This window comes from Arthrobacter mangrovi (genome assembly GCF_026011795.1).
GTDB lineage: Bacteria > Actinomycetota > Actinomycetes > Actinomycetales > Micrococcaceae > Crystallibacter > Crystallibacter mangrovi.
Genome location: NZ_BRVS01000004.1, coordinates 223565 through 279622, shown reverse-complemented (window position 1 = coordinate 279622; position 56058 = coordinate 223565). Strand labels below are relative to the sequence as shown.

Below are 56058 nucleotides of genomic sequence, written 5' to 3'. Positions count from 1 at the left end.
ACGGTGCCCGTGTCCTTGGCTCGACCGCGGACCTTCTGGATGTCAGCTTGGAGAAATTCGACGCCCTGGCATCGGCGGGCCCGGTCGATGCCGGCGGCCTGACGCTGGTGCCGTACCTGGACGGGGAACGGACGCCAAACCTGCCCCACGCAAGCGGCAGCCTCGTCGGCCTGACCCGTGCGGCGATGAAACCGGAAAACGTGGCCCGTGCCTCGGTGCTGGGCCTGCTATGCCTCTTGGCCGATGCGATGGACAAGCTGCGGGCCCGCAACATCGAAGCGCAACGGATTGTCCTGGTCGGTGGCGGATCGCGTTCGCGGTCCCTTCAGGCTGCGGCCGCGGACATATTCCAAGCCGAAGTTGTCATCCCCGAGCCCGGGGAATACGTCGCCCTCGGCGCGGCGCGCCAGGCCGCCTGGGCGCTGTCAAAAGCCGACGAGCCGCCGGCTTGGGAGCGCCGGACCGAACGCACCATCAGCCCGTCCAGCTCCTCTGTCGACTGGTCGGCCGCCGTACGCGGCCGATTCGGCGAGGCACGCGAGCGGCTGTACGGGATCTAGACGCAAATGAGCGCCCGGGGCCCGCAAGCTGCCAGCTGGACGGCGGCGTCATGCAACGGCAATACCTCAAGGAGAAAAGTGAATCGCTCTAATTCCGGTACGGAACGTCCGGTGTTGGCCGGCCTCGGCCAACACGTCTTCGAGGCCGTGCTATTCGACATGGACGGCACCCTCATCGACTCCACTGGCGCCGTCGAACGCGGCTGGGCCCGGTGGGCGAACGAACTGGGATTCGGCGACACCTACCGGCATACAGATCACGGCAAGCCGGCCAGGGATATTGTGTCGGCCATGGTCGCGCCCGATCAGGTCGAAGAATGCCTGGCTCGGGTGATCGAAATCGAGACCCAGGAAACGGACGGCATTCACGCCCTTGAGGGTGCGGCCGCCCTACTCGGTTCGATTCCGCCGCACCAGTGCGCCATTGTCACCTCGTGCACGCGCGGGCTGGCCGAGGTCCGCCTGCGGGCGGCCGGGCTCAATGCTCCGCCCGTCCTGATCAGTTTCGACGATATCGAGAACGGCAAGCCGCACCCGGAGGGGTACCTGCTGGCCGCACGCCGGCTCGGGGTTGCGCCCGACCGCTGTCTGGTTATCGAGGACACCCCGGCCGGGCTGGCCGCGGGCAGGGCCGCTGGCTGTGTGACCCTGGCTGTGGCCGGCACGTTTTCTTCGGCCGAACTCGTGGCCGATGCGGTGCTCCTCGGCTTGGGCGGCATCCGGGCCGTGAACGCTGCGGGCGGGCTGCGCCTGGAGACCGTGTCGTGACTCTTGTTGGTGACTGTGGCAACCCGGCCGATGGCAGAGAGCCACTAACAGCAAGCACCGTCCCACCGAAACTTGCGCCAGCCCGGACACAAGTGTCGGCGTGTCGAAGCCGACACGCCGCCGGAGACACAAATCCCAAAGAATTACCGATCTCTTGCTGGCCAAGAGCCTTGCGGGTGGAGTAGCCTCTCTCTTGTCCGATTGAGCTTTCTCAATCAAGAGATGGCCGGGACGTTTTCATGATCGACGCCGTGAGGGAAAGAGAGGTGGGCCCCGTGAAGATTATCGCCACGCCAGCCGGATTCCATGCCGTTGCTGCCCGACTCCGGGCTGCCTCCGTCCTCGCTGCGCACTAGCTTTTCCATCGCCGCCCCGGCTGCCCGCCGGGCCCGCCCAGCTGAAAAGCCAGCCTCCTTCGGCTCCCGCTCGTAGCCCCTCAGGGGCCTGCGTTTGCCGGCGCCTTCTGTGCAAGTCCGTGGCCACGTTTGGGCTTGCCGTATTCGCATCAATCCGTCGGCCGGCCGGTCCTAAACCGGGGTCTGCCTTCGGAGTCCTGCCCGAAAGAGGAACCACTCATGAAACCGTTGGACAGCGCTGTCCGTCCGGCCCCCGAACAATCCATCCGCCCCGACATCCAACCGATGATAGCGGCGCAGTCCGCCCAGCAAGCCAGCCATGAATCCCGTGGCAGCGGCCAGGAACCCCACGGAGAACTGATTATCGCCGGCTCCCTGGAGGGGCTGGATGGCTCCACGAGCCCCGGCCCCGCCATGCCGAACTACCTGGAACGGGAGGAGGTGAACATCGTGATCCGCAAACTCAGCCAGAGCTACTCCTACTGGAAGCGAATACAGGGCACAAGCATCGACGAGCAGAAACTGGACGAGGCCCGCGACGAACTGCTGGCGTACCGGCAGCTCATCCGCTGAATCTCCCGGTTCCCCCGCCCGTGACGACGTCTGGATCGGCTGGTACGTTGGCTGTGACGGCCCCGGCCGCCACTCGCTGACGCACCAGTTTGGAGGACAATGATGTCTGACCCGGCTCCGCTTTCCGATCTTGAAATTGCCCGTCGCGCCACGCTGAAGCCGATCGCCGAGGTGGCCTTGGCCGCCGGAATCCCGGGCGACGCCGTCGAACTCTACGGGAACTACAAGGCGAAGATCGACCCGGCCAGGCTCGGCCCGGACCAAGCCCAGCCCCGCGGGAAGGTGGTGCTGGTCAGCGCCATGTCTCCAACACCGGCCGGAGAGGGCAAGTCCACCGTGACCGTGGGTCTGGGGGACGCCCTGGCCAAGGCCGGCCACCGCACCATGATCGCGCTGCGCGAGCCCTCGCTCGGGCCGATCCTTGGCATGAAGGGCGGGGCCACCGGCGGCGGCTATTCCCAGGTGCTGCCGATGGACCAGATCAACCTGCACTTCACCGGAGACTTCCACGCCATCACCAGCGCCAACAACGCGTTGATGGCGCTGGTGGACAATCACATCTACCAGGGCAACGAGCTCAACATCGATCCGCGGCGGCTGACCTTCCGCCGCGTGCTGGACATGAACGACCGGGCGCTGCGGCAGATAGTGATCGGTCTTGGCGGGCCGGGGCAGGGCATCCCGCGCGAGGCAGGCTTCGACATCACCGTCGCTTCCGAGGTGATGGCCGTCTTCTGCCTCGCCACGGACCTGAAGGACCTCAAGCGGCGGCTGTCGCGGATCACCTTCGGCTACACCTATGACAAGAAGCCCGTGACCGCCGCCCAGCTCGGGGCCGAGGGCGCCATGACCATGATGCTCAAGGACGCCATTAAACCCAACCTCGTCCAGACCATCGCGGGAACGCCGGCACTTGTCCACGGCGGCCCGTTCGCCAACATCGCACACGGCTGCAACTCCGTCATCGCCACCCAGACCGCCCGCAGGCTGGCCGACGTCGTCGTCACCGAGGCCGGATTCGGCTCGGACCTTGGCGCCGAGAAGTTCATGGACATCAAGGCGCGCTCCGCCGGGTTCGCCCCGTCGGCGATCGTCATCGTCGCCACCATCCGCGCGCTGAAGATGCACGGCGGCGTCGCCAAGGAGGACTTGTCTGTCCCCAACCTTGCCGCGCTGCAGGAGGGCGCCGCAAACCTCGAGCGGCACCTCGACAACGCCGCGAAGTTCGGTATCACACCCGTCGTCGCCCTCAACCGCTTCACATCGGATACGGACGAGGAAGTCGACTGGGTGCTTGAGTGGTGCCGGCAGAAGGGCGTCGAGGCCGCGGCGGCGGACGTCTGGGGGCATGGCGGCGGCGGCGACGGCGGCGACGAGCTGGCCGCCAAGGTCGCGCAGGCGCTCGACGCGGTGCAGCACTTTGCGCCGCTGTACGACCTGGACCTGTCGGTGGACAAGAAGATCGAGACTGTCGCCCAGCAGATCTACGGCGCCGACCATGTCGAGTTCTCGACCCTCGCAAAGAACCGGCTGGCCGAGATCGACGCCAACGGGTGGGGCAAGCTGCCGGTCTGCATGGCCAAAACCCAGTACTCCTTCACCGATGACGCCACCCGCTTCGGTGCGCCGTCCGGTTTCACCATTACCGTGCGCGAACTGATCCCCCGGACCGGCGCCGGCTTCATCGTCGCGCTCACCGGCGCCGTGATGACCATGCCGGGCCTGCCCAAAGAACCTGCCGCCATGCGCATGGACGTGAACGACGACGGCGAGATCACCGGCCTCTTCTAGCGCACCTCGGGGAAGGGGACCGGTTACCGGCAGTCCAAGCTGCAGCTCGAACAGGAAAGGGCGGGACCGTTCCCTCTATGGAGCGCGGTCCCGTCCCGCTTTACCTGGAACGCAGCTTGGCCGGCCCGGGTTCCGTCGACAGGCTCGCGGCGAGGGCTGCACAGGCGACGAGTTGCACAGCCCCAAGTGCCCGCGTTAGTCCAGGGTGCAGGCGGCACCACTCCATGATTGGCCGGAACGGGCCGGCCGCCCAGCGGGAACAGTGTTCGTCAGGCAGGAGCACGGTGAGCAACCCGTCGCCGATGCCGAACATTGCTACGCTCTCGACGATTCGCACGTCCATCTGACTTCCTCTCGATTGATGCGGAGGAGATGAGCAGGCCGAATAGGCCGCAGTGGCCCTCCTGCATCCAGCGTCCGCGTCCGTACCCAATGCCGATAGGGCATTCCGACTCTGCCTCGTGCCAGCCGGCCTAGAGCAGCGTTGTTAAGGGCTTGGCTTGGGTGCTGGACTCAGCCGTACCCCGCGCGAAGTCCAGCCCCTCATCGGTACGCTGGCTTCGGGCAGGCTCTTTCAGTGTCCGGCAAGATTTGAACGCGTGCACGCGTTCCTCGACAGGAAGAAGAAGCAAAAATGGGCAACTTCGAACATCCTGCGGGGCTTCCCGCCAAAGTCGGCGTTCTGGGCGGAGGCCGCATGGGGGCGGGAATCGCCCACGCATTCCTGCTCAAAGGCGCGAATGTCGTGGTGGTCGAGCGCGACGAAGCCTCTGCGGAGGCGGCCCGGGAACGGATCGAATCGTCGGCTGCGAAATCGATCGAGCGCGGCGTGGAGGATGCCAACCTCGACGAGATGGCCTCCCGGTTGGCCGTGTCGGTGGATTATGCTGATTTCGCGGACCGGGAACTGGTCGTCGAGGCCGTGCCCGAAGACCGGGACCTCAAAGTGGCCTCGCTGCGCGCCGTCGAGGAACGCCTGGCCGCCGGCGCCGTACTGGCGTCCAACACGTCCTCGCTGTCCGTGAGCGATCTGGCGCGGGAACTGTCCCGGCCGCAGGACTTCCTCGGTCTGCACTTCTTCAATCCGGTCCCCGCCTCCACGCTGATCGAAGTCGTTATTGGAGAACAGACCCGGCCGGAGCTGGTAGAGGCGGCGCGAGGCTGGGTGCAGGCGCTGGGCAAGACGGCCGTGGTCGTCAATGATGCACCGGGATTCGCCAGCTCAAGGCTGGGCGTCGCGATCGCGCTCGAGGCTATGCGCATGGTCGAGGAGGGCGTGGCCTCCGCCGAGGATATCGACAACGCTATGGTGCTGGGGTACAAACACCCCACCGGACCGCTGCGGACCACCGACATCGTGGGCCTAGACGTCCGCCTAGGGATCGCCGAGTACCTGCACAAGACACTCGGCGACAGGTTTGCGCCGCCGCAGATCCTCCGGGACAAGGTGGCCCGTGGCGAACTGGGCCGCAAGACCGGTAAGGGTTTTTTCGACTGGAGTTGAGCTGCAGGCACCCGAGTCCCTGTTGGCCGGCACTGGCAGCGCTGCCAGGGGTTGTGCGGGCGCATCTCAGTTGTAGCGTGGGCGCATGGACTTCAGAGAACTGATCGAGACAGCCGGCCGCGTTATTGATGCTGCCGGTGTCGCTGCCATGGTGATCGGTGCCGTCCTGGCTGCAGCATTCGCTGTGCCAAAGCTCCTCGGCAGGCAGGCCGGGGTATACGAGGGGTTCCGCCGGTTCCTTGGACGTTCGATCCTCTTGGGGCTCGAACTGCTCGTGGCGGCGGATATCATCCGCACCGTGGCCGTCAGTCCGACGCTGGAAAGCGTAGCTGCGCTGGCCGTGATCGTGCTGATCCGTACATTCCTGAGCTGGTCGCTGGAGCTCGAAATCACCGGCAGGTGGCCGTGGCAGGGGAAGGAAGAGCAGCTGCCTGCGAATTCGGGTGGACGGGCGGCTGAGTAGTTGAATCGAACGCCGTGCGTTTTTAGCCTTCGCAGTCGGTGCAGTAGGCGTGGGAGCCTTGTTGCCGGGCGATCTGGGAGCGGTGCCGGACAAGGAAGCATGAGTAGCAGGTGAATTCGTCGTCGGCCTGCGGGATGACCTGGACGTTGAGTTCCTCTGCGATGAACTCGCCGCCGGGTACGCCGGCTCCGTCAAGGCCGTCGGCCTCGTCCAGCTCCATGACGACACTGCGCGCGCCCGGCGGGCGCATTTACGGACCGTACTGCCTGCAGGGACTTGTCCTGGGACTCCTTGACGTCGGCCCGGACCTCATCATAATCGGTTGCCACTTGGTGTGATCTCTTTTCTCAAGGTGGATGAATGGTGTACAGCGTCCTCGACCCCGAGGCTATTCCCGGCCTCCAGTGTGACAATCCGCATAGGCTTGCCGCGGTGTCCGTGTTCGGACCTTAACGCCATCCGCCGGCGGATCTCCCTGGGAACGGAGAGTTGCCGCCGGCGGATGGAGCCGTGCCGGTCCTGTCAGTCCTTGCGGACCGTACGCGGGTCGACGTTCCGGGCGGCGAAGATCAGCAGGCCGGAGCCCAGGATGGGCAGCACGCCCCACCAGAGGCCGGCGTTGATCCAGCCGCCACCGGCAGCGAGAGTGGCGGTGATCAGCAGGCCGCCGAGGATCGCCCCGATCTGGCCCGAGGCGTTGATGATGGAACTTCCCGTTGCCCGGGTGTGGACGGGGAAGCTTTCGCCGGTGAAGAACAGCAGGGCGGAGAAGGGCCCGATGAGGAAGAACAGCCCGGCGCTGTACAGGGCAACGATAAGCGGGAAGTTCCCGTTGGGGGCCTGGAGCATGGTGAAGAACGAGACGGCACACAGTATCCAGCCGATGCCGATCGCGTTGCGGCGTCCGATCCGGTCACCGAGCCAGCCGTGGAACAGGTATCCGGCGAAGGCCGTCGCATTGGAGATGATGAGGATCAGCAGCGCGTTGTCGAACTCGATGTTCTTGCCGTCCGGGGCCGAAAGCAGCGACGTGCCGAGGATTGCGAAGGCGAGGACGCCCAGCCAGTTCAGCAGGAAGGCGCCGCCGATCGTCAGGGCGGACCTCCGCGACTCCCCGCGGAAGACGGAGACGAGCGGACTGGCCTTCTCCGAGACGTCGATGCCGTATTTGTCCCCAAGTTGCTGCGCCTCTTCCCGCCGGCCCTCCTTCATCATCTTGTCGATCTGGTGACGGTGGGCGAATTGGGGGCTTTCCTTGAGCCAGCGCCCGGCGATCATGATGAAGACGGCTGGAATGGCGGCGACGATGAAGCAGAGCACCCATCCGCCAATGGGGAAAAGCAGGTAGACGGAGCCGGCAGCGAGTACGGAGCCGACGGGCCAGCCGGACTGGACGAGCGAGTAGATGAGCCCGCGCCGGCGGGCCTTGGCCGGGTCGCTATGGCTGTGGGCGAACATCTCATTGAGGTAGGCGGCGTTGATGGCCTGCTCGGCGTAGCCGAGGCCGGCGAGCGAACGCACCAGGACGAGGAAGACGAGTCCGAGGCCGGCAGCGATGCCGGCGACCCAGCCGACCATGGCGGTCAGCAGCGAGGCGACAGCGGCACCGGCGACGGCGATCAGGATGCCCTTGCGGCGGCCGATCCGGTCGACGACCGGTCCGATGGCGAAGGCGACGATCGCGGTGCCGGCCGTCACCCAGGTGTTGACCTCCGTAGACTGAGCCGCACTCCAGCCGAGGTCTGCCGCCAGTTGCGGCAGGAGATTGCCGAACAGGACGAAGTCGTAGACGGCGAAGGTCCAGGCGAAAAAGCAGATCCAGGTGGCCAGCCGGACGTCCTTGGGCCTGATATCGGATTCGACGAATTGGGACGTTTGAACAGTGGACATGACGGTTCCTATTCACGGTGATAGGGGTAGCGATGTGGTGATTCCGGAACGAAGAGGGGGCGGCCCGGGGCCAGCGTTGCTAGCTGGCCTCCAGGCCGCCCCCTTATTGCCGCAGCTCCTTGATCAGCGGGTTGGAGCCAGCTCGGACGTTGCGTTTTCCCGACGCTCGGCTGTGGCCTTCAGGTCAACGGTGAGCTGACCGTCGATCTCCCTGAGGACCACGCCGTAGTCCCGGGCGGCCGCCTCGGCCGTCGTGAAGCCGTCGAGGACGTCCTCGAGGACCTTCAGCGGGTCCCGCCGGAGCGGGTCGCCGAAGCCGCCGCCGCTGGGCACGGTGATCTGGAGCGAGTCTCCGGCCAGCAACTGACGGCCGGTGACCTTGGACGGCCAGGACTCCTCCCCGGTGCGGCCGGGGTTCTTCACGAGTGAGCCGTTGAGGCCGTCGTGGCCGCCGTAGGCGCCCCACGGTGCGTCCGACTCATGGCGTTCGCCTTCGCAGGTGATCACGGTGTCGGTCAGGAAGGTGTTCTCCCGGACGATGCCGATTCCGCCGCGGAATTCGCCTGCCGCCGCCGGATCCGAGCGCAGTTCATAGCGGTCGGTGCGCATCGGGAACCGCCATTCGAGCTCCTCGATCGGATTGTTTCGGGTGTTGGCGATGAGGTTGTCCACGGAGTCTGGGCCGTCGCTGGTGGCACGGGCGCCATAGGAGCCCTCGTTGACCTCTAGGTAGACCCAGTACTCGCCCTGCTTCTCGTCCCATCCCGAGTACGAGATGAAGTGGATGTGGGCGGAGTTGCCGGCCGTGACACGGTCGGGGATGACCGGCGCGAGGGCCCGCAAGGCCAGGTCGACGGCGCGCTGCACCTGGGAGAACCGTGAGAAGGTTGCGGCCGGGTACTTGGGATTGAAGATGGTGCCCTCCGGAGCGATCACCTTCAGCGGCTTGAGCATGCCCTCGTTCTGCGGCACGAACACCGGGAAGGCAACCTCGTCCAGGAACATCATGCGGGTAATGAATGTGAACGCCGAGACCGTCGTTCCCTCGAAGGCGCAGTTGTAAGCGGTCGGCACCTGCTCGGAGGACCCCGTGAGGTCATAGGTGATCTCGTCACCCTCGACGATCACCTTCACGACGATCGGCAGCTTCTTGCCGTAGTTCCGGCCGTCGTCATCGAGGTAGCCGACCTCCGTCTCGTAGACGCCGTCCGGGATCTTGGCGATCTCCTGGCGTAGCATCCGCTCCGAGTAATCGATCCAGCTCTGGCCTGCCTCGCGCACCGACCCGAAGCCGTAGCGCTCGATAAGGGCGAGGTAGCGGGACTTGGCCAGTTCGCAGGCGGCGATCATCGCCTGGAAGTCGCCTTCGTTCGAGGTTGGCGTCCGGGTGTTGTTGAGGATGTGCCGGATCAAGGATTCCTGCCGGACCCCCTTCTCATAGATCTTCACGGCCCGGAAGATCGTGCCCTCGGACTGGACGTCCTGGATATCCACCATCAGGCCGGAGAACGCACCGCCGTTGTCAATCAGCTGGCCCGAGGCGCCGGCGAAGCCGACGAGTTCTCCGGCGTGGAAGATCGGCTCGATGATGGCCACGTCCGGGGAGTGGGTTGCCCCCAGATACGGGTCGTTGTGCAGGATGACGTCGCCCTCGTGAATGTCGTCGCCGAGGACCGAGATCACGCCCTTGACAATTTTGGGCATGGAACCCATGAACATCGGCGTGGAGTCCGACTCGGCCAGCACGTTGCCGTCCCTGTCGAACAGGCCCGCGCCGAGGTCCTCCGACTCGCGGATGATCGAGGAGTAGGCCATACGGAACAGCACCGAGGCCATCTCCTTGGCGGCGGAGTTCAGGGCGCCGCCAATCACGCGCATCAGGATCGGCGTGGCCAGCTTCTCAGCGGTTTCGGCGGCTGCGGGGCAGGCGATGACGAGGTTGCCGGCAGCGTCCACGGTTCCGGAGAAGCCCGGGGGAATAACAACCGTGGAGTCGTATTGCTCGATGATCGCCGGGCCTTCGAAAGAGGTGCCAACGCCCATCTTTTCGCGGTCATAGAAGCCGGTGTCCACGGTGACGGGCTTGCCGTCCTGGTCGAAGGTCACCGGGCGGGTCTCCACGAGTGCATCCTCGAGGGATCCGGATTGCGTCGGCTCCGGCGTGGGCAGCTCGTCCATCACCGCGCGGGCCTCGACCCGGATGTTGATGACCTCGACGGTTCCGTTCTTGAAACGGTGGCCGTATTCCTCGAAGTGGGCATCGTGGAAGGCGGCCTCGGCCTGGTCCAGCCAGGCCGAGGTAACGGGGCCCTCCGGGACGTCGAAGCGGATCTCGTAGCCCTGGCCCTCGTAACGGGCGTCGGCCAGCCAGTCCAGCCGGCGTCGGCCGGCGGGGACGTCCTCGGCGTCCAACTGGGCATTAGCTTCGCGCTCCAGTTGCTCGAAAGAGGCTTGGATGGCAGCAGGATCGGCGTCGCGGAAGGTGAACCGGTTGGTGGCGACGAACTCGTACTGCTCGTCCGTGGCCAGTAGGCCGGTCGCAGCGATGATGCCGGGGTGGGCTGGGATCAGCACGTTTGGTACCTCGAGCTCTGCGGCGATTTCACAGGCGAACAGGGCGCCCGCGCCGCCGGCTGCCACGAGGGTGAAGTCGCGCGGATCGTAGCCGCGGCGGACGGAGTTCTGCTCGATGGCCTGCGTCATGCCGAACTTCTGGATCTGGAGGGCGCCGAGAGCGGCCTCCTCGACGGACATGCCCAGCTTTCCGGCCAGTCCTTCCATGGCGTGGCGGGCGCCGTCGAGGTCCATGTCCAGGCCCGAACCGGCGAGGACACGGTCCGGGCGCATGCGGCCCAGCAGCACTTGGGCGTCGGTCGACGTCGGCTCGGTGCCGCCCCGGCCGTAGCAAACCGGGCCCGGGTCGGCGCCGGCCGACTGGGGCCCGACGCGGAAGACCCCGCCGGCGTCGACGTAGGCGATGGAGCCGCCGCCGGCACCGATGGTGTCGATATCCACCATGGGGACCATGGCCTGGTGGTCGCCGATCTTGGTGTCCAGCAGGTGGCGCATGCGCAATTCACCCTGGTAGGCCACACCGATGTCCGCCGACGTGCCGCCGATGTCCAAGGTGACGACATTCTCGAAGCCGGACTGCCGGCCTGCCCACATGCCGCCGATCAGGCCGCCGACCGGTCCGGACATCATCAGCGTCACGGGCCGCTTGGCAGCCTCCTTGATCGGAACCATCCCGCCGGAGGACTGCATCAGAAGGATCTCGCGCTGGTAGCCCAGGCTTTCGGCCTGCTCCTGCAGACGGTAGAGGTAGCGCGAAACCCTAGGTCCCACATAGGCGTTCAAAGCGGTGGTGGAAAAGCGCTCATACTCCCGGTACAGGGGCACGATGTCGCTGGATAGGGAGAGGTAAGCCTCGGGGAATTCCTCCGCGACGATCTCTCCGATCCGCTGCTCATGGGCGGAGTTCAGGTAGGAGTGCAGCAGGCAGACGGCGATGGCCTCTACACCGGCAGCCTTGAGCTCGCGCACCCGCTCCCGGACCTCGTCCTCGTCCAGGGGGACCAGGACGTCGCCGTTCGGGGCCGTGATGCGTTCCTTGACGGTAAGACGATGACGGCGCTTGATCAGGGGCTTGGTCTGCCACGGCATGTCCTGCTGCAGCGAGAAGTTGTGCGGCTTTTTGTGGCGGGCGATGTGCAGGATGTCCCGGAAACCGTCGGTAGTGATCATCCCGACCTCCGCCCCGGTGTGCGTCAGCGCGGTATTCGTTGCCACCGTGGTCCCGTGCACCAGTTGGTCGATCTCCGACAGTGCCACCCCGGCCTTTGCACAGAGCTTCTTGATGCCGTTGACCACCGCCTCGGACGGGTCGTGTGGAGTGGACGGAACTTTCTCCACAACGGCTATGCGCTGGTCGTCGTCCGAGAAATACAAGTCGGTGAAGGTGCCGCCGACGTCTACTCCGATGCGCTTCATGATGATCCTTTCGGAAGTTGGGCTCAGGACTGGGTTGGACGGAAGTTGTGGTTGAAGGGAAGACCTGGGGTCGAGGAAAAGGCTTGGGGGCCGGTCCGCTCTGCCCCGGATTGGAGCCCGAATCCCCCGGGCCGGAATACATTCCCGCAACTTGATGTGCTCTAGCTCACTTATAGTTGCTTGCTAAGCAATTTAGTTCCCCTGCCAACAACACGCAATGGTTATGACGCCTCTTTTTTGGGGCCCGCTTCTTCTGATCCCAAGAACCTGCGCCCCAAGGGCTGGGATCAGCCCGGTCCGGCCGCTCCGTGACGCACTCGCCGCTGCTCGTCCCGATCCGAGCCGTTGGTCCGAAGGAAAACAGATTTGGCGAACCTCTGGTGTTCCGCCGATCCTTGCGCTAGCGTAGTCCCCACAGCAACCCAGTTGCTCGGTTAGCAACAAGGAATATCCAGAATGGAGAGAGCCATGACAGTCACGACCAACGACATCGAAGCCCGTCTTGCAGCAGTGCTGGAGGAGGCGTTCGAAGCCGGCACGAGCATCTACAACGACCGCGGCTTCAAGCGCCGGATCGGCTACGGCAACCGTCCCGCCGTCATCCACATCGACCTGGCGAACGCCTGGACCCGCCCGGGTCATCCGTTCAGCTGCCCGGGCATGGAGGAAATCATCCCCAACGTCCAGCGGATCAACGAAGCCGCGCGCGCCAAAGGGGTCCCGGTCTTCTACACCACAAACGTGTACCGGAACCGCGATGCGACCTCCGGGACGAACGACATGGGCCTGTGGTACTCGAAGATCCCCGTGGAAACCCTGCCGGCGGATTCCTACTGGGCGCAGATCGACGACCGCATCGCCCCCGCGGAGGGCGAGGTCGTGATCGAGAAGAACCGCGCCTCGGCGTTCCCGGGGACGAACCTCGAGCTCTTCCTGACTTCCAACCGCATCGACACTCTGATCGTGACCGGTGCGACCGCGGCCGGGTGCGTGCGCCACACCGTCGAGGACGCTATCGCGAAGGGCTTCCGCCCGATCATCGCCAGGGAGACCATCGGCGACCGTGTCCCGGGGGTCGTGCAGTGGAACCTCTACGACATCGATAACAAGTTCGGCGATGTGGAGTCCACGGACTCGGTGGTGGAGTACCTGAACGCCCTCCCGCAGTTCGAGGACACTGTCCCGAAGACGCTCTCGGATCCCCAGCCTGAGGTCGAGGCCCCCGCGGATCCGGCCTGATCCACTGCACTGTCGGGGTTCCTCGGGCTGGCATCCTCAGGCCGACCCGGCGGCAGCCCGGCACCCCTCGATGGGTGCCGGGCTGCCGCACAACTGCGAGGACCAGGGGGCGCCAGGCATCCGTGCAGGGGGCCGGCACGCGCGTTCAGCAGAAGAGGACCGACGATGGCAGGCGAATCGCGACGAGCCTCGGAGCCGGGGACGGTGCGGCTGCAGCCGGCGGCCCACGTCCCTGGGCAACGGGGAGGGAGAACTTATGCTGGACCCACACATTACCGCTGAGAAACCGCAGGGGGCGGCGGCATCGCTGCTCAACGGTCTAGCGGTCCTCGAGGCGTTCTCCGTCGCCAAGCGCTCGCTCCTGGGCGTTACGGAGATTTCCGAGCTGGTCGGGCTGCACAAAAGCACCGTCTCCCGGATGCTCACCGGCCTGACCGAAGCCGGCTACGTCCAGCGCGACGACGACACAGGCCGGTACCGGCTCGGCCTAGGGATGATCGGCCTGGCCGGCCCGTTGCTTGCCGAGCTCGACGTCCGCCGGGCCGCGCTGCCGCATCTGGAAGAACTGACACAGACCACGGGGGAAACGGCAGCGATCGCCGTCTGGAATGGCACCAATGCGATCGTCGTGGAACAGACGGCCAGCCTGCACCAGGTCAAGCACAGCGCGGCGATCGGCACGCGCTACAACAAATTCGCCAGCTCCTCGGTCAAGGTCTTCCTCGCCGAGCTGCCGCCAGAGGAGGCCGGCCGCCTGCTTGCCGCGCGGATAGTGGTGCGGGACGGCTATCGGGGGTTCGAGGACCCGGTCCACGAACAGCTTGCAGCGGTGCGGGACCAGGGGTCCGCCGTCAACGACGGCGAGACCACCTTCGAGGAGTATGGCGTCTCGGCGCCCGTCCGGGACTACCGGGGCGCGGCCGTAGGCTGCGTCACGGTAAGCGCGCCCCGATCCCGGGTGCAATACCAGCAGAGCCAGTTGATCCTGCGCGATGCGGTGCTCCGGGCCGCCGACCGAATGTCCGCCCGGCTAGGCAACTGGCCGGCGGAAAAAGCACCCGGTACGGCGACCGCCGTCACGGACCCTGGGGGGAAGTGCCCCGCGCCTTTGCTTCCCGCAGCCGGTGTACGGTGATCAGCTAGCGGCCGACCAGCCCAGCCGGACGGATACTTCCGAGGCGGCGTGTTGCACGGCCCGAACCAGGGCCTCCCCGGTGGCGTGCTTGTGCACGCGGGACCGGGGAGCTGATGCGGTAATGCAGCCGACCACCTTGCCCCGGTAATCGCGAACCGGGGCGGAGACTCCGAACTCCTCATCCGTAGTCGCGCCGTCGTTGACGGCGTATGCCTGGCGGGCGACTTCCTGCAGGTGGGAGGTGTGATCCAACGGCAGGCTGTCTCCTGCCGCGCGATGTATCCGGCCGGATTCGATCAGTTCGGTTGCCAGGCCCGGGGCCAGCTCCGCCAGGAACACCCGCACCGAGGAGCTCGCGAATTTGTTGTACCGGGTGCCGATGCTGGCAGTGTGCTTGACCTGGTGCGGACTGGCGACCTGCTCCACGACGATCGCCTCATGGCCATTCCAGACCGAGATCGCGCTGGTCTCCTGGGTGCTTTCGGTCAACTGCTCCAGATAGGGAAGGGCGGCACGGCGAACATCCAGATCCGCCAGCAAAGGGCCGGACAGCGCAATCAGGCCCAGCCCGAGCCGGTACCGGCCCGTCTCCTCGTCCCGCTGGACATATCCGGCGTCTGTCAGCCCGCCGAGAATGCGGGACACCGTGCTCTTGTGGAGTCCCACGCGCTGAGCGACCTCGGTGACGCCTAGCACCGGTTTTTGAACGGAAAAGGCTTCCAGCACGGCGAGACCGTTCAGCAGCGAAGCCGCAGCTCCCTGGACCTGCCCGTTCTCCTGCCTCGGCCTGCCTGCCATCTGCATCCTTTCGCGTGGCGTGACCTCCCGCCACTCTTTTGGCCATCATATGCTCCAGCCGGGGCGGTGATGGGGAAGATCCCGCAGGGCAGGTGCCGAGAAGATGTGTCATCCCCGTGGCACCCGAGCTGCGGCACCCCTGCAAATGCCGGCAGACGAGCCAAAAAACGTAGGAAAACTCTTACCTGTTGCTGGTGAGGCAACTATATTGATCAGAACGCAACTGAAGAGTGGGTTGGATCACACAGGCAAGATTCCACTCCATAACAAGGCACAGCGAGGGACACGGCGCGTGGCCAATGTCCTCAAATTCGTCCTCTCCACAAAGCCGGGTGCCGGCAAGGCACCTCCTATCGGGAGCAGCTATGCAACTGGACCACAACAAATCAACTTCCACTTCGGCCTCCTCGGCAGCAGCGGCCAACGTCTCTCCTGCCACGCTGCGGAAAGTGACCTTCGCGGCCTCTGCCGGCACTGTCGTCGAATGGTTCGACTTCGCCGTCTACGGGTTCCTGGCCCCCATCATTGCCAGAACTTTCTTCCCGGAGGGCGACACCGTGGTCGCACTCCTACAGACATTCGCGGTGTTCGCAGTCGCCTTCGCCCTGCGGCCCATCGGCGGCGCATTCTTCGGCATGCTCGGTGACCGGATAGGCCGCAAACGGGTCCTGGCCCTGACCGTCCTGCTCATGTCCGGAGCTACAATGAGCATCGGCCTGCTCCCCTCGTACGAAACAATCGGGATCTGGGCCGCGATCCTGCTGACGCTGGCACGCAGCATGCAGGGCCTCTCGGCCGGCGGCGAATACGCGGGTGCCGTGACATACGTCATCGAACACTCACCGCAAAACGAGCGTTCACGACACAGCAGTTGGATGCCTGCCTCAACCTTTGCGTCATTCGCAGGCGCGGCGCTGCTCTGCTACCTGCTCACGGCCAACCTTCCCGCAGAGGCGATGGACAGCTGGGGATGGCGCATTCCGTTCCTCGTCGCGGCTCCGATGGGGCTCATCGCCTTCTATATCCGGCGCAAACTCGACGAAAGTCCGCTGTTCAAGGAGGTATCCGAAAGCTCCGAAGCCACGCACACGCCGTTGAGCTCCACGCTGAAGAAGCAGTGGAAGCCGATCGCCATCCTCACCGGCTACATCAGCCTCACCGCATTGTCCTTCTACACGTTCTCCACCTACATGACCACTTTCCTCAGCGAAGTCGTTGGACTTCCCTCGGAACTGGTGCTGATGAGCAACGTGCTGGCACTGACGTTCGCGGCCCTCATCGCCCCGGTCATCGGCCGCATCTGCGACAAGGTAGGACGCCGCCGGACCATGTTCGCCTCCTCCGTGCTGCTCGGCGGGCTGGCCATTCCCGCCTACCTGCTGGCCGGCGGCGGCAGCTTCGCCAACGCTTTGGGCGGCCAGTTGCTGCTCGCCGTCGGAGCCGTCACCGCCAACGTCGTCACGGCCGTGCTGCTCAGCGAGGCCTTCCCGACCGCTGTGCGCTACACCGCATCCGCGGTCACCTACAACGTCAGCTACGCGATCTTCGGCGGTACGGCACCGTTCGTGGCGACCTTCCTGATCTCCCTCACGGACAACAAGCTGGCGCCAGCCATCTACCTGACCGTCATCGCGGCCGGCGCCCTCATCGCAACCTTCTTCATGCCGGAAACCTCCAGGAAGTCCTTCGAGGAAGAAGACAAGGCTGTACGCGACGCCGCGACATAGCACGATAGCCGGCAGCCCTCCCGGCAGGGAGCAGGCCCGACCATCCGCCGGGAGGGCTGCCGGCCCCGGCGATGGCTTTGGCGGCGGCGAGGATATCGGCCTCGGTGGTCCACCGCCCTTGGGTCAGCCACTCTATATGAGGGTGCGGGCCAGGGGGATGCGGAGGGCGGCGAGGGAGAGGGCGAAGGAGCCGAGGGCGGCGATCGCGAACTTGAGGGTGACGAGGGCGAGAGTGGGTTCGGCGCCGTCGAAGACGGCGAAGGTGAGCCAGAGCAGGATGAGGTAGTGGGCCAGATAGACGCCGAAGGAGGCGTTGGAGAGCGCGACGATGGCTTTCCCCGCGGCGGGCCGGGGCTGCCAGCCGCGGAGCAGGTGGTAGGCCGACGTGAAGATGGCGAGGGAGGCGGCCATGACTCCGAGGCCGAGGTAGCTGGACGGCGTGAGGATATTCAGCAGCGGCGTGCTGTCGCGGTGGATCCAGTGCCAGATGTTGAAGGCGGAAAGTACGACGGCGGCGCCTCCGAGGAGGGCGGCATACCTTTTGCGCAGGTTGATTTGGGCGAGGACCCAGCCTGCCATGAAGTAGCCGACGTACGGGAACCACTGCGTCAGCACGTTCCACGGGTAGCGCCAGTCCAAACCGTACTGGATGCTGACTGCCTGCGCGCTGAAGATGGCCAGGCACAGAAGCAGCATTGCCGCCGTCGTCAGTCCCGCCGTCCGCGGGCTCACGCAACGCAGGAAGCGGGCGAGCAGCGGGGCCACGAGGTAGAGGCCGAGGATCAGCCAGAGGAAGTACAGGTGCGGGGCCAGCTTGGTGTTGAATACGGCGTCGGCAATGGCGCCGGGCTCGAGCTCCTGGCCCACGAGCAGGCCGCGGCCGACGAAGATGTAGACGAGATGCCAGAAGACCAGGGCGGGCAGCAGCCGCAGCGCCCGCTTCCGGTAGAACGCGAGGGCGCCATCGCGGTGCGCGCGGGGGGCCAGCGTCAGCGTGCCGGAGATGATGACGAAGACCGGGACCACCCAGATGAACGCGATGTCGATGATGGCGGCGGCCAGCCAGCTTGGCTGCCCGCGGAGGTCCGGATCCCCGGCAATTTCCCCGTAGGCGTGGATGGCGACGACGCCGACGATGCTGACGATCCGCAGGATGTCCAGCGCGTAATTCCGCTGGACCTTGGTGGCGGGGACGGCTTCCGTGCTGCGGGTCATGGCGCGAAAAAGCCCCCGCGCCGGCCGAGGCAGGCGCGGGGGCTGGAGTCGCGGGCGGCCGTGGGCCCCGCTGCAGGTGTCAGTGCAGGGGAAGGCCGCAAAGCGCTAGCGCTCCACGTCACCGCGGATGAAGGCCTCGACCTTCTCGCGGGCGACGTCGTCGTTGTACTGTTCCGGCGGCGACTTCATGAAGTAGCTCGAAGCAGAGAGGATCGGGCCCCCGACGCCGCGGTCCAGAGCGATCTTGGCGGCGCGCACGGCGTCGATGATCACGCCGGCGGAGTTGGGGGAATCCCAGACCTCCAGCTTGTACTCCAGCGAGACCGGGGCGTCGCCGAAGTTGCGGCCCTCGAGGCGGACGAACGCCCACTTGCGGTCATCCAGCCAGGCGACGTAGTCGGACGGGCCGATGTGCACGTCGTCGGCGCCCAGTTCTGCCGAGGTGTTGGAGGTGACGGCCTGGGTCTTGGAGATCTTCTTGGACTCGAGGCGGTCCCGCTCGAGCATGTTCTTGAAGTCCATGTTGCCGCCGACGTTGAGCTGGTACGTGCGGTCCAGCGTGACGCCGCGGTCTTCGAACAGCTTGGCCATCACGCGGTGGGTGATGGTGGCGCCGATCTGGCTCTTGATGTCGTCGCCGACGATCGGCACGCCCGCGGCGGTGAACTTGTCCGCCCACTCCTTGGTTCCGGCGATGAAGACCGGCAGCGCATTCACGAAGGCCACGCCGGCGTCGATCGCGCACTGGGCGTAGAACTTGGCGGCCTGCTCTGAGCCGACCGGCAGGTAGCAGACCATGACATCGGCCTTGGCCTCGCGCAGGGCGGCGACGATGTCCACCGGATCCTCGTCCGCCTCGACGATGGTTTCGCGGTAGTACTTGCCCAGGCCGTCCAGGGTGTGGCCGCGCTGGACCTTCACGCCGGTTTCCGGCACGTCGGCGATCTTGATGGTGTTGTTCTCGCTGGCGCCGATCGCGTCCGCGAGGTCAAGCCCCACCTTCTTGCTGTCCACGTCGAACGCGGCAACGAACTGCACATCGTTGACGTGGTACTTGCCGAACTGCACATGCATCAGCCCGGGAATGGTCGACTCCGGATCGGCGTCCCGGTAATAGTGGACGCCCTGCACCAGCGAAGCCGCACAGTTGCCAACGCCGACGATCGCGACCCGGATGGGGTTCTCTGCCACGGTTCTCCTTCAACAACAATCCTGGAATGCCGCCCGGCGGAGGGCAGGCAACCTCTCTAGCTTACTTTGTTGCGCAACGTTCACCTTACTGCTGCGATTCCCGGCGGGAATTGTTGCACGGACGACGGCGGCATGCAGCCTCCGTGCGGACCCTCCCCCGGGTGACGGGCCGGGGTGCGTCCGGGCAGGGCTAGTTGCTCGCGCCGGTGGAGTCGTGCGGCTCGCCCACGGGCTTGGACTCGGGGGAGCCCCGCTGGCGCAGGTAGACCGAGAGGATCACCATGGCCCAGACGGCGAGGAACTCGGACTGCCAGTTCTGCAGGGTCCGGTTCCAGAACTCCGGAGAGAGCACGTACTCGCCCCAGGTCCCCGGGTCCTGGAGGTTCGCCAACTGCTCCTCGGCGAACGCGCTGAAGCCCGCGACGGACTGCACGAACCAGGAGCCCAGGAAGATGCCGCCCATGACCAGGATCAGCGAGTTCGAGTAGATGTGGGTCTTCAGCCCGCCGGCCTTGGCCCACTTCGGAGAGTCCGGCCTGGCGAACCGGCCGATCAGCTCCTCCTTGTCCGACTCCGTGCCGCGCTTGTCGATCTCCTTGGACTCCGGGGATCCCTTCTGGACCAGCCAGACGGTGAGCCAGATGTAGAGCAGGAACTGCAGGAACTCGGACTGCCAGTTCTCGGCGACGTCCACCGCGAAGCTCGAAGACGTCACGTACTGCCAGAAGCCCACCGGCTCCAGCTGCGAGGCCTGCTGCTGGTCGTTGAAGTAGGCCAGCCCGGAAAAGGCCTGACCGAGCAGCGAGAACGCGAACAGGAGGCTGAAAGCAATGCTCAGCCCGTTGGTCAGCAGGGGATTGTGCTTCATCGGGCCAGCACCCCGATGGTCAGCATGTAGGCCAGGCCGAGGGCGATGACGCCCAGGCAGATCCAGAATGCCCACCGCATATCAGTTTCCCTCCACTTCGCAGTCGTAGGGTTTTTCGCCGCGCGGCGTGCAGCCGATCGCGGTGATCTTCCAGTGCCGGCCCGAGAGCGTGAGGAACACCGTGTCCGCTTCGAGCTGCACCTGCGCGTTGCTGCCGTAGGCCTGGCTGCTGCGCACCCCGCCGGCGCCGGGCAGGCCCAGGTCCGCGAGCTTCCGGGCGCAGCTTCCGGCGGCGCCGTCTTCGAGTTTCTCGACCGTGCCCGGGGCCAGCAGCGTGCAGGCGGCCTGGAAATCGCCGGAGGCCAGGTCCGCGTGGAACCGCGAGGCGACGTCCGCGGCTTCGGCCGTGCCCGGATTCAGGCTGCTGCAGCCGGCCAGGGACAGGGCCAGTGCGACGCCGGCAAGCACCCGCGGTCCGCTCCTGCGGTGCGGCTTGTGGTCCATAAGCTAAGCCTCCTTACGTTCTGTCCCTACCGTACTGCTCCGTGCCGGACGCGGCAGGACTTGCCGGGGAACCTGCCGGTCCAACGGGAAGGAACAGGTCGGGGCGGGCAGGCCTAGGTGACCAGGTCGCGGAGGGAACGCTCGGCCGCCCGGTAGGAGCCGGCGTCGAGCACGTCCCCGTTCATGAACCGGTCCACCACCCGCGGATCCACGTAGGACTTGCGGGCGATGGCCGGGGTGTTGCCGAGCCGCTCCGAGACATCCCGCATGGCGGCGGCGACGGCCTTCTTGCGCGCGGTCTCGCTTGTGCGCGCCGGAGCGTGCCGGGCCAGCGCCAGCGCGGCTTCCACTGTGCCCTGCCAGGTCCGGAAATCCTTGGCCGTGAAGTCCCCGCCGCACTGCTCGCGGATGAAGTCGTTGAGGCCGGCCGAACTGATCGGCGACCACTCGCCGTCGTCCGTGCGGTAGGCAAGCGCCGGCTCCTCGGGGCCTCGCTCGAGCAGCGGTTCGAGGGCGTGGGCGAGGTCCGCGTCCTTGAGCTGCCCGCTCCATTGCTGGCCGCTCTTGGCGGGGAAATCGAGTTCCACAATCTCCCCGCGCAGCCGGATGTGGCGGATCCGGATGGTGGTGACCCCGAAGGAGCCGTTGGTCTGCGCGTACTCTTCGTTGCCGATTCGCAGCGAGCCCTCGTCGATCAGCCGGAAGGCCGCGGCGTAGGCCCGCTCCTCGGTCGGCTCGCTCCCGCGCAGCAGCCGGGTCACCGCCGGGCGGGCCCGGGGCAGGGTATCGGCGAAGTCCAGGGCGCGGTCGAACTTCTCGCGGTCCTTCAGCTCCCGCCAGCGCGGGTGGTAGATGTACTGGCGCCGGCCGGCATCGTCGACGCCGGTGGCCTGGATGTGGCCGTTGTGAACCGGGCTGATCCAGACGTCGCGCCAGGCCGGCGGGATGGCGAGCTGGTTGATGCGCTCCAGCGTCTCCCGGTCATCGATCCGGCTGCCGTCCGCCGCGGCGTAGCTGAAACCCTTGCCGCGACGGCGCCGGCTGAAGCCGGGCATGTTGCAGTTGCTGCGGCGCAGGCGCGGCTTCCTTGCTTTCGGTGCCGGCCGCTCCTGTTGTGTCGCCATGGTTCTCCTCACCGCCAGCGCATCCCGTCCAAGTTGTTCAGCTTGCTTACTAACTCTAGTAGGGTGCTGAGCAGGGCGCGATGGCGCCGGCCAAACCAAGTCCTGCGAAAGGGAGACAGCTATGGCAACGAACAGCACGCCGGCCAACGAGATTCCGATTCCGGGAGTGCCGGGCGTGGAACCGCCCGCGCTCGCCGAGCCTACCGAGCCTCACGAGCCGCTGCCGCCCAAGCCGGACCAGGACGCGCCGGAGACGGTTACGCCAACCGGTGTTCCGACGGGCGCGCAGAAATCGCTGCACAGCCAGAGCGGTGCCTGGCTGACGACGGCACAGGGTGCCCGGCTGTACGATACGGATCATTCGCTGAAGGCGGGGGCCCGCGGGCCCAGCCTTCTGCAGGACCACCATTTGCGCGAGAAGATCATGCACTTCGACCATGAGCGCATCCCGGAGCGCGTGGTCCACGCCCGCGGCGCCGGCGCGCACGGCACGTTCGTGGCCAACGGCGCCGCCGCCGGCGTGACGAAGGCAGGCTTCCTGGCGTCCGGCGTCGAAACCCCCGTCTTCGTCCGCTTCTCCACGGTGGTCGGTTCCCGCGGTTCCGCCGATACGGTCCGCGACACCCGCGGCTTCGCCACCAAGTTCTACACGGACGAGGGCACCTTCGACCTGGTCGGCAACAACATCCCGGTGTTCTTCATCCAGGACGGCATCAAGTTCCCGGACGTGGTGCATGCGGCCAAGCCGCACCCGGACCGGGAGATTCCGCAGGCGCAGAGCGCGCACGACACGTTCTGGGATTTCGTCTCGCTGCATACCGAGGCGCAGGCGCACACCATGTGGTTCATGGCTGACCGAGGCATCCCGCGCTCCTACCGGACCATGGAGGGCTTCGGCGTGCATACCTTCCGGCTGCAGAATGCCGCCGGCGAGACCACGCTGGTGAAGTTCCACTGGAAGCCGAAGCAGGGCGTGCACTCGCTGGTTTGGGAGGAGGCGCTGATGATCAACGGCACCGACCCGGACTTCCACCGCCGGGACCTGGCGGATGCGATCGAGGCCGGCGCCTTCCCCGAGTGGGAGCTGGGCATCCAGACGTTCCCGGATACCCCGGACGAGACGTTCGAGGGGATCGACCTGCTGGATCCCACCAAGATCGTGCCGGAGGAGCTGGCGCCGGTGCAGGTGATCGGCACCATGACCCTCAACGCGAACCCCACGAACTACTTCGCGGAGACCGAGCAGGTGGCGTTCCACCCCGGCCACCTGGTGCCCGGCATCGACGTGACCAACGATGCGCTGCTGCAGGCCCGGCTGTTCTCCTACCTGGACACCCAGCTCACGCGCCTGGGCGGGCCGAACTTTTCGCAGATCCCGATCAACCGGCCTCAGGCTCCGGTCAACGACATGTTCCGCGACGGTTTCCACCAGACGGCGGTGCATGCGGGGGCGGCACCGTACCGGCCCAACTCGATCGACGGCGGCTGTCCCTTCCTGGCGGGCGAGGACATGAGCGCCTACATCGAGGTCCCGCAGGAACTGCCGGCCTCGGCCAAGAAGCGGGAGAAGCCGGCGAGCTTCGACGACCACTTCAGCCAGGCACGGCTCTTCTACCTCTCGCTGGCACCGGTGGAGCAGGAACACGTGGCGCAGGCGTACACGTTCGAACTGGGCAAGTGCTACGAGGAGAACATCCGCAAGCGGCAGCTGCAGGCCCTGGCGAACATCGACGCCGACCTCTGCGCCAAGGTCGCCGCGGGACTGGGACTGGAGGCGCCCGCGCCAACCGTGGAGCTTGGCGATCCGGAGCCCAGCGCGGCGCTATCGCAGCTGCGCGGAAGCTGGCCGCTGGCCGGCCGGACCGTGGGCATCATCGCTGACGAAAACAGCGACCAGGAGGCGCTGGCGACGGCGCGCGAGGCCATCCACGCCGGCGGCATGGTCCCGCTGATCATCGCACCGCACGGCGGCAAGCTCCCCGGCGGCCTGCCGGTCCAGCGGACCTACCTGACGGCGCGGTCCGTGGAGTTCGACGCCGTCGTGGTCGCCGGATCCGCCAAGCCGGCGCCGGACGCGGCCCCGGGGCTGGATGCCAAGGCCGGCGATCCCTCCGGCTACCCGGGGGTGGACCCGCGGGTCACCCTGCTGCTGGCCGAGGCGTACCGGCACTGCAAAGCCATCGGCGGCTGGGACAGCGCCGGCCAGGCACTGGCCGCAGCCTCCGTGCCCGAGGATGCCGCCGGCGTCGTACTGGGCAGCGGCCCGCAGGTGCTGGAGAAGGTGGCGGAACTGCTGTCGAAGCACCGGGTCTGGGAGCGGTTCCCGGCCGGCGCCGAGCAAGGAACGCTCCGCTAGGGTCCATCCGCCGGGGGCCGGCCGCCAAGGCCGGCCCCCGGCTCGGTCCGGTAAAACCCGGCCGCTACACCCGGCCGCTAAGGTTCGGACGGGCTGCGGGATGGTCAGGCGGGCAGGCCCTGGGCGGCCCGCTCGGCCTCCATCCGGCGGGCGTCGCTGTCCCGCTGCTGCTGGCGGACCCAGCGGATGGCCTTCAGCGCCGGCGTCGGCAGCAGGGTGCGCAGGCGCAGCCGCACCCGCCGCTTCCGCGTGGCAGCCAGCCGGTCCGTGTCCAGCGTGAGCTTGCCGGCCCGGGCCCACTCGGCGTAGATAGCGAGAACGTGCCCCAGGGGCACGTCCTGCCGGTGGAAATAGTTGTCCCGCAGCCAGCTGTGCTCCGGGTGGAAGAAACGGCCGGCCTTCAGGTCCTCAAGGGTGCCGAGCAGCCCGGAGCCGTCGAAGACCTTATTGAGCATCTCGTCGCTGACCCCGAAGTCGGACAGGATCAGCACCTGCAGGCCTGCGTCGAGCGCTTCCAGGGCGGCGGTGGAGCTGACGGTGACCATGGCCGTTCCGGGCACCAGCTGCTCGGCCATCGAGCCGGTGCAGAACTCCAGTTCGTGTCCGGCCACCGCGCGGGCCTTCACCATGTCGTTCCACAGGGTGTCGAACGGGTACTGCTCCAGGTGGGTCTGCGGTTCCCCGGCCCAGGCCCTCAGCTTGACCCGCACCGTGAAGCCGGTGCGGCGGGCCAGCGCAGCCAGCGCCTGCAGGATGGCGACGCGCTCGTCCTTCTCCACGGGCACCTTGGCCTGCGGGGCGAACACCACGCGCTGCAGGGGAGCGGGATCGGGCATCGGGGCCGCGGGGGAGGAGAGGAAGGGCAGCCGGGAGACCAGGATGCGCTGCGGCAACTCGAGGTCTTCGGCCCGTTCGCTGAAGGCGCGGCATTCCGCGTGGCTGTGCGTGACGAAGGCGTCTCCGAGCGCCCGGTAGCGCAGCGCCTTCTTGGTGGCGGGGAAGGCGACGCCGGGCAGCCCGGACACCAGCGCCGGGCGCGGGGTCAGCGCGGCGGCATGCAGGTATACCTCTTCGACCACGGGGCCGGTGGCGGCGGCGAGTACGACGTCGGCGCCGGCCAGTGCGGTCCGCAGGCCGGAGGCGGGGATCACCGCGGTGGCGCGGCCGTGGAGGAAGGTCCCGGCGGTGGCCGCCGTCATCTGCTCCAGGGTCGGCTGGATGGGGGAGCGGACCAGCAGGACCTCGCGCTCCCATTCCGGGCCGAGGGCGTCCAGCGTGGCGCAGGCGAACTTCAGGTACGAGTCGCTGTCAGCGATGGCGACAATGCGCATCTTCCGTCCCGCCTTCAGGGGGTTCGCAGTTTCGGCGCTCATTGGGGCGAGCCGCCATCGTCGAGGGAACTGCTCAGGTGGCGCCGCAATGAGTCCGAGGCCTGCGGCAGCCACCAGCTGTCCGGCACGGCGTGGCCCTTCAGCGGAACCCCATTGGGCCCGAGGATCAGGCGGAGCGAGGCCAGCACGGTGGAGGGCAGCGCCCGCACGACTTGTCCGGCGCGGAGTCCGCGCAGGCGCATCTCCACGGGAATGGTGTGGCGGTTGACGCGGATCAGGGGGTGCCGGTCCAGCTTGGCAAGGGAGGTCGGGGTTTCCCGCCGGTGCGGGAAGTAGCTGACCGGCCCGTCCTCCGTCAGCGATTCGACCCACGCCAGGTAGGGGTCCTCGCGGATGAGTCCGTCCGCGGCCATGGCCGAACCAACGACGACGGTGGGCTCGTTGATTTCTTCCGTCACCGGCTGCGTCCCCAGCCATTCGAAGCGGTGGCGCTCCAACTGGCCGCCGACGGCGCGGAAACGTTGCTCGAGGTCAAGCGGCACCGGCAGCGCGGTGACCACCAGCAGGCGGTTCTGGCGGGCGAGCCGGCGCAGCAGGAACCAGACCGCCAGGCCAAGCGCCTTGCGGACCGAGGAAGCCGCCGCCCGCGGGCGCACCAGCGGGGCCGCGGAGTCTCTCGCCAGCGTGGCCAGCAGCTTGAGCGTTGCCAGCCCGTCGTCGACAATCACGATCTCTTTGTCCGCCGCTCCGCGCAGCAATTCCGCCTGCGCCACGCCGGAGTAGGCGTCTCCGATGACCCAGCGGTCCAGGTCCGGAGCGCGCAGCGCCGGCACGGAGGACCCGGGCTCGGCGAAGCTGACGCCGTCCGGGACCTGGCTCAGCAGCTCGGCCAGGGTGGCGTCCATGCCGACCGCGTCGCTGCGGGAGTGGATGACCGTTTCGTTGCCCAGCAGCCCGGCGCCGTGGGCTTCCACGGCGCTGAGCAGCTGCAGCGGAGACTCGGCCCAGACCGTGGCCCGGCCGAAGCGCGGCCGGGCGACCAGCATCGAAGGGAGGATTTCCTGCATCATTTCGCCAGCACCGTCAGGACGCGCTTGACCTGCCGGGTGCCGGCGCGCCGTACCCGGCCCAGCGGGTGGAGTACCTTGGCGGCGGGCAGGGCACCGGGCAGCTCCAGCTTGGTCAGCCGGCGGCGCTTGAAGTAGCGCATGTCCCCGGTGTGCTGTGCGCCGGCCAGGAAGGCCTCGGCCGCGGGCCGGGCCAGCTCAAGCGTCTGCGGCTGCATGCAGTAGGAGACGGCCTCGACCAGCTGCTGCAGCGGGGCCGCGCGCCCGGGCGAAGCGTCCGGTGTCTGCGCGGCGCCGAGCGCCTCCGATGCCGCGGCAGACGCCTCCTCCGGTGCCTCGGCCGGGGCGGCGTAGCCGCGTTCCAGCAGGGCGTCGATGATGGTGACCGGGATGCGGTTGCTGTTCTGGTACGGCGTGAGCCGCTCGAGCAGGATCTCGGTGCCGACGGCCGCGGCGTCGATGCCAAAGAGGTACTTTGCCGTCATCAGGGCGGTGGAGAAGCAGCTGACCACCAGGTCCGGTTGCAGCCGCTGCATGACGACCTCAGCCGGGCTGCTCGAGGTCAGTACTTCGAGCTGCAGGCCGAGTTCCGCGGCGGCGGCCTGGATGGAGGTGACGGCGCCTGGACCGGCGCTGGGGTGCGGTTTGAACACGCAGTGGCGGATGCCCCGGTCCAGCGCCTTGCGCAGCATGTCCCGGTGCAGGCCGACCTCCTCCTCGGCGGAGAGGATGCCGAGCTCGGAGAGGTACTGGCCGAGGATCAGTGCGCTGCGGGAAGCGCCGCGGTCCGCGCTGTGCTTCTCCAGCTCCGCCGCGGGGGTCCCGCTGATGGCGGCGGCCACTGCATCGTCCTCGGGCAGCGTCCGCGCCAGCGCTTCCATGCCGCGGCGCAGGTCGGCGCGGTCCACGGGCACCAGGGCCGGATTGTGTTCGCGCAGCAGCTGCGGCACGAGGCCAGGGACCAGGTCCACGTACACCAGCGTCTCGAGCCGCTGTGCCAGTTCGCGCGGCAGCGGATTGCGGGTGGGGCCATAGCTCATCAGTCCGTCCGAGTGCACGCTGATGCCGGCGTCGGCGAAGACGCGGCACAGCGCGACCGCCGGGTTGACCTGGATGGACTCGACGAACAGGCTCACGGAGCTGTCGCCAAGGTTCCATTCGGCCCGGAGCAGGCGCTCCCAGAGATCCAGCTCTTCGGCCCGCGGGGCGAACTGCCCGGGCCGGCGCGGCCAGAGCAGCTGGCTCAGGTTTACGGTGCGGTCGAAGCGGGCCGCCGCCTCCGCGAAGCCGGGAGCCTCGTGGAAGGGCACGGTGATCTCGGGGATCAGGGCGCTGTTGGCGAGGACCAGGATTCGCTCGGCGCCCCGATCCGGGATCCGGCCGGCGTCGATGGCGGATGCCAGCGAGATGCACTGGTACAGCGTGGAAACGACAAAGAGTTCTTTCATGCGGCAGCTCTCCGGAGCACAGGTTTGAGCAACTTGCGTCGCTTGTTGTCCAGGCCGGCCAGGCCCTGCCCGCGCACGTCCTCCGGCAGGCCCGCGAGGGCGGCGTTGATGCCGGCGTGGAGTTCCGCCACAACCTGCTTGTCCATGTCGGCGGAGCGGTCCAGCTGGTGGCAGGCGATGGCGAGGAACTGGCGGACGGCCTTGGGCCAGAAGCGGCTTGCTTCCGGATCCTCGCCGACGAGGCGGAAGACCTCGGCGAAGCACGGCAGGAAATCCAGCTGGCGGCGGTCGAAGACCTGCGTGAGCGAGCTGGCGACGCCGCGCCGGTAGAACGCGCCGAGCTGGTTGCTGACGGCGTAGGAGGCGGCCTTCAGGTGGAGCCGCCAGACCCACGGGCGGTCTTCGGCGGTGTGCCGGCCGTCCAGGAAGTGGAGCAAGCCCGCATCCTTGAGTCCGCCGTCGAAAATTCCGAACGGCGGGAAGCAATAGTCGACCATCGTGGACTGGTCGTGCGGCGCAATGTCGTTGCGCGGATCCAGCTTGGTTCCGCGGCGCGCCTGGGGCGCCTTGTGGACGGTGCGCACGCCGCCGGTGTGCCGGATGTGGTCGACCCGCAGGAAATCGACCCCCAGCCCGGCGATCTCGTCCGTGATCCGGGACAGGTGCCCGGGGGCGTACCAGTCGTCCGGGTCGAGAAAGGTGATGAAGCGGCCGGTCGCGATGTCCAGCCCGCGGTTGCGGGCGGAGGCGACGCCGGTGGCAGCCTCGTTGCGGAGGATCTGCAGGCCGGGGAGCCGGCTGGCGAATGCGGCAGCCAGCTCCCCGGTTCCGTCGGTTGAACCGTCGTCGATGACGATGACTTCCATTACGGAGGGATCATCGAACTGGCGCGTCAGGCTGGTCATCGAGTCACGGATGAAAGGGGCCTGGTCCTTCGCTGGAACGATGACGCTCAGTAATGGCTGGTTCATAGGGCTAACTTAGCCGTCCACCCGGCGCAGGCGGGACAGCGGGGCCAGCTCGCCCGGGAAGACCTTCTTGACGCCGTCGCCCAGGGCGTCCTGGAGGATGCGGATGTCGCGGATCAGCGCTTCGAAGCCCTTGGGCTCGAGCGAGGAAGCCTGGTCGGAGCCCCACATGGTGCGGTCCAGGGTGATATGGCGCTCCACGGTCACGGCGCCGAGGGCGACGGCGGCGAGGGAGATCTGCAGGCCGCGCTCGTGGCCCGAGTAGCCGACCGGAACCTGGTAGCGCTCCTGCAGTGTGGTGATCATGCGCAGGTTGGCCTCCTCCGGGGGCAGCGGGTAGGTGGAGGTGGCGTGCATCAGGATCAGCTTGTCGGTGCCCAGGGTCTCGACGGCCTTATCGATCTGCTCGATGGTGGACATGCCGGTGGAGAGGATGATCGGCTTGCCGGTCTCGCGCAGGGCGGTCAGCAGTTCGATGTCGGTGACGGAGGCGGAGGCGACCTTGTGGGTCAGCGCGCCGGCTTCTTCCATGAACGCGACCGAGGGGACGTCCCACGGCGAAGCGAAGCAGTGCAGGCCCTTGTCGGCCGCGTGCTGGATCAGCTTCTGGTAGATCGGCATGTCGAACTCGACGCGGTAGCGGTAGTCCAGGTAGGTCATTTCGCCCCACGGGGTGGAGCGCATCTTGTCGCGCATGTCGACCGGGGTGGAGATTTCCGGGGTGCGCTTCTGGAACTTCACGGCGTTGGCGCCGGCGGCGGCAGCAACGTCGATCAGCTGCTTGGCGATCTCGATGTCGCCGTTGTGGTTAATGCCGATCTCGCCGATCACGTAGACGGGCTGGCCGGCGCCGACCTGGACGTCGCCGATGGCTACGGGTGCCGGGGCTCCGGCGGGGGCGGTGGTTTCGGTGGTCATCAGCGAAGCTCTTTCTGTCATCGGGATTGAATTGCTGTGGCTGCCGGTTGGGCTGCCGGTTGTGCGGCCAGGACGCGTTCGCAGATTTCGCGGACCGCGCCCTCGCCGCCGTTGTGCTGCAGCACGACGCGCGCTGCGGCCTTGACCTCGGGCCGGGCATCCGCCACGGCCACCGGCCAACCGACCCGGCCCATGGCAGGCAGGTCATTCACGTCATTGCCCACGAAGGCAACGCGTTCCGGATCAAGTCCGTACGCGGTGATCCATTCGGTCACCGCGGCCGCCTTGTCCGAGACGTCCTGGACGACGTCGACCCCGAGCTTGGTCGCCCGGGCGGTCACCACCGGGTTGGTTTCGGTGGAGAGGATCAGCTGGGGGACTCCGGCGCGGCGCAGCCGGGCCACCCCCATTCCGTCCGAGCGGCTGACCCGGACGAATTCTTCGCCTTGGAAGTTGACCAAGGCATGGTCATCGGTGTGCACCCCGTCGAAGTCCATGACGAGCGCGTCCACGTCGATCCCGGTGGATTCCTGGCGCGAATCCATCGCCCGGACGATCTCCAGGTCCTCGATCGAGTCGATCTCGATGGCGTGCTCCGCCGGGACGACCTGGAACTCGAGACGGCCGAAGAAGCGGTGCCCGCGGGCCACGAACCCTGAAGTGCGCATCGCGTAAAAGGCCCCGGTCTCGCGGTACTGCGGCTCGCGGTCCTGCCGGCGCGGACGGAAGTCGGCGCTGTGGCCGACCGCGGTGACGGCGCCGTCCGCGTCCCTGGCCCAGAGGAAGTTATGGTTCTCTGCGACGGAGAAGGCCACGTCCGCACCGCCGTCGAGCACGGAGGCGATGGCCGCGTCCAGGTCCGCGGAATCGATGAACGGGGAGGTGCACTGCATCAGCACCGTGACCTCGGGCAGGGTGCCGCTGCTCTGGAGGGCGTGCAGCACGGCCGACTCGCTGGTGGCGGTGTCGCCCGAGAGCTCCGCGGGCCGCTCAATGACGCGGGCGCCAAAGCGCTCGGCCTCGAACCGGATGTCCGGCGAATCGGTGCTGACGACGACGTCCGTCACCCGGGCGGCGTTCCGTGCGGCCTCGACGGCACGGGCCACCAGGGAGCGTCCTGCAACGGGTTTGAGGTTCTTGAAGGGGATCCCCTTCGAACCGCCGCGGGCGGGGATCACCACCAGTACTTCGTGGGGGTGGGCATTGCTCATTGGCTCAACCGTAGGGAGGCTCAATGGCCGGACGGTGAGCTAACGGTTACGGGGAGGTGGCCGCCAGTCAACGTTTTGTTAACCTGCGGTGATAACCAGCCGGCGCAAGTAGTGTTGATGCCATGCCCGGGCACTCCTCCCGCCGTCGCCTGCCGCTGCGCATCGTGGTGCCCAGCCGCAATGACCCGCTGCTGAGGCGGTTGACCGAATCGGCCGGTGGCCCGCTGGGGCGCCGCACCGCACCCGGGATCGTCCGGCCCGGCTTCTTCACCGTGGAACGCGTGCTGATCCTGCTGACGACGCTGGCCGCGCTGCTGTCGGTGCTGGCCAAGACGCCGTGCCGGGTGGCTGGCTGGGCGCTGCCCGACTATTTCTACATGGGCTGCTATTCGGATTGGCCGGTGCTGTTCGATTCCCGCGGCCTGGCCGACGGCGTGCTGCCGTTCATAACGCCGGGCAGTTCCTTCGAATATCCCGTCCTGATGGGCCTGCTGGCCGGGGCGACGGCCTTGCTGGTGCCGGGCTCCGGGGCGTCGCCGGAGCGCACCCTGGCCTACTTCGACGTCAATGCCACGTTGGCCGCGGTGGTCTGGATCATCACCGTCATAGCCACGGCCCGGATGAGCCATCGGCGGCCTTGGGACGCGGCGATGATCGCGGTGGCCCCGGGCATCGTGCTGGCCGGCACCGTCAACTGGGACCTCTGGCCGGCGATGGTGCTGGCCCTGGCCATGCTTTGTTTCGCACGGGGGCGGCTGGTGGCGGCGGGCGTGCTGATCGGGCTCGGGGCCGCCCTCAAGGTCTACCCCGTACTGATGCTCGGCGCCGTCCTCCTCCTCGCGATGCGCACGGGCAGGTACCGGCCGCTGCTGGTCACGGGAGGTTCGGCCGCGGCAGCCTGGCTGCTGGTCAACGTCCCCTTCATGGTCTCCGGTTTTGAGTCCTGGTCGCACTTCCTTGGCTATACCCGGGACCGCGAGGCCGGCTATTCATCCCTCTGGTACGCCTACAACGTCACGGCCGAGCGCGGCGGGCTGCCGCAACTGGGGCCGGGCCCGGCGAATACGCTCTCGCTCCTGTTGTTCCTGGCGGCCTGCCTGGCCATCGGGGTGCTGGTCCTCTCGGCTCCGCGCCGTCCGCGGCTGGCCGGCATTGTCTTCCTGGTCGTTTCCGCGTTCGTACTGACCAATAAGGTCTACTCGCCGCAGTTCGTGGTCTGGCTGGTTCCCCTCGCCGCGCTGGCGCATCCGCGCTGGCGCGACTTCCTGCTCTGGCAGTTCTTCGAGGTGCTCCACTGGTGGGCCATCTGGATGTACCTCGGCCGGATCACCAGCGGCGGGGAGCCGCAGCACAACATCGACACTCCCTACTATGTTTTTGCCGTGCTGGGACATATTGCCGCCACGGCATATCTCATGTTCAGGGTGGCCCGCTCCATGCACCAGCCGGAGCATGACGTAGTGCGGCGGCTGGACGTCGATGACCCGCAAGGCGGGCCATTCGATATCGCGCCGGACAGATTTGTGCTGGACTGGCGCTATCGCGCACAACCCATACGCAGCGCGGCGGAGGGAAGGCAGGACTGATGGCACGCGGACAGGTGGCAGTGGTAGGGGCCGGGCCCAACGGACTGGCGGCTGCCGTAATCATGGCCCGGGCCGGGCTGGAGGTCAGCGTCTTCGAGGCCGCCTCCACCCCCGGCGGTGGAGCCCGGACGATGGAACTCATCGAGCCCGGGCACCGGCATGACGTATGCTCCGCCGTGCATCCAATGGCGGTGGCTGCACCGTTCTTCCGCGAGTTCGGCCTGGCCGATCGGGTCGAGATGATCCGCCCCGAAATCGCCTTTGCCCACGTCGTCCGGCCGGACCACGTCGCGTTCGCCTACCAGGATGTCGACCGGACGGCCGAGCGGCTCGGGGTCGACGGCACCGCGTACCGGGCGCTGATGGAACCGCTGGCCAGCCACTCCGCCGAACTGCTGGACCTGACTATGAACCAGCTGCTGCGCGTGCCGCGCCATCCCGTCGCGGCCCTCCGCTATGGACTGGGCACCCTGGAGCAGGGCAGCCCCTGGTGGGATATGCGGTTCAAGGAATACTTCGCTCCGGCCCTGCTCTCCGGGGTGGCCGCCCACACTCCGGGCGGGATCCGGCGGCTGGTCTCGGCGGGCGCGGGGCTGATGCTCGGCTCCCTGGCCCACGCCGTCGGCTATCCGCTCCCGGTCGGCGGTTCGCAGGCGATCATCGACGCGATGGTGCAGGACGTGGCCGCGCACGGCGGCCGCATCGTCACCGGGCACCGGGTGGATTCGCTGGCCGACCTGACCGACGCGGACGCCATCCTGCTGGATACCGCGCCGCAGGAACTGCTCCGGCTGGCTGGCGGCCGCCTGCCCCGCAGCTACACCGCTGCCCTGGATGGCTACAGCTACGGGCCTGGTGCGGCGAAGGTGGACTTCATCCTGTCCGAACCGGTGCCGTGGGCCGAGCCCGACCTCGCCCGAGCCGGCACGGTGCACCTCGGCGGCACGCGCTACGAGGTGGCGGCCTCGGAGCGCGAGATCGCCCGCGGCCGGCACGCCGCCAAGCCCTTCGTGCTGGTCTCCCAGCCCAGCGTCTTCGATTCCACCCGCGCCCCGGCCGGACGGCACATCCTCTGGGCCTACTGCCATGTACCGCAGGGTTCCACGCTGGACATGACCGGCGTGATCACTGCACAACTGGAGGAAGCGGCGCCGGGCTTCTCCGACGTCGTTGTCGCCTCCCGCGGCATGAGCGCCATGGACTACCAGGCCTACAACCCCAACTACGTGGGCGGGGACTTCGGCACCGGCGCCGTGAATATCCGCCAGCTGCTGGCGCGTCCCGTTGCCGGGACCAAGCCCTGGAAGACCCCGCTCGGCGGCGTCTACCTCTGCTCCGCCGCCACTCCGCCGGGCCCGGGGGTGCATGGCATGGCCGGCTACCACGCGGCCCGTCAGGCGCTGGAGGACGTCTTCGGCCTGCCCATGCCTTCGCTGAAACCGTAGCTTTCGGCATCGGTCAGCGGGCTATCGATTGCGGCGCCGCGAGCCGGCCGTCGCGCATGCTCGCCTCGGCGTCCGTGAACTGCACGTATTCGGTGTCGTGGGTGACCAAGAGGGTCGCCAAATTGTACTCGCGGGTCACCTGGACCAGTAGCCGGACGATAGCCTCGGAGCGCTCATGGTCCAGCGCGGCGGTGGGTTCGTCCACCAGCAGGACCCGCGGGCGGCCCATCAGCGCGCGGGCAATGTTCACCCGCTGGCGCTGCCCGCCGGAGAGCTCGTGCGGGCGTCGGCCCGTGGAGCCGACAAGACCCACCCGGTCCAGCAGATCCCGGGCCCGGGCCGCCGACTTCGGCGGGGCTTCGCCGCGGATATGGCCGGCAAGCTGCAGCTGCTCCAGCGCCGTGAGCGAAGGGAGCAGGTTCGGCTGCTGGAAGACGATGCCGATGCCCTCCCTTCTGAGCGCGGCGGTCTCGCTGGCCGGGAGCGCCCCGGTGTCGATCCCCTGGAACAGGACCCGGCCGGCGGTGGGCCGGACCAAGGTGGCGGCGACGGCCAGGAGCGAGGACTTTCCGGAGCCCGAGGGGCCGGTCAGGGACATGATCCGGCCGGCCCGGAGGGACAGGCTAACGCAATCCAAGGCCTTGATGCTGCCGGAGCCGTCCGGGTATTCCAGCGTGGTGTCGATGAGGGTGAGGGCGGGAATCATAGGTGCCTCCTTGGCATAGCACGTTGGTCAGTTGCCGCCGAGGGCGGTGAGGGGGTCGACGGCGGTGACGCGGCGGACGGCGAGGGCCGCGCCGGCCATTCCGAGCAGGATGATGACGGTGATCGGCACCAGCGTGCTGGCGGCGGTGAGCAGGAAGGGCGCGGACTGCCCGGCGAGAAGGCCGCCCAGCACCCCGGCCAGCCCGCCGGCTGCGGCCCCGGCACCGAGAACCAGCCCGGCCTGGGCCAGGGCATCCCGCAGCAGGTAGCCGTTGGTCGCGCCCATCGCCTTGAGGACCGCGATGTCGCGGGTGCGCTGGATGGTCCAGACCGTCAGGAAGGCGACGATGACCAGCGCCGAGATGCCGTAGAGGAAGCCTTGCATCAGCAGCAGGGAGCCGTTTTCGCTCTTGAACGATCCCAGCGCCTGGAAGGAACCGGTGACGGAGGCCGTCACGGTGTTGGCCGCCCTGTTCGCCGCCTGCGCGGCGGTCCCTTCCGGCTTGCCGTCGGCGAGCTCCACCGCCAGCGCGGTGGCGATCGGTCCCGAGGAGGCACCGCCGTCGTCAATGTGCGCAATGCGCTGCCAGTCCGAGAGGGAGGTCCAGGCCACCGGAGTGTGCGAGTACCACTGGTCTTCGGCGATGGCTGCGATCTCGAAGGTCCGGCCGCCGAGCTCCACGGAGTGCCCGGCGGCTGCGTCCAGTTCCTCCGCGGCCGTCCGGCTAAGGACCAGTGCGCCGTCCGCCACCTCTGCGGGAGCGAGCCGGCCGCCCGGAACGGCGCCGAAAACCGCGACGCTGGCGGAGCCTCGGGCGGACAGGCGGGTCTGTGCGATGCCGAACGGTTCCGCGTGCATCACCCCGCGGCTGCCCTGCCACGCCTGCAGCTGCGCCGCCGTCACCTCGGACTCTGTGTAGGAGGCCTCGGGGGCGCTGCCTTCCGGGGCTCCGAAGACGACGGCGTTAGCGGCGGGGGCCAGGTTGGCGATGGCAGAGACGGACTGGTTGCCGAGACCGGCGGTGAGGCCCGAGAGCATGACGAGCAGCAAAGTTATGAGGGCGACGACGGCGCCCATCAGGGCGAAACGGCCCTTGGCGAACCGGATGTCCCGCTGTGCCAGGAACACGGCAGTACCTTCTTTCGGTGAGCGACTGGCGGGATCTCCGCAGCCGTTACCAGCCTGCCGTGCGCGCCGGGCGGGCACATCGGGCAGGCGGCTGGTCCCGCGGCGCCGGGTGGTTGATCCGGTAATCAACCGAATGGTGGATGCCCGGTCCGGCAGCGCTGGATACGCTGGGAGGATGGCTGACCCGATCGTGCACGCGGAGCGGCGGGCGGATCCTGCGCGCCCGGTGCCGGGACCGGCGGAACCGTCGGCCGGATTCGGATCCGCCGAACCGGCGTCCGCCGGCGCCCTCGTCCTGCGGGTGCTGCGGGTCGGGCTCCACGTCGGCTTTGCCGGGCTGCTGGCCTTCGGTGCTGTCCTTACCGTGGCCTCCGCGCCGCATGCACCGCAGAGCTGGCTTGCCCTGGCGCTCGCCGCCCTGCTGGCGGTCGTGTACCTCGCGGGGACGCTGGCGGAGAAGCGGCACAGCGCGGGGGGAACGGGCCCCGATCCTGCCCGCTATGCACCCTGGTGGCTGGCGGCGGTCACGCTGCTGTGGGCCGCGCTGGTGGCCATTAGCGGGGACTTCGCCTGGCTGGCCTTCCCGCTGTTCTTCCTGCACCTGCATGTGCTCAGGACCGCCCACGCGGTGTTCGCGGTCGGCGTGCTGACCGGCGTCGTAATGGCTTCCCAGTGGTGGCACCACGGCGGGTTGGAGCCCGCCATGGTGATCGGGCCCATGGTCGGCGCTGTATTCGCCGTGTTCATGGGCATGGCGTACCGGGCGCTGTATCTGGACGGCCGGAACCAGCGGCGGGCGCTCGCGGAACTGCACAGCACCCGCGCGGAGCTCGCCCGGTCCCAGCACGAGGCCGGGGTGCTCGCCGAACGCGGACGGCTGGCAGCGGAGATCCACGACACGCTGGCCCAAGGGCTCTCGAGCATTGTCCTCGTCTCCCGCAGTGCGGCGGCGGAACTCGCCGCCGGGCGGGCGGAGGCCGCGGCCGGCCAGCTGGACCTGATCGGCGCTACGGCCGCAGAGAACCTGGCCGAGGCCCGGCGCTTCCTCCGTGGCCTGTCCTCCCCGCAGCTGCTGCCGCGGCCGGACGGCGGCAGCGCGCTGGAGCAGAGCCTGGCCAGGCTTTGCGCGGCTACGGAGCGCCGGGCCGCCGCTCTTGGTGTCCGGCTGGCCTGCCGGTTCAGCCAGGAAGGGGACGGCGAACCGCTGCCTCCGCCCTACGAGGTCGCCCTGCTGCGTGCCGCCCAGGCGAGCCTCGCCAACGTGCTGGCCCACGCCCGCGCGAGCACCGCCGTCGTTACCCTTAGCTACCTCGAGGAGGACGTCACCTTGGACATTTACGACGACGGCAGGGGCTTTGATCCGCAGGCCGTATCCGCGCGGGTTGACGGCTGCGGGTACGGGCTGCCCTCGCTGCGGGAGCGGGTTGCCGCACTGCACGGGAGCCTGCAGGTCGAGTCGGCCCCCGGGGAGGGGACCGTGGTTGCCGTGCGGCTCCCGCTCCGGAACGGGCCCGAGGCTGCCGGATGAGCGTGCGGATCCTGCTGGTCGACGACCATCCGGTAGTGCGGGCCGGGCTGCGCGCCATGCTCTCCGGATTCGAGGGCATGGCGGTGGTGGCCGAGGCTGCGGACGGTGCCGGCGCGCTGCGCGAGATCGACCGGCTCGCGGCAGTCGGCGAAGCCGCCGACGTGGTGCTGATGGACCTGCAGATGGGCGACGGCATGGACGGCGTGACCGCGACCGCCCGGATCCGCGACCACGCCGCAGCCGGCCGGCCCGGCCCGCCCGTGCTGGTGCTGACCACCTATGACACGGACGCCGATATCCTCGCCGCGGTCGAAGCCGGGGCCGCCGGCTACATGCTCAAGGACGCCGAGCCGGAGAAGATCCGGGAGGCCGTGCTGGCCGCCGCTTCGGGCGCAACCGCCTTGGCGCCGGAGGTGGCCGCCCGGCTGCTGGGCCGGATCCGGAATCCGCGGCCGGCCCTGAGCGCACGCGAGGTCCAGCTGGTCGAGCTGCTCGCCACCGGCATGGCCAACAGGGAGATGGCCCGGGCGCTGTTCATCTCCGAAGCGACCGTCAAGACCCACCTGGTCCACATCTACGCCAAGCTCGGCGTGGACAACCGCACCGCGGCGATCGCGGAAGCCTCCCGGCGCCGAATCATCCGGAGCCGCTGAGGCAGCGCAGCACCTCACAGGGCCACCCGTCCTGGGAACCGCTGTCGGGTAGCGCCGCTCACCGCCCCACGTAGGCGAGCAGCGCGGTGAGCGCGGCGGCCGTCCCGTGTGCGATGGCTGCCTCGGCGTCCGGAGCGAAGCCGGGGTGGTGGTTGCCTGGGGGCATTTTCCCGTCCTCGAACTGTTCAGGCGGGAACGCGCCGAAGGCCCAGAAGACCACGGGTACACCGATTGCGTCGCCGAGCCAGCCGGCGTCCTCCGAGCCCCTGCCGAGCGGGGCGCTGACGATCGACTCTTCGCCGAAGGCCTCGCGGAAGGCGGACGTCACCCGCTCGGTGTGCCCGGCGTCGTTGAAGAGCCGCGGGAAGCGGTTGATCTCCACGATGTCAGGCTCGCCGATCCCGGACGCGGCGGCCTCTGCGCTGATGATCCGCCGGATGGCGGCGAGGACCTGGAGGCGGGTCTCCTCGTCCGGCGTGCGGACGTTGAGGCTGAACTCGGCGGTCTCCGGAATGATGTTCTCCTTCAGCCCCGCATGGAACGTCCCGACCGTCACCACGGCCGGCTTAGTGGGCGAAAGCTCGCGCGAGACGATGGTCTGCAGGCGCAGGACCATGGCTGCCGCCGCGACGATCGGATCGATCGATTTCTCCGGCTGCGAGCCGTGCGCCTGGCGGCCGCGGACCGTGATGCGCCACGAGTCGGCAAGGCTGGCCATGTGCCCGGGGCGAAGCGTCACGGTGCCGGACCGCTGGGGCATGACGTGCTGGGCCAGGACAACTTCCGGACGGGGTGCACGGTCCCAGAGTCCGTCGTCGACCATGGCTTTGGCTCCCGCCGCGGTTTCCTCGGCGGGTTGGAAGAGGAGGACGACGGTACCGGCCCAGGTGTCGCGGTTGGCCGCGAGGTACGCGGCGGCGGCGAGGGCGTCCGTGATGTGGGTGTCGTGGCCGCAGCCGTGCATGACCGGGGCGGTGCTGCCGTCCGGAAGGGTCCCCGTCGCGGTGCTCGCGTAGCCCAGCCCGGTCTCCTCGGCAATCGGCAGGCCGTCGGTGTCGGCGCGGAAACCGATGACCGGCCCCTCGCCGTTGCCTAAGAGTCCGACGACGCCGGTCCCGCCGCTGCGGAAGTGCTCGATGCCGAGCTCGTCGAGGCGCCGCTCGATGGCCGCGGCGGTCCGGTACTCCTGGGACGACAGCTCCGGCGCGCGGTGGAAGGCCTTGTACAGCTCGAGGTGCTCGGCGAGGAAGCCGGGGGAGACCGTGATGCGGGGGGCGAGGGGGACGGTGTCAGCCTGTGCCATAGGAGGCCTCTCGGAATGGTGGCTGGGACGTCAGTGGCCGATGGACTGCGGCGCGGCTGGCGGACCCTCCGTGCGCTTCCGGAGGAACCAGGCGGCGACGATCGCGATGACGACGGCCGAGGCGGTGGCCAGGTTCGCCAGCGCCGGGACCAGCGGAACGACGACGAACACGAGGAGCGCCGCAATGACAGCGGCAATGACGGTGATGCGCACGTTCTTCATCGTGACGACGGCCTGGACCGTCACGGCACCGAACACCGCCGGAAGGATGTAGAGCCGCGCGATGGCGACGAGGTCCGGCGGCATGGCTGCAAGAAGCAACGTGCCGAGGATGCCCACGAGGACCACGAGCGTGATGAGGTGGATGAACGCCGCGCCGATGATCGCGGCGCCCGCGATGAGTTCGGCACGGCGCGTCCCGGGTTTCTCGCCCAGGTCGGTCTGGGCGATGAGGGCCGCCGGCAGCAGCTTGTTCGCGATGTTGCCGATCATGAACGCCTGGTACATCGCGGAGCGCCCGAGGATCGGATAGTAGGCAATCGGCTCGACGACCGCGATGACGCCGAAGGTCACGATGACGAGGCCGACGGCCTTCCACAACTCTGCGGCGGTGATACCCAGTCCGGTGCCGAAGGCGACGAAGAGTGCGGCGCCGAGGGAGACGAGGAAGCCGAGCGCCAGGGTGATGGGGCCCCAGATGGACGTGGTGCGGTCGAACTGGGCGAGCCCTGTCAGCGGCGCGTTGCTGGTTCGCGATGACATGTGGTTTCCTGGCCTCTCACGTGGCGGTCATGAAATAGGCGACGGCCAGGGCCACGACGATCGCGATCCCGAGCCCCCACTCGTGCAGCCATGACTTCTTGAGGTACTTGGCCCCGAGCAGGCACAGGCCCATCACGGCGGCCGAGACGAGCAGGGTCACTAGATGGACCGGCGACTTCACCGTCTCGGCGAAGGCGAGGGTGAAGAACGCCGCGAGCAGGGCCGCCGCGGGCACGACGGTCATGACCGCCGGATTCACCCTGCGCAGGGCCTTGTCGCCCCTGGACAGGATCGGGGTGAGGATGAGCGCCGTGACCATCCACACGAGTCCCCCGAGCGTCATTGCGGCGAAGCCGATTGCGAAGACCTTCTGCGTGTAGGTCGGACCGCCGAGCTGGGCGCCCTGGGTTCCGGCCGCGAGGCCCGCGGCCGCGACATCGAAGGCAGCCGAACCCACCAGGCCGATGCGGGTCAGCACCGCCGGGGTGCCGAACAGCGGCAGCAGGGAGACCGCCACCAGCGCGACGGCCAGCGAGGGACCGATGGCCGCCACGGCGCCTGCACGGACGGCGCGGCCCACCTGCCGATCGGTCAGGCGGGCCTCCGCGCCGGCCTTGCGGATGGCCCGGAGGTAGATCACCGACTGCAGGATGATGACGGCGAAGACACCGGCCGCCGCCACCCACAGCACGGGGTGGAAGGCCACCGGCAGGATCTCGGTCGAGTTGGGGTCTATCACAGCAGGATGCATAACGCGCTCCCAGGATGGTCCAGACCGTTTCCGGTTGTATCAATGAAGCGCGCCGGAATGTCCGCAGGTCAACACCTCGAGGCGACTTTCGGCTCTGGAGGCGCGCGTCCGAGCGGGTAGTCTGCCACAGGGGCGGGTTATCCCCGCCACCAGCCATGACGGTTACCAACGGACAATACGACGGCGGCGCTTGGGCCGCGGACAGGAGGACCGGATGCGCCTGGGTACGGTGCGGCGGGACGGGACCACGCAGGCCTTCCGGCAGGACGAAGCCGGCACGGCCTACCTTCCCGCCAAGGATGTCGGCGAGCTGCTGGCCCGCAGTGACTGGAGGAACGTGGCGGGAGAGCCGGGACCGGCGCCGGACGCCAATGAGCTGGCCATGCCCATCCTGCGGCCCGGCAAGATCCTCTGCGCCGGACTCAACTACTACGCGCACGCCGAAGAGGTCGGGCAGGAGGTCCCGAAGTACCCGACCATCTTCACCAAGTTCCACAACTCCCTGGTGGGCCCGGCGGACGACGTCGTCATGCCGCAGGCCAGCAGCAAGATCGACTGGGAGGCCGAGCTGGCCGTCGTCATCGGCCGGGCCGTGCGTAAGGCGGACGAGGCGGAGGCGAAGGACGCCATCGCCGGCTACACCGTGATGAACGACGTTTCCGTCCGTGACTGGCAGGGCCGCACGTCCGAGTGGTTCCAAGGCAAGAACTGGGACCGCATGACCCCGGTCGGTCCCGTCGTCGTTACCGCAGACGAACTGGACCCGGAGAAGGGCCTGGCGGTCGAATGCGAGCTCGACGGCGTGCAGAAGCAGTCGGGCACCACGGCGGACCTGATCTTTTCCTGCGCCACGCTGGTCTCCTATATCAGCCAGTTCATGACTTTGGAGCCGGGCGACCTTATCGCAACCGGCACGCCGGCCGGGGTCGGGCTTGCGCGCAGGCCTCGCGAATGGATTCCGGCCGGGGCGGAACTGGTCACGCGCATCGAAGGGATCGGCGAGCTGCGGAACCGCTGCGTGCCGGAGGAATAATCCGAACGAAACGTGAATCAGGAGGAGACTCGCGGCGCGTTAAAGTGACGCATCAATAACAATTTGTCGGAGCCGGGCCATACTATCGGGTCTATGGGACAGCCACGGCTTTTCGGGCGGGATGAGGAGCTCGCGCACTGGCATGCGCTGGCCGCCTCGGTGGCCGCCGGCCGGGATGCGGAGCTGATCATCAGCGGGCCCTCCGGGATCGGCAAGACTTCCGTGCTGGACGCCATCTGCACCGATGCCGCCTCGCGGGGCTGGAAGGTCCTGCGCGCCACCGGCGATGCGCGGCGGCAGCTGCCCGGGGCCATGTTGTGGCAATGGTTCGCGCCGCTGGTCCAGCGGATTCCCGCCGGCTCCGCGCCCTTCGACGGGCAGGGCGCCATGCTGCACAAGTTCGTCGCCTCGACCGGCGTGCCCGCGGAACGTGATGCCCTCAGCTATTCCGCCGCGTGGGTGCTGCGGTCCCGCAGCCAGACGCGGCCCATCGTGGCGGCCGTGGATGACGCCCAGTGGCTGGACGAGCTCTCGCTCGCAGTGCTGCTGGACATCGGCAGCCTCCTGATCGACGTACCGGTGCTGCTCCTGCGCGGCGTGCGGACGGGGCCGGGCGCGGAGCACCCGGAGGGGCTGGACACCGCGGACCTGCTTCGGGTGAACGGCTCGCAGACCGGCAAGGAAAGCGTGTCCGGCGTGCCGCTGCACTGGCAGCTGAAGCCGCTGACCTCCGGCGCGATCGAGTCCTGGATCATGGAACGCCAGGCCACCGCGGCCCGGGTCAACGCAGAACGGGTGCAGGCAGCCAGCGGCGGCGTGCCGTTCTTCGTCGAGGAGCTGCTGGAGCGTGACGTCGCCGCGGCCCCGCCGGAGGATACCGGAAGCGAGGAGAGCGTCCTCCGGGAGCGCCTCCGCCGGCTGGCGGAGGAGGAGCGCGCGGTGCTGAGCGCCGTCGTCGTACTGGGCAAAGACGCCACAATGCCGCGGCTGAAGGCGATGGCCAAGCCCCAAGGGGAGAGCCTCGGCGCGGTCCTCGACCGCCTCCGCAGTGAACGTTTCCTCGCGGCGGCCAAGCCGAGGCCGGCCATCCAGCACGCGCTGGTGGGCGAGGCGCTGCTCGCCGACCTGGGGAACGAGGTTCCGAGGCTGTACCGCGATGCCGCGGGGCTCCTGATGGCGGAGGGAGCAGATCCCGCGCTGGTCGCCGGCTACCTGCTCAAAGCGGAGCCGGACGGGAACCTGGACGGCGTCCGGGCGCTGCTGGCCGCTGCCGGACGGGCCCGCCGGCAGGGGGCCCACGCTCTGGCCGCGCAGTACTGCGAAAGGGCGATGGCGGAGTCCCGCCTGCCCCGGGAGCTGCAGCGTGAACTGCTCATCGAGGCGGCACATTCCTACGCCGGCAGCGGGCGGCTGGAGGAGGCGGAGAAGTGCGGCCTCGCGGCGCTCGAACTGTCCGGCAGCATTGCCGAGCGCGTGGAACTGCTGCTGGAAGGCGCCGTTACCCTCTACGACGTCAACCAGGTGGAACGCGCCTCCAAGTACTTCGCCCAGGCCCTGCAGGAAGTGGAACAGGATCCGGAGCCGGATCCGGAATTACGGCGGCGGGTGGTCGCCCTGGCCAGCGGTGCGGGCTTCCAGCAGATGCAGGTGGCCGAGCGGTACTCCGCCGAACTCACCGGGATCCTCGCCCAGGATCCTTCCGAGGACGGCCCGGGGGACCGCCTGCTGCTCGCCCAGGAGGCACTGCGGCTGGCCATCACGGGAGAAAATGCGGAGCTCAGCGGGGAGCTGGGTGTGCGGGCCTACGGCAAGGGCCGGGTGCTCGCGGAAAACGGGGCCGAATCCAACATCATCAACTACGTCACCGGATCGCTCAACGCCGGCGAGCGGGACGCGGAGGCGCTTGAACTGCTGGATGCGGCGATCGCCGAGGCCCGGGCCAATTCCTCGGTCATGGCGCATGCCACGCTCGCCTACTGCCGCGGTTCGGTCCACCTGAACCGCGGCCGGCTGCGGCTTGCCCAGGTGGACCTGGAAGCCAGCCTGCGGGCGGCGGAGAGCGGCTGGCGCACCTACCTCGAGGTCGCCGCCTTCCTGCTGGCCAGCGTGTACGCCGCCCGGGACGACCTCGAGGCCGCGGATGCGCTCCTGCCGCGGATTCCGCTGGAGCAGGACCGGGTTCCGCTGGTGCAGGCCATGGCGCTGCAGCTGCACGGGACGGTCAGGGCAGCGCACGGGGACCACGCGGCAGCGCTGGAGCACTTCACGACGGCGATGGACCTTGCGCCGGGACTGGGTCCGACGTTGAATGCCTGGAACCGCAGCGCCATCGAGTCCGCCGCGCGGAGCGGCCAGATCGAATATGCCGCCGCGGTGGCCGAGGAGGAGCTCGAACGGGTGCGGGCGTTCGGCGCTCCCCGACTCACCGGCGAGACGCTGCGCGTGGCGGCCCTCGCCCAGCCGGCCGACGCGGCACTGCCCATGCTGCACGAGGCCATCCGCCTGCTCGAGGCACACGAGGGGCGGTACGCGCAGGCCCTCGCGCTCGCGGACCTGGCGGAGACCTGCCTGCTGGGCGAGGACCGCGCCTTCCTGTCCGCCCACCGTCAGGAAGGAATCGGCGCGGCCCGCAAGGCGCTGGTGCTCGGCAACCGGATCGGTGCCGTTGCGGTGGCACGCCGGATGGGTACCCTCCTGTCGGGCCAGGAGGCGCAGCTGCCGCTGCTCGCCGAGAACAAGGCGGACAGGCTCACCGCGGCGGAGTTCCGGGTCTGTTCCCTGGCCGCCAAGGGCATGACCAACCGGCAGATCGCCGCCGAACTCTTCATCACCATCAAGGCGGTGGAGTGGCACCTCTCCCGGTCCTATCCGAAGCTGGAAATTTCCTCGCGCAAACAGCTCGGGCCGGCGATGGACGCGCGGGACTAGCAGCCGGCCCGGCCGGGGGAACCGCGGACGGGGGGGCTACTCGGCAGAGGGGCGCCGGCGCAGCTGTTTCGTCGCCGCCCGCTGCGACTTGGCCTCGAGGCGCCGGCGCTTCGAGCCCCGGGTGGGTCTGGTCGCGCGGCGGCGCGGACCTTCAGGAGCGAGGCCCTCGGCGACAAGGCTGCGGAGCTTGGCCAAGGCGATCTCGCGATTGCGCAGCTGGGAGCGCCGCTCCGAGGCGGTTACGGTGATCGTTCCCGTGATGAGGCGTTGCCCGAGGCGCGTCGCCAGGATCAGCCGCTGGCCCTCCGATAGCGCCGTCGAATCGTCGATATTCCATGAGAGTTCGACGCGGCTGTCCGATGTGTTGACGTGCTGGCCGCCCGGGCCCGAGGACCGTGAGAACCGCCAGCTGAGCTCCGCCGCGGGAATCGTGAGAGCGGGCGACACCTCAAGATCCATGCCTCTAGCCTCGCACACCATCCCCGCCGGACGTCCTGCCCGGGAACAACCTGTCGTTAGTCCAGCAAGGCATCAGTGATCGGCCGCGCAGCTGAGCGCAACCAGGCCTCGGCGCGCGGCAGCTTGGCCTTGAGCCCTTCTTCCCACCAGCGCGCAAACACCGGGTCCGCCTCGGCCGCAGCCGCCATGGTCAACAGGGCGTTCCGGCTGCGGGCCAGGGCCACGTCCGTGAGCACCCGCCGCCGCTCCCGGTCCAGGCCGTAGGCGTCCGCGAAGGTGCGCACCCGCGCCGGGATGTCCGCGTCCGCCAGCGACGGGGCACGGTCCGCCGGATGCATTAACGGCGCCCACCAGTAGAGGGCGTTGGCCAAGTCGGCGACGCGCGTGGTGGGCCTGGCGAGGTCGAAGTCGATCAGCGCCGCGGGAAGGCCGGCACGGAACACCACGTTCCCGGGGCAATAGTCCTGGTGGGACACCAGCTCCGGCGCTGCGAAGAGGGGCTCGAGGCCGTCGGGTCGGCCGCCCGGAATGCCGCCGAAGACCGCGTCCGGCGGCGGAACCCAGCCCTCGGCGGCGTCGTGCAGCCGCCGGATCAGCCGGGCCAGCGACCGCAGCACGTCCATCCCGGTGGCGGGCGCGGGCAGGGGTTCCACCGGCACCTCGCCGCGGACGAAGGACAAAACCTCCCGCCCGGCGTCGTCGTAGCCCAACGGGACCGGGGCGTCGCAGAAACCGCGGTCCCGCAGATGTCCCAGGTAGGCCTGGATGGTTGCCGTGAACGGGCGCACCGGCCGGCGCACCGTGTTACCGATCCGGACCACGTGCGTGACCTGGTCGCCGAGTTGCTGCTCAACTTCTCTGTCCGTAGCCATACCCCATCCTGTCCCCGCCGCCGCCCGGGGTCCACCGGCCGCCGCCCGACTTCGGGGCTCCCGTCCCGGCCCCGGTGCCGGTGATGGAAGATGGTGCCATGGATGCTGTCGACGCCCTCAACGAGATCGCGTTCTGGCTGGAGCGCGAGCTGGCCCCGAGCTTCAAGGTGCAGGCCTTCCGCCGCGCCGCGGGAACCATCGGCCCGCTGGAGCCCGAGGACCTGGCCGCGCGGGCCAGGGACGGCCGGCTCAAGAACATGAAGGGGATTGGAGCGCGGACCTTCGAGGTGATCCGCCAGGCCGTCGACGGCGAGGTGCCGGACTACCTTGCGAAGCTGCGCGAACGTTCCGCCGCACCGCTGGCCGAGGGCGGCGCCGAGCTGCGCGCGGCGCTGCGCGGGGACCTGCACAGCCACAGCAGCTGGTCGGACGGCGGCTCCCCGATCGAGGAGATGGTGGCGGCCGCCCGCTGGCTGGGCCGGGAGTATCTGGCCCTGACGGACCATTCGCCCAACCTCAAGATCGCCAATGGGCTCAGCCCGGAGCGGCTGGAGCAGCAACTGGACGTCGTTGCGGGGATTAACGACGGCGGCGGAGACGGCTTCCGCCTGCTGGCCGGGATCGAGGTGGACATCCTGGAGTCCGGCGAACTGGACCAGGAGCCGGAACTCCTGGACCGGCTGGACGTGGTGGTGGCCAGCGTGCACTCCAAGCTGCGCGCCGAGAAGGGGCCGATGACGCGCCGGATGCTCAAGGGCATCGCGGATCCGCACACCAACGTGCTCGGCCATTGCACCGGCCGGCTCGTCAAAGGCTCCCGCGGCACCCGTCCCCAGTCCGAGTTCGATGCCGAGCGGGTATTCGCCGCCTGCGCCGAGTATGGCGTCGCCGTCGAAATCAATTCCCGCCCCGAACGCCAGGACCCGCCGGACGACCTGATCCAGCTGGCCCTCGATGCGGGCTGCCTCTTCAGCATCGACAGCGACGCCCACGCCCCGGGCCAGCTGGATTTCCTGCAGTACGGGGCCGAACGCGCCGCCCGCAACGGCGTTCCGGCGGAGCGGATCATCAACACCTGGCCGCTGCCGAAGCTGCTGGACTGGTGCGCCCCCTAGATGCGGGATCGCCTCCCATCCCCGTGACGGCGGATCCCAAGGCTACCCCAGCGTTTGCGAACTAGGGTGGCAGGCTATGGTCAAACGCTCCATGGATCGGCCACACTAATTGTGTTGGAAGCGGAAAGGGAAACCGGCCCGCAACCGGCAGCAGCATAATCCGCTTGGGGGCGGCCGGGTGACCGGCTGAGGTGGCAACATCTGAGATTCGCGGCTGCTTTTGCGAAATGGCTTGAAGTGAGTTGGCTACTGGGGAGGCCTGACTTCAGGTCATTTCGCGCGTCCGGGGCAAAACCGGCCGCGGTGCGGGGTTCGTATTGCGGCTGGACACAGCGGACGCCGATGGCAGACTGGAACGGTGCATCAAGACACCCCCGAAGCGCCGCCCGTGAGCGCCGATCGCGCCGCCCGGAACGCGGCCGCCGCCACCTTCGCAGTGTTCGGCCTGAACGGGCTGGTTTTCGCCAGCTGGGCCGCGCGCATCCCGGCCGCCGCGGCGGCGCTGGACATCACCGCGGGGGAGATCGGGCTGCTCCTGCTGGCCCTCGGACTCGGCTCCGTCCTGTCGCTGCCGCTGGCCGGCCCCATCGCCGCCAGGATCGGCACCGCCAACACGGTCCGGGCGGGCGGCGTCATCGCGGCCATCGCCGCTTCCGGCCTGGCGCTGGCTCTCTTCGCCGGGTCCGCTCCCGGCGCCGCGGCCGCGTTGTTCTGCTACGGGATCGGCGTGGCCTGGTGGGACGTGGCGCAGAACATCGAAGGTGCGGATGTCGAGCGGCGGATGCTGCGGACCATCATGCCCCAGTTCCATGCCGCCTTCAGCCTCGGCGCGTTCGCCGGCGCGATGATCGGCGCCTGGCTCTCCGTGCTGGACGTCCAGCTCGCCGTCCACCTGCTCTGCCTGGCGGTGCTCGTCACGGCGGTGCTGCTCGCGGTCCCGAAGTACTTCCTGCCGCACGCGCCGGAGCGGGCCGGCGACGGCGAGCCCCGCCGCAGCCGGTTCGCCCCCTGGCGCGAGCCGCGCACGGTACTGATCGGCGTCGTCGTTCTTGGCGCCGCCCTCACCGAAGGCGCCGCGAACGACTGGATCGCCCAAGCCACCGTGGTCGGCCTCGGCGCCACCGAGGCGACCGGCGCGGTGATGTTCGGCATCTTCGTCGCCGCGATGACCTTGCTGCGGCTGGTCGGCGGCCGGTTCATCGACCGCTGGGGCCGCGTCGCCGTGCTGCGCACCAGTATGACCGTGGCCCTCGCCGGGCTGCTGGTCTTCGTGTTCGCCCCCTCCGTGCCGCTGGCCGTAGCCGGCGCCGTGCTCTGGGGTGCCGGCGCGGCGCTGGGCTTCCCGATGGGCATGTCCGCCGCCGCGGACGACCGAGCCTACGCGGCCGAGCGCGTGTCCGTGGTCTCCACGCTGGGCTACGTGGCCTTCCTGGCCGGTCCGCCGTTCCTGGGCTTCCTCGGCGAACACATCGGCGTCCGCAACGCGCTGCTGGCCGTCGCGGTGCTGATGGTCGCATCCCTGCTGACGGCACCGGCGGCCCGGGAACAGCGGCCCGAGCGGGGCTGACAGGGTCTGCCCGGGTTTCTCAGGGTTTTTCAGGGGCGGTTCAGGGGATCACCCGGCAGCGGCGCGTGCGTCCCGCGCCATAGCGTAGTCCCTGAGGAGTACGACGGCGGTTGGCAAGATCATCCCGTGGTGCGGTTACCGCGCGCCGTCTGATCCGTAGCGTAGTCAGTGCGGGGAAATCTCCGTAGCCCGCAACCCGACACTAAGGACGGCAAACATGATCGAGGCACGCGGCCTGGTCAAGATGTACGGCAAGAAACCTGCGGTGCAGGGGATTTCCTTCACGGTGCAGCCCGGCAAGGTGACCGGCTTCCTCGGTCCGAACGGTGCGGGCAAGTCCACCACGATGCGCATGATCATGGGGCTGGACCGCCCGACGGGCGGCGACGTCACGGTCAACGGCCGGCACTACGCCGGGCACCGGGCGCCGCTGCGCGAAGTCGGCGCCCTGCTCGACGCCAAGGCGGTGCACTCCTCGCGGAGCGCCTACAACCACCTGCGCGCCATGGCAGCCACGCACGGCATCAGCAAGACGCGCGTCCACGACGTCATCGAGCTGACTGGCCTGGGCGCCGTGGCCAAGAAGCGGGTCGGCGGTTTTTCGCTCGGCATGGGGCAGCGGCTGGGTATCGCCGCCGCCCTGCTCGGGGATCCGCAGACGGTGATCCTGGACGAGCCGGTCAACGGGCTCGACCCCGAAGGCGTGCTCTGGGTCCGCAATCTGGTCCGTGCGCTCGCCGCCGAGGGCCGCACCGTCTTCCTGTCCTCCCACCTGATGAGCGAGATGGCCCAGACGGCCGACCACCTGCTGGTGATCGGCCGCGGCCGGATCATCGCGGACGCCTCGATGCAGGACTTCCTGGCGCGCAGCGGCCAGCTCCGCACACGTGTCCGTACGGACCAGCCGGAGGTGCTCGGCCGCGCGCTTGCCGCCGAGGGGGTCACGATCGAAACCCGGGACGCCGCCCTGCTGGAAATCGCCGGCGTCGATGCCCGGACCATCGCCCGGACGGCGCTGGACCACCAGGTCCTGGTCTACGAACTCACGCCGCTGCAGGCCTCGCTCGAGGAGGTCTACATGGCGCTGACCAAGGACGAGGTCGAGTATCACTCGCAGAACTTCGGCAACACCGACAGCAGAGACAACACGGACACTCCGGCCGGGCCGCAGGAGGTCCTGGCCGGCGCCGGGGCAGCCTCCCGGGAAGGGAAGTAAGGCCATGAGCACCGCAACCATGAACCGCCCCGCCGCGCGGGTCTCCGGCAAGGGCGTCAGCTTCGCCCGCGCCCTGCATTCGGAATGGATCAAGTTCACCACCCTGCGCTCCACCTGGATCCTGCTGGCCACTACCATCGCCGTCAGCATCGGCATCGGCGTGCTCGGTGCCTGGGGCATGGGTTCGGGGATCGAGCAGCTCCGTGCGGACGGCCAGGATCCGGCCTCGGTCGGCCTGGATCCGTCGATGATCCACATGATGGCCACCGGGGGCCTCGACTTCGGCCAGCTCATCATCGGCGCCCTCGGCGTCCTGCTGATCGCCTCGGAATACTCCACGGGCATGATCCGCTCCACCATGACGGCGGTGCCGCGGCGGATTCCCGCCCTCGCCGCCAAGGCCGTGGTCGTAGCCGTCGTCGCGGCCATCGTCGGCGTCGTCTCCAGCTTCGCCACCTACTTCGCCAGCCAGCCGGTGCTCTCCCAGTACGGCCTGGAGTACGGGCTGGACGTGGAGAACCTGGTGCAGTCCATCCTGCTCTCCGGGGTCTACCTCGCCCTGGTGGCGCTGATGGGCCTGGCGCTCGGCTCGCTGCTGCGCAACAGCGCAGGCGGCATCGTCACGCTGGTCGCCCTGCTGCTGGTGCTGCCGATAGTCGCCAGCATGCTGCAGTTCGACTGGGTGAAGGACGGCGTCGAGCCCTTCCTGCCCTCCAACGCCGGGCGCCAGCTCGTGGCGCTGCAGATTCCCGAGGACGCGCTGACCCAGCTCCAGGGCGGCCTGGTCATGGCCGCCTGGGCGGCGGTGCTGCTGGCGGCAGCGGCCGTGACGACGAAGACCCGGGACGTCTGATCCCCCCACCCGATCCGAACCCGTAGGCTCATCTGAATGAGTGCACAGTCTTCGGCGAAGGAGGCAGCGGAGCGAACGGCCGCTGTCTCCTTCGCCGAAATCTCTTCCAAGCGCCGCGGCCCGATCCGCCGCTACTTCCATGCCCACCCGGTCGCGATGGACTGGGTCCTGATTGCCGCGACCGCGCTCTTCGGCCTGCCGAACGTGGTGGTCACGCTGGGCAAGGGGGAGTGGCTGCCCCTGGTCCTGCTGCTGGCCGTCTGCGCGGCGCTCGCCTTCCGGCGGCGCTTCCCGTGGCTCGTGCTGGCCCTGGCCACGGTGAGCGATGTCCTGACCATCCTGTACACCAGCACGGGCAGCAGCTCCATCGGCATCTGGATCGCCCTCTACACCCTCGCCACGACGGTGCGTGCCGCCGTTGCTGTGGCCGCCGCGATCGTCGTCGGGGTCCTGATGGTGGCCGCCATGGGAATCAACCTGCCGCCCGAAATCTCCGAAAGCATCGCGTCCGGGGAACTGCCGCCGTACGTCGGCCTGGTCTCCGGCGTGATTATGATCTTGTTCAACGTGATCGCGGCCGGCATCGGCGTCACCGTCCGGCGGGACCGGCTGCACGACATGGAGCTGCACCGCTGGGCGGCCGACAACGCGATGCTCGCCTCGGCGACGGAGCGGAACCGGATCGCCCGGGAAATGCACGACGTCGTTGCCCACTCGCTCTCGGTGATGGTCGCGCTCTCGGACGGGGCCGCCGTCGTGGTCAAGAAGGATCCGCAGCGCGCCGGCGAGGTGCTGGGGCAGCTCTCCACCACCGGGCGGACCGCGCTGGCGGACATGCGCCGCGTGCTGGGAGTGCTGCGCGAGGGCGGCCAGCAGCCCGCGGCGCCGCTGGAACCGGCCGGCAGCGAGCTGGCGGACCTGGTCGAGGGTTTCCGCGCCGCCGGGCTGCCGCTGAAGGTGGTCACCAGCGGACCGCCGCTGCCCGAGGATCCCAACTTCCGGCTCAACGCCTACCGGATCATCCAGGAGTCGTTGACCAACGTGCTGCGCTACGCCCGCGGGATGAGCGAAGTCGAACTGACGGTGGCCCGTTCGGACGGCCAGGTGTACATCTGCGTGTCCGACGACGGCCGAGCCCCGGCGAACGTGAAGTCCCTGGGCGCCGGGCAGGGGATCGCGGGCATGCGGGAACGCGCCGCCATCTACAGCGGACAGGTCGCGTGCGGGCCCCGGCCCGGGGGTGGTTGGATAGTCGAAGCAACGTTGCATTGGCCGGGGGAGGAGCTTGCGCATGGCTGAGGAGAACACGGGTGTGCGGGACCCGATCAGGGTCCTGCTGGTGGACGACCAGCCGCTGCTGCGCATGGGGTTCCGGCTGATTCTCGAGGGCGAGGACGACGTGGAAATCGCCGGCGAGGCCTCGCACGGGGCCGAGGCGCTGGAACTGGTGCGCCGGCTCGAGCCGGAGGTGGTGCTGATGGACGTGCGGATGCCGGTGCTGGACGGTATTGAGGCCACGCGCCGGATTACGGAGGCCGGGCTGGCTGCGAGGATTATCATCCTGACCACCTTCGACCTGGACGAATACGCCTTCGCCGGGCTGCAGGCCGGGGCCAGTGCCTTCCTGCTCAAGGACGTGGCGCCGGAGGAACTCGTGCAGGCAGTGCGCCTGGTCGCCAGCGGGGATGCCGTCGTGGCGCCGCGCGTGACGCAGCGGCTGCTGGAAACCTATGTCCGCGGGCTCCCCGCCGGCGGACCTGCCGCCCCGCCGCAACGCGACCCGCTGCTCGACGACCTCACGCCCCGCGAACTCGAGGTGCTGGGCGCTATCGCGGAGGGACTGTCCAATGCCGAAATCGCCCACCGCTTCTTCCTGTCCGAGGCGACGGTGAAGACCCACGTGCGGCGCATCCTGGCCAAGCTGCACCTGCGCGACCGCGTGCAGGCCGTGGTCTACGCCTACGAAACCGGGCTGGTGGTTCCGACCCAGGGCCTGGACTATTGACCTTCGGCCCAGTCCTTTCCCAAGGTGCTTCCGGCTAGAGTTGGCTTCTCTAAAGCAGTGGGAGGCAGGGGCACCGTGAACTTAGAGGAGCTGGACCAGCGGGTCCATGAGGAAGAGGCCGAATCGCCGGCCGGCAAGAGGCAGGCAGTGGGCAGGAACCTGGCGGCCGCCCTGGGCTTCACGCTGGTGGCCGCCGGCGCCTTCGCCGTGGTGGCCGTCTTCGTCATGACCCAGCTGGCGCACCTGAACTCCGCCACGGACCAGGCCGCCCTCAGCGCTTCGGCCTACCTGGAGGACCAGGTTCCGGGCACCTTCGAGATCACCGGCTCCGTCCGCACCGAGCGCATTGAGCAGCTGTCCGTCGTCGAGGTCAGCGCCGCCGTCGACACTGGATTCGGCGACCCCGGCACCGCGGTGCTCACCGTCGGCTGCGAGAAATGGTGGGTGCAGCGCTGCGAGGTCCTCGATGTGCAGGGGCTGGCCCGCTAGCTGCCGCCCCTGTGGAGGAGTACTTGGGCGCCCGGATTTACGCGGCAGGCGGGGTATCCGCTAAGCTTGATAGGTCTGTGCCGCCTCCGCCGGCAGCTAATCTTGGGTGAGAACGACCAAAGCACCTGATCGGCCCGGCGGTTCTGCACGCGGACAACGCAATAGAACCTCCTGTTACGGAAAGACCGTGACCGCTTAGCCCAAAGGAGGTGGGTTCACATGCGTGCTTATGAACTGATGGTAATCATCGACCCCGAGGTCGAAGAGCGTACCGTGGAATCGCAGCTCGATAAGTTCCTGAACGTCGTCCGCAACGACGGTGGAACCATCGACAAGGTCGATATCTGGGGTCGCCGCCGCCTGGCCTACGACATCAAGAAGAAGTCCGAAGGCATCTACGCGGTCGTCAACTTCACCGCTACTCCGGCCACCGCTGCTGAACTGGACCGCCAGCTTGGACTCAACGAGACCATCCTGCGCACCAAGATCATCCGCCCGGAGGAGCAGAAGATCTCTGCCGAGTAACTTCGGTAGCTCCGGCATAGATCTTCGGGCCCGGTAAGAACGGGCCCACTCTTTACGAACGCAGCTCCGCCGGTTCCTCGGACGGGGCGAGACATCAGGAGGCACCATGGCAGGCGAAACCGTCATCACCGTAGTTGGCAATCTGACCAGCGACCCCGAACTGAGGTTCACTCCGTCCGGGTCGGCAGTGGCGAATTTCACTGTTGCCTCCACGCCGCGCACCTTTGACCGCCAGTCCAACGAATGGAAGGACGGGGAGACCCTTTTCCTCCGGGCGTCGGTATGGCGCGAGGCCGCCGAGAACGTCGCCGAGACCCTGACCAAGGGAACCCGCGTGATCGTCCAGGGCCGGCTGAAGTCGCGTTCGTATGAAACCAAGGAAGGCGAGAAGCGCACCGTCATCGAGCTTGAGGTCGACGAAATCGGCCCCTCGCTGCGCTACGCCTCGGCCAAGGTCACCCGCACCCAGCGCTCCGGCGGCGGGCAGGGCGGCTTCGGCGGAGGCCAGGGCGGCTTCGGTGGCGGCGGCGGGTTCGGCGGAAACTCCAACCAGGGCTGGGGCGGCGGACAGCAGTCCTCCCCGCAGGAAGATCCCTGGGGTGCCTCGACCGGTGGCGGAAGCTCCAACACCTGGGGCAACGGCCCGGATTCCAACGAACCTCCCTTCTAGACCCGAAGGACGCCTCCGGGTGTCCCTCACCCCAAGGCGGCAACCGCCGTCGACCCCATCCCGCAGAAACGTTCTGCGGGCTCCACAAGATAAAGGAGCTCCACGATGGCTAAGGCTGAACTCCGTAAGCCCAAACCAAAGTCCAACCCCTTGAAGGCCGCTGACGTCACCGTCATCGACTACAAGGACGTAGCCTTGCTGCGCAAGTTCATCTCCGACCGCGGAAAGATCCGTGCCCGCCGCGTTACCGGTGTAACCGTGCAGGAGCAGCGCAAGATCGCCCTGGCAATCAAGAATGCCCGCGAAGTTGCACTGCTGCCCTACTCCGGCGCTGGCCGCGGCTAAGCGAAGCGAAGAGGAGAGAGTACCAACATGGCAAAGCTCATTTTGACCCACGAAGTGACCGGTCTCGGTACCGCAGGTGACGTCGTTGAGGTGAAGAACGGTTACGCCCGTAACTACCTTCTGCCCCGCGGCTTCGCCCTGACCTGGTCCAAGGGCGGCGAGAAGCAGGTGGAGTCCATCAAGGCTGCACGTGCTGCCCGCGAAATCGCCTCGCTCGAAGAGGCGCAGCAGCTGGCTGCTACCCTGTCCGCCAAGCCGGTCAAGCTGACCGTCAAGGCCGGCGAGTCCGGACGCCTGTTCGGCACCGTCAAGCAGGCCGACATTGCCGCTGCCGTCGAGGCCGCAGGACTGGGTTCGATCGACAAGCGCAAGGTTGAACTGCCTGAGCACATCAAGTCGGTCGGCAACTACCAGGCCAACGTGCGCCTGCACGAGGACGTCTCCGCCGTGATCGACCTTCAGGTCGTCGCCGGCTAGTTCGTCCCTCGCTGGACTGTTTTGTTGGGCCTCTGCTTCGGCAGGGGCCCAACGAAGTTTAACCGGTCCGGACGCCGGAGACCGGCTGCTCGCCGAACCGTTCTGAAACGTTCACCTGTCCGACAGAACCGCGTCAGTTCAGCCGGACAAGGTGGGCTCCATGACTGAGATTTCCCGCCGCTCCCTCGTCCTTGGCACCCTCGCCGCCGCCGGAACTGTCGCCGCTGCCGGTGCCGCGCCGGCGTCGGCCGCCTCCCGCCCCGCCGCCGTGCCCCTGGTCCGCAAGCGCCTGACCCTGCCCAGCGGCATCGCCACCGGCGATGTCACCAGCAACTCCGCCGTCCTCTGGTCCCGCTCCTCCGGACCCGGCCGGCTCATCGCCACGCTCCGCACCGTCGGCACCGACGGCCGCGTGCTCCGCGGGAAGGGGGCGTACGAGCGCGTGCTGCGCGGCGGCTGGGCTAATGCGGACACCGACTTCACCGCCAAGGTCAACGCCGCGCACCTTCCTGCCGGCAGCCGCTTCCAGCTCACCCTGCAGTTCGAGGACGAGGCCGGGACGCTCAGCGAGGCGGGCATCGGCTCCCTGACGACGGCGGCGGGAGCGTCCGCCGCGGGCCGCAGCAGGGTGCGCGGGAACCAGGTTC

At 68.3% G+C, this 56058-nt stretch carries 50 protein-coding genes and 1 pseudogene (2 of these 51 only partly in view); 29 read left to right on the top strand and 22 right to left on the bottom strand.

The features are described from left to right. The 7 genes from xylB to AHIS1636_RS20415 form a co-directional block, all read left to right on the top strand. Positions 1 to 560 carry the 3' portion of a xylulokinase gene (gene xylB / locus AHIS1636_RS05360; protein WP_264794780.1) on the top strand. It extends 844 nt beyond the left edge of the window, so only the last 560 of its 1404 coding nucleotides appear in the window; its start codon lies off the left edge, out of view; its stop codon occupies positions 558 to 560. A gap of 111 nt (positions 561 to 671) precedes the next feature. Then, entirely contained in the window at positions 672 to 1328 is a 657-nt protein-coding gene (locus AHIS1636_RS05355; protein ID WP_264794779.1) for an HAD-IA family hydrolase, read from the top strand. Positions 1329 to 1903: 575 nt separating this feature from the next. After that, entirely contained in the window at positions 1904 to 2257 is a 354-nt protein-coding gene (locus AHIS1636_RS05350) for a hypothetical protein (protein WP_264794778.1), read from the top strand. 102 nt (positions 2258 to 2359) lie between these two features. Next, positions 2360 to 4048 carry a formate--tetrahydrofolate ligase gene (locus AHIS1636_RS05345; protein WP_264794777.1) on the top strand — a complete coding sequence of 563 codons (1689 nt, stop codon included), beginning with the start codon at positions 2360 to 2362 and terminating at the stop codon, positions 4046 to 4048. A 634-nt stretch (positions 4049 to 4682) separates the two neighbouring features. Then, positions 4683 to 5552, top strand: a complete 870-nt coding sequence (locus AHIS1636_RS05340) for a 3-hydroxyacyl-CoA dehydrogenase family protein (RefSeq protein ID WP_264794776.1) — start codon at positions 4683 to 4685, stop codon at positions 5550 to 5552. 85 nt (positions 5553 to 5637) lie between these two features. Then, positions 5638 to 6015: a DUF1622 domain-containing protein gene (locus tag AHIS1636_RS05335; protein WP_264794775.1), complete on the top strand. Its 378-nt coding sequence runs from the start codon at positions 5638 to 5640 to the stop codon at positions 6013 to 6015. 4 nt (positions 6016 to 6019) lie between these two features. Next, positions 6020 to 6118, top strand: a complete 99-nt coding sequence (locus tag AHIS1636_RS20415) for a twin-arginine translocation signal domain-containing protein (protein ID WP_373875791.1) — start codon at positions 6020 to 6022, stop codon at positions 6116 to 6118. Here AHIS1636_RS20415 and AHIS1636_RS20410 read toward each other — a convergent pair. The 3 genes and pseudogenes from AHIS1636_RS20410 to AHIS1636_RS05320 all read right to left on the bottom strand — a co-directional run. Beyond that, positions 6104 to 6235 (bottom strand): annotated as a pseudogene (locus AHIS1636_RS20410) (DUF4193 family protein); the annotation flags it as partial. The gene AHIS1636_RS20415 and the pseudogene AHIS1636_RS20410 overlap by 15 nt on opposite strands. A gap of 302 nt (positions 6236 to 6537) precedes the next feature. Next, complete coding sequence (locus AHIS1636_RS05325) at positions 6538 to 7905, bottom strand: MFS transporter (protein WP_264794774.1); 1368 nt, start codon at positions 7903 to 7905, stop codon at positions 6538 to 6540. Between the two features lie 123 nt (positions 7906 to 8028). Beyond that, on the bottom strand, positions 8029 to 11895 hold the full coding sequence (locus tag AHIS1636_RS05320) for a hydantoinase B/oxoprolinase family protein (protein ID WP_264794773.1): 3867 nt from the start codon (positions 11893 to 11895) through the stop codon (positions 8029 to 8031). Positions 11896 to 12363: 468 nt separating this feature from the next. Here AHIS1636_RS05320 and AHIS1636_RS05315 point away from each other — a divergent pair, with 468 nt between their 5' ends. Both AHIS1636_RS05315 and AHIS1636_RS05310 read left to right on the top strand, forming a co-directional pair. Continuing rightward, entirely contained in the window at positions 12364 to 13134 is a 771-nt protein-coding gene (locus AHIS1636_RS05315; RefSeq protein WP_264794772.1) for an N-carbamoylsarcosine amidohydrolase, read from the top strand. Between the two features lie 256 nt (positions 13135 to 13390). After that, positions 13391 to 14269, top strand: a complete 879-nt coding sequence (locus AHIS1636_RS05310; protein ID WP_264794771.1) for an IclR family transcriptional regulator — start codon at positions 13391 to 13393, stop codon at positions 14267 to 14269. On the opposite strand, the gene AHIS1636_RS05305 is transcribed toward AHIS1636_RS05310, so the two are convergent. Continuing rightward, positions 14270 to 15067, bottom strand: a complete 798-nt coding sequence (locus AHIS1636_RS05305; protein WP_264794770.1) for an IclR family transcriptional regulator — start codon at positions 15065 to 15067, stop codon at positions 14270 to 14272. 365 nt (positions 15068 to 15432) lie between these two features. Here AHIS1636_RS05305 and AHIS1636_RS05300 point away from each other — a divergent pair, with 365 nt between their 5' ends. Beyond that, positions 15433 to 16794, top strand: coding sequence for an MFS transporter (locus AHIS1636_RS05300; protein ID WP_264794768.1), 1362 nt, complete (start codon positions 15433 to 15435; stop codon positions 16792 to 16794). A 132-nt stretch (positions 16795 to 16926) separates the two neighbouring features. Here AHIS1636_RS05300 and AHIS1636_RS05295 read toward each other — a convergent pair whose 3' ends face one another. From AHIS1636_RS05295 to AHIS1636_RS05275, 5 genes are all read right to left on the bottom strand, one after another. Then, complete coding sequence (locus AHIS1636_RS05295) at positions 16927 to 18009, bottom strand: acyltransferase (protein WP_264794767.1); 1083 nt, start codon at positions 18007 to 18009, stop codon at positions 16927 to 16929. 105 nt (positions 18010 to 18114) lie between these two features. Then, positions 18115 to 19200 (bottom strand): inositol-3-phosphate synthase, encoded by a 1086-nt coding sequence (locus AHIS1636_RS05290; RefSeq protein WP_264794766.1) that lies wholly within the window; start codon positions 19198 to 19200, stop codon positions 18115 to 18117. A gap of 190 nt (positions 19201 to 19390) precedes the next feature. Then, positions 19391 to 20068 (bottom strand): DUF6766 family protein, encoded by a 678-nt coding sequence (locus AHIS1636_RS05285; protein ID WP_264794765.1) that lies wholly within the window; start codon positions 20066 to 20068, stop codon positions 19391 to 19393. 81 nt (positions 20069 to 20149) lie between these two features. Continuing rightward, the gene (locus AHIS1636_RS05280; RefSeq protein ID WP_264794764.1) at positions 20150 to 20572 is read right to left on the bottom strand and encodes a hypothetical protein; all 423 of its coding nucleotides are present in this window, start codon (positions 20570 to 20572) and stop codon (positions 20150 to 20152) included. 113 nt (positions 20573 to 20685) lie between these two features. Next, complete coding sequence (locus AHIS1636_RS05275; protein WP_264794763.1) at positions 20686 to 21696, bottom strand: DNA topoisomerase IB; 1011 nt, start codon at positions 21694 to 21696, stop codon at positions 20686 to 20688. A gap of 121 nt (positions 21697 to 21817) precedes the next feature. On the opposite strand from AHIS1636_RS05275, the gene AHIS1636_RS05270 reads away from it, so the two are divergent. Next, the gene (locus AHIS1636_RS05270; RefSeq protein WP_264794762.1) at positions 21818 to 24052 is read left to right on the top strand and encodes a catalase; all 2235 of its coding nucleotides are present in this window, start codon (positions 21818 to 21820) and stop codon (positions 24050 to 24052) included. Positions 24053 to 24156: 104 nt separating this feature from the next. Here the strand turns inward: AHIS1636_RS05270 and AHIS1636_RS05265 are convergent, their stop codons facing one another. From AHIS1636_RS05265 to AHIS1636_RS05240, 6 genes are read right to left on the bottom strand one after another with little or no spacing between them, the layout of a single operon-like run. Continuing rightward, positions 24157 to 25425, bottom strand: coding sequence for a DUF6716 putative glycosyltransferase (locus AHIS1636_RS05265; protein ID WP_264794761.1), 1269 nt, complete (start codon positions 25423 to 25425; stop codon positions 24157 to 24159). Next, the gene (locus AHIS1636_RS05260) at positions 25422 to 26453 is read right to left on the bottom strand and encodes a hypothetical protein (protein WP_264794760.1); all 1032 of its coding nucleotides are present in this window, start codon (positions 26451 to 26453) and stop codon (positions 25422 to 25424) included. The genes AHIS1636_RS05265 and AHIS1636_RS05260 overlap by 4 nt, the downstream gene beginning before the upstream one ends. After that, positions 26450 to 27898, bottom strand: coding sequence for a polysialyltransferase family glycosyltransferase (locus AHIS1636_RS05255; protein WP_264794759.1), 1449 nt, complete (start codon positions 27896 to 27898; stop codon positions 26450 to 26452). The genes AHIS1636_RS05260 and AHIS1636_RS05255 overlap by 4 nt, the downstream gene beginning before the upstream one ends. Continuing rightward, entirely contained in the window at positions 27895 to 28869 is a 975-nt protein-coding gene (locus AHIS1636_RS05250; protein ID WP_264794758.1) for a glycosyltransferase family 2 protein, read from the bottom strand. The genes AHIS1636_RS05255 and AHIS1636_RS05250 overlap by 4 nt, the downstream gene beginning before the upstream one ends. 9 nt (positions 28870 to 28878) lie before the next feature. Then, complete coding sequence (locus AHIS1636_RS05245) at positions 28879 to 29784, bottom strand: N-acetylneuraminate synthase family protein (protein ID WP_264794757.1); 906 nt, start codon at positions 29782 to 29784, stop codon at positions 28879 to 28881. 17 nt (positions 29785 to 29801) lie between these two features. After that, positions 29802 to 30995, bottom strand: a complete 1194-nt coding sequence (locus tag AHIS1636_RS05240; RefSeq protein ID WP_264794756.1) for an acylneuraminate cytidylyltransferase — start codon at positions 30993 to 30995, stop codon at positions 29802 to 29804. A 122-nt stretch (positions 30996 to 31117) separates the two neighbouring features. Here AHIS1636_RS05240 and AHIS1636_RS05235 point away from each other — a divergent pair, with 122 nt between their 5' ends. Then, positions 31118 to 32581: a glycosyltransferase family 87 protein gene (locus AHIS1636_RS05235; RefSeq protein WP_264794755.1), complete on the top strand. Its 1464-nt coding sequence runs from the start codon at positions 31118 to 31120 to the stop codon at positions 32579 to 32581. Then, entirely contained in the window at positions 32581 to 34026 is a 1446-nt protein-coding gene (locus AHIS1636_RS05230; protein ID WP_264794754.1) for a phytoene desaturase family protein, read from the top strand. The genes AHIS1636_RS05235 and AHIS1636_RS05230 overlap by 1 nt, the downstream gene beginning before the upstream one ends. A gap of 13 nt (positions 34027 to 34039) precedes the next feature. On the opposite strand, the gene AHIS1636_RS05225 is transcribed toward AHIS1636_RS05230, so the two are convergent. Continuing rightward, positions 34040 to 34732 carry an ABC transporter ATP-binding protein gene (locus AHIS1636_RS05225; RefSeq protein WP_264794753.1) on the bottom strand — a complete coding sequence of 231 codons (693 nt, stop codon included), beginning with the start codon at positions 34730 to 34732 and terminating at the stop codon, positions 34040 to 34042. A 27-nt stretch (positions 34733 to 34759) separates the two neighbouring features. Further along, positions 34760 to 35860, bottom strand: coding sequence for an ABC transporter permease (locus AHIS1636_RS05220; protein WP_264794752.1), 1101 nt, complete (start codon positions 35858 to 35860; stop codon positions 34760 to 34762). 175 nt (positions 35861 to 36035) lie between these two features. Here AHIS1636_RS05220 and AHIS1636_RS05215 point away from each other — a divergent pair, with 175 nt between their 5' ends. Beyond that, positions 36036 to 37388 (top strand): sensor histidine kinase, encoded by a 1353-nt coding sequence (locus tag AHIS1636_RS05215; protein WP_264794751.1) that lies wholly within the window; start codon positions 36036 to 36038, stop codon positions 37386 to 37388. After that, on the top strand, positions 37385 to 38041 hold the full coding sequence (locus AHIS1636_RS05210; RefSeq protein WP_264794750.1) for a response regulator: 657 nt from the start codon (positions 37385 to 37387) through the stop codon (positions 38039 to 38041). The genes AHIS1636_RS05215 and AHIS1636_RS05210 overlap by 4 nt, the downstream gene beginning before the upstream one ends. 58 nt (positions 38042 to 38099) lie before the next feature. Here AHIS1636_RS05210 and AHIS1636_RS05205 read toward each other — a convergent pair whose 3' ends face one another. From AHIS1636_RS05205 to AHIS1636_RS05195, 3 genes are read right to left on the bottom strand one after another with little or no spacing between them, the layout of a single operon-like run. After that, on the bottom strand, positions 38100 to 39344 hold the full coding sequence (locus tag AHIS1636_RS05205; protein ID WP_264794749.1) for an amidohydrolase: 1245 nt from the start codon (positions 39342 to 39344) through the stop codon (positions 38100 to 38102). 30 nt (positions 39345 to 39374) lie between these two features. Beyond that, positions 39375 to 40106: a hypothetical protein gene (locus tag AHIS1636_RS05200; protein ID WP_264794748.1), complete on the bottom strand. Its 732-nt coding sequence runs from the start codon at positions 40104 to 40106 to the stop codon at positions 39375 to 39377. A 16-nt stretch (positions 40107 to 40122) separates the two neighbouring features. Next, the gene (locus AHIS1636_RS05195; RefSeq protein ID WP_264794747.1) at positions 40123 to 40857 is read right to left on the bottom strand and encodes a DUF5058 family protein; all 735 of its coding nucleotides are present in this window, start codon (positions 40855 to 40857) and stop codon (positions 40123 to 40125) included. Between the two features lie 214 nt (positions 40858 to 41071). Here AHIS1636_RS05195 and AHIS1636_RS05190 point away from each other — a divergent pair, with 214 nt between their 5' ends. After that, positions 41072 to 41890 (top strand): fumarylacetoacetate hydrolase family protein, encoded by an 819-nt coding sequence (locus tag AHIS1636_RS05190; RefSeq protein WP_264794746.1) that lies wholly within the window; start codon positions 41072 to 41074, stop codon positions 41888 to 41890. A gap of 93 nt (positions 41891 to 41983) precedes the next feature. Continuing rightward, entirely contained in the window at positions 41984 to 44818 is a 2835-nt protein-coding gene (locus AHIS1636_RS05185) for a helix-turn-helix transcriptional regulator (RefSeq protein WP_264794745.1), read from the top strand. Positions 44819 to 44854: 36 nt separating this feature from the next. Here AHIS1636_RS05185 and arfB read toward each other — a convergent pair whose 3' ends face one another. Both arfB and AHIS1636_RS05175 read right to left on the bottom strand, forming a co-directional pair. Further along, on the bottom strand, positions 44855 to 45277 hold the full coding sequence (gene arfB, locus AHIS1636_RS05180) for an alternative ribosome rescue aminoacyl-tRNA hydrolase ArfB (protein WP_264794744.1): 423 nt from the start codon (positions 45275 to 45277) through the stop codon (positions 44855 to 44857). 56 nt (positions 45278 to 45333) lie between these two features. Then, positions 45334 to 46149: a phosphotransferase enzyme family protein gene (locus AHIS1636_RS05175; RefSeq protein ID WP_264794743.1), complete on the bottom strand. Its 816-nt coding sequence runs from the start codon at positions 46147 to 46149 to the stop codon at positions 45334 to 45336. A gap of 98 nt (positions 46150 to 46247) precedes the next feature. Between AHIS1636_RS05175 and AHIS1636_RS05170 the strand changes: the two genes are divergently transcribed. The 12 genes from AHIS1636_RS05170 to AHIS1636_RS05115 form a co-directional block, all read left to right on the top strand. Continuing rightward, positions 46248 to 47264, top strand: coding sequence for a PHP domain-containing protein (locus AHIS1636_RS05170; RefSeq protein ID WP_264794742.1), 1017 nt, complete (start codon positions 46248 to 46250; stop codon positions 47262 to 47264). 388 nt (positions 47265 to 47652) lie between these two features. Then, complete coding sequence (locus AHIS1636_RS05165) at positions 47653 to 48831, top strand: MFS transporter (RefSeq protein ID WP_264794741.1); 1179 nt, start codon at positions 47653 to 47655, stop codon at positions 48829 to 48831. A gap of 217 nt (positions 48832 to 49048) precedes the next feature. Beyond that, positions 49049 to 50047, top strand: coding sequence for an ABC transporter ATP-binding protein (locus tag AHIS1636_RS05160; RefSeq protein WP_264794740.1), 999 nt, complete (start codon positions 49049 to 49051; stop codon positions 50045 to 50047). A gap of 4 nt (positions 50048 to 50051) precedes the next feature. Beyond that, a complete protein-coding gene (locus AHIS1636_RS05155; protein ID WP_264794739.1) occupies positions 50052 to 50900 on the top strand; it encodes an ABC transporter permease in 849 nt (282 codons plus the stop codon). Positions 50901 to 50936: 36 nt separating this feature from the next. Further along, positions 50937 to 52199 carry a sensor histidine kinase gene (locus tag AHIS1636_RS05150; protein ID WP_264794738.1) on the top strand — a complete coding sequence of 421 codons (1263 nt, stop codon included), beginning with the start codon at positions 50937 to 50939 and terminating at the stop codon, positions 52197 to 52199. Continuing rightward, positions 52192 to 52905 carry a response regulator gene (locus AHIS1636_RS05145; RefSeq protein ID WP_264794737.1) on the top strand — a complete coding sequence of 238 codons (714 nt, stop codon included), beginning with the start codon at positions 52192 to 52194 and terminating at the stop codon, positions 52903 to 52905. Before AHIS1636_RS05150 ends, AHIS1636_RS05145 begins: the two co-directional genes overlap by 8 nt. 75 nt (positions 52906 to 52980) lie before the next feature. Beyond that, on the top strand, positions 52981 to 53394 hold the full coding sequence (locus AHIS1636_RS05140; protein WP_264794736.1) for a hypothetical protein: 414 nt from the start codon (positions 52981 to 52983) through the stop codon (positions 53392 to 53394). A gap of 219 nt (positions 53395 to 53613) precedes the next feature. After that, positions 53614 to 53919 (top strand): 30S ribosomal protein S6, encoded by a 306-nt coding sequence (rpsF, locus tag AHIS1636_RS05135; protein ID WP_264794735.1) that lies wholly within the window; start codon positions 53614 to 53616, stop codon positions 53917 to 53919. A gap of 106 nt (positions 53920 to 54025) precedes the next feature. Continuing rightward, positions 54026 to 54589 carry a single-stranded DNA-binding protein gene (locus AHIS1636_RS05130; protein ID WP_264794734.1) on the top strand — a complete coding sequence of 188 codons (564 nt, stop codon included), beginning with the start codon at positions 54026 to 54028 and terminating at the stop codon, positions 54587 to 54589. 105 nt (positions 54590 to 54694) lie between these two features. Further along, entirely contained in the window at positions 54695 to 54934 is a 240-nt protein-coding gene (gene rpsR, locus AHIS1636_RS05125; RefSeq protein WP_026543915.1) for a 30S ribosomal protein S18, read from the top strand. Positions 54935 to 54961: 27 nt separating this feature from the next. Further along, positions 54962 to 55411: a 50S ribosomal protein L9 gene (rplI, locus tag AHIS1636_RS05120; RefSeq protein WP_264794733.1), complete on the top strand. Its 450-nt coding sequence runs from the start codon at positions 54962 to 54964 to the stop codon at positions 55409 to 55411. Between the two features lie 160 nt (positions 55412 to 55571). Continuing rightward, positions 55572 to 56058 carry the beginning of an alkaline phosphatase D family protein gene (locus AHIS1636_RS05115; protein WP_264794732.1) on the top strand. 1145 nt of this gene lie beyond the right edge of the window, so only the first 487 of its 1632 coding nucleotides appear in the window; its start codon is at positions 55572 to 55574; the stop codon falls past the right edge of the window.

Excerpts from the sequence above, each read along its gene's own strand:
- AHIS1636_RS05195 (WP_264794747.1), bottom strand. The coding sequence starts at position 40,857 with ATGCATCCTGCTGTGATAGACCCCAACTCGACCGAGATCCTGCCGGTG.
- rplI (WP_264794733.1), top strand. The coding sequence starts at position 54,962 with ATGGCAAAGCTCATTTTGACCCACGAAGTGACCGGTCTCGGTACCGCA.
- AHIS1636_RS05250 (WP_264794758.1), bottom strand. The coding sequence starts at position 28,869 with ATGAACCAGCCATTACTGAGCGTCATCGTTCCAGCGAAGGACCAGGCC.
- AHIS1636_RS05345 (WP_264794777.1), top strand. The coding sequence starts at position 2,360 with ATGTCTGACCCGGCTCCGCTTTCCGATCTTGAAATTGCCCGTCGCGCC.
- AHIS1636_RS05335 (WP_264794775.1), top strand. The coding sequence starts at position 5,638 with ATGGACTTCAGAGAACTGATCGAGACAGCCGGCCGCGTTATTGATGCT.
- AHIS1636_RS05235 (WP_264794755.1), top strand. The coding sequence starts at position 31,118 with ATGCCCGGGCACTCCTCCCGCCGTCGCCTGCCGCTGCGCATCGTGGTG.
- AHIS1636_RS05170 (WP_264794742.1), top strand. The coding sequence starts at position 46,248 with ATGGATGCTGTCGACGCCCTCAACGAGATCGCGTTCTGGCTGGAGCGC.
- AHIS1636_RS05280 (WP_264794764.1), bottom strand. The coding sequence starts at position 20,572 with ATGGACCACAAGCCGCACCGCAGGAGCGGACCGCGGGTGCTTGCCGGC.
- AHIS1636_RS05295 (WP_264794767.1), bottom strand. The coding sequence starts at position 18,009 with ATGACCCGCAGCACGGAAGCCGTCCCCGCCACCAAGGTCCAGCGGAAT.
- AHIS1636_RS05285 (WP_264794765.1), bottom strand. The coding sequence starts at position 20,068 with ATGAAGCACAATCCCCTGCTGACCAACGGGCTGAGCATTGCTTTCAGC.
- rpsR (WP_026543915.1), top strand. The coding sequence starts at position 54,695 with ATGGCTAAGGCTGAACTCCGTAAGCCCAAACCAAAGTCCAACCCCTTG.
- AHIS1636_RS05260 (WP_264794760.1), bottom strand. The coding sequence starts at position 26,453 with ATGATGCAGGAAATCCTCCCTTCGATGCTGGTCGCCCGGCCGCGCTTC.
- AHIS1636_RS05185 (WP_264794745.1), top strand. The coding sequence starts at position 41,984 with ATGGGACAGCCACGGCTTTTCGGGCGGGATGAGGAGCTCGCGCACTGG.
- AHIS1636_RS05215 (WP_264794751.1), top strand. The coding sequence starts at position 36,036 with ATGGCTGACCCGATCGTGCACGCGGAGCGGCGGGCGGATCCTGCGCGC.
- AHIS1636_RS05205 (WP_264794749.1), bottom strand. The coding sequence starts at position 39,344 with ATGGCACAGGCTGACACCGTCCCCCTCGCCCCCCGCATCACGGTCTCC.
- AHIS1636_RS05275 (WP_264794763.1), bottom strand. The coding sequence starts at position 21,696 with ATGGCGACACAACAGGAGCGGCCGGCACCGAAAGCAAGGAAGCCGCGC.
- AHIS1636_RS05190 (WP_264794746.1), top strand. The coding sequence starts at position 41,072 with ATGCGCCTGGGTACGGTGCGGCGGGACGGGACCACGCAGGCCTTCCGG.
- AHIS1636_RS05155 (WP_264794739.1), top strand. The coding sequence starts at position 50,052 with ATGAGCACCGCAACCATGAACCGCCCCGCCGCGCGGGTCTCCGGCAAG.
- AHIS1636_RS05255 (WP_264794759.1), bottom strand. The coding sequence starts at position 27,898 with ATGAAAGAACTCTTTGTCGTTTCCACGCTGTACCAGTGCATCTCGCTG.
- AHIS1636_RS05305 (WP_264794770.1), bottom strand. The coding sequence starts at position 15,067 with ATGGCAGGCAGGCCGAGGCAGGAGAACGGGCAGGTCCAGGGAGCTGCG.
- AHIS1636_RS05225 (WP_264794753.1), bottom strand. The coding sequence starts at position 34,732 with ATGATTCCCGCCCTCACCCTCATCGACACCACGCTGGAATACCCGGAC.
- AHIS1636_RS05310 (WP_264794771.1), top strand. The coding sequence starts at position 13,391 with ATGCTGGACCCACACATTACCGCTGAGAAACCGCAGGGGGCGGCGGCA.
- AHIS1636_RS05340 (WP_264794776.1), top strand. The coding sequence starts at position 4,683 with ATGGGCAACTTCGAACATCCTGCGGGGCTTCCCGCCAAAGTCGGCGTT.
- AHIS1636_RS05325 (WP_264794774.1), bottom strand. The coding sequence starts at position 7,905 with ATGTCCACTGTTCAAACGTCCCAATTCGTCGAATCCGATATCAGGCCC.
- AHIS1636_RS05200 (WP_264794748.1), bottom strand. The coding sequence starts at position 40,106 with ATGTCATCGCGAACCAGCAACGCGCCGCTGACAGGGCTCGCCCAGTTC.
- AHIS1636_RS05265 (WP_264794761.1), bottom strand. The coding sequence starts at position 25,425 with ATGAGCGCCGAAACTGCGAACCCCCTGAAGGCGGGACGGAAGATGCGC.
- AHIS1636_RS05175 (WP_264794743.1), bottom strand. The coding sequence starts at position 46,149 with ATGGCTACGGACAGAGAAGTTGAGCAGCAACTCGGCGACCAGGTCACG.
- AHIS1636_RS05160 (WP_264794740.1), top strand. The coding sequence starts at position 49,049 with ATGATCGAGGCACGCGGCCTGGTCAAGATGTACGGCAAGAAACCTGCG.
- AHIS1636_RS05270 (WP_264794762.1), top strand. The coding sequence starts at position 21,818 with ATGGCAACGAACAGCACGCCGGCCAACGAGATTCCGATTCCGGGAGTG.
- AHIS1636_RS05230 (WP_264794754.1), top strand. The coding sequence starts at position 32,581 with ATGGCACGCGGACAGGTGGCAGTGGTAGGGGCCGGGCCCAACGGACTG.
- AHIS1636_RS05320 (WP_264794773.1), bottom strand. The coding sequence starts at position 11,895 with ATGAAGCGCATCGGAGTAGACGTCGGCGGCACCTTCACCGACTTGTAT.
- arfB (WP_264794744.1), bottom strand. The coding sequence starts at position 45,277 with ATGGATCTTGAGGTGTCGCCCGCTCTCACGATTCCCGCGGCGGAGCTC.
- AHIS1636_RS05245 (WP_264794757.1), bottom strand. The coding sequence starts at position 29,784 with ATGACCACCGAAACCACCGCCCCCGCCGGAGCCCCGGCACCCGTAGCC.
- AHIS1636_RS05240 (WP_264794756.1), bottom strand. The coding sequence starts at position 30,995 with ATGAGCAATGCCCACCCCCACGAAGTACTGGTGGTGATCCCCGCCCGC.
- AHIS1636_RS05350 (WP_264794778.1), top strand. The coding sequence starts at position 1,904 with ATGAAACCGTTGGACAGCGCTGTCCGTCCGGCCCCCGAACAATCCATC.
- AHIS1636_RS05315 (WP_264794772.1), top strand. The coding sequence starts at position 12,364 with ATGACAGTCACGACCAACGACATCGAAGCCCGTCTTGCAGCAGTGCTG.
- AHIS1636_RS05210 (WP_264794750.1), top strand. The coding sequence starts at position 37,385 with ATGAGCGTGCGGATCCTGCTGGTCGACGACCATCCGGTAGTGCGGGCC.
- AHIS1636_RS05300 (WP_264794768.1), top strand. The coding sequence starts at position 15,433 with ATGCAACTGGACCACAACAAATCAACTTCCACTTCGGCCTCCTCGGCA.
- rpsF (WP_264794735.1), top strand. The coding sequence starts at position 53,614 with ATGCGTGCTTATGAACTGATGGTAATCATCGACCCCGAGGTCGAAGAG.
- AHIS1636_RS05150 (WP_264794738.1), top strand. The coding sequence starts at position 50,937 with ATGAGTGCACAGTCTTCGGCGAAGGAGGCAGCGGAGCGAACGGCCGCT.
- AHIS1636_RS05145 (WP_264794737.1), top strand. The coding sequence starts at position 52,192 with ATGGCTGAGGAGAACACGGGTGTGCGGGACCCGATCAGGGTCCTGCTG.
- AHIS1636_RS05130 (WP_264794734.1), top strand. The coding sequence starts at position 54,026 with ATGGCAGGCGAAACCGTCATCACCGTAGTTGGCAATCTGACCAGCGAC.